The 55,763-nt window shown below is 72.4% G+C and carries 52 protein-coding genes and 1 pseudogene; 28 read left to right on the plus strand and 25 right to left on the minus strand.

Annotation, left to right across the window (positions count from 1 at the left end):
* Positions 1-14 precede the first annotated feature (14 nt).
* The 5 genes from IG64_RS07370 to IG64_RS40165 all read left to right on the plus strand — a co-directional run bounded on the left by IG64_RS07370 (position 15) and on the right by IG64_RS40165 (position 4,459).
* On the plus strand, positions 15-1,529 hold the full coding sequence (locus IG64_RS07370; protein WP_037853407.1) for a monooxygenase: 1,515 nt from the start codon (positions 15-17) through the stop codon (positions 1,527-1,529).
* Between the two features lie 25 nt (positions 1,530-1,554).
* Complete coding sequence (locus IG64_RS07375) at positions 1,555-1,887, plus strand: hypothetical protein (RefSeq protein ID WP_037853410.1); 333 nt, start codon at positions 1,555-1,557, stop codon at positions 1,885-1,887.
* Positions 1,888-2,248: 361 nt separating this feature from the next.
* The gene (locus IG64_RS07380; protein ID WP_420709890.1) at positions 2,249-3,817 is read left to right on the plus strand and encodes an alpha-L-arabinofuranosidase B; all 1,569 of its coding nucleotides are present in this window, start codon (positions 2,249-2,251) and stop codon (positions 3,815-3,817) included.
* Between the two features lie 190 nt (positions 3,818-4,007).
* Positions 4,008-4,337 (plus strand): hypothetical protein, encoded by a 330-nt coding sequence (locus IG64_RS38435; RefSeq protein ID WP_199811547.1) that lies wholly within the window; start codon positions 4,008-4,010, stop codon positions 4,335-4,337.
* A complete protein-coding gene (locus IG64_RS40165) occupies positions 4,334-4,459 on the plus strand; it encodes a hypothetical protein (RefSeq protein ID WP_324609561.1) in 126 nt (41 codons plus the stop codon). The genes IG64_RS38435 and IG64_RS40165 overlap by 4 nt, the downstream gene beginning before the upstream one ends.
* A 47-nt stretch (positions 4,460-4,506) precedes the next feature.
* Here IG64_RS40165 and IG64_RS07390 read toward each other — a convergent pair whose 3' ends face one another.
* Positions 4,507-4,893 (minus strand): nuclear transport factor 2 family protein, encoded by a 387-nt coding sequence (locus tag IG64_RS07390; RefSeq protein WP_037853417.1) that lies wholly within the window; start codon positions 4,891-4,893, stop codon positions 4,507-4,509.
* Between the two features lie 100 nt (positions 4,894-4,993).
* On the opposite strand from IG64_RS07390, the gene IG64_RS07395 reads away from it, so the two are divergent.
* Positions 4,994-5,674: a TetR/AcrR family transcriptional regulator gene (locus IG64_RS07395; protein WP_078883841.1), complete on the plus strand. Its 681-nt coding sequence runs from the start codon at positions 4,994-4,996 to the stop codon at positions 5,672-5,674.
* Here IG64_RS07395 and IG64_RS07400 read toward each other — a convergent pair.
* The gene (locus tag IG64_RS07400; protein ID WP_051812459.1) at positions 5,652-6,035 is read right to left on the minus strand and encodes a hypothetical protein; all 384 of its coding nucleotides are present in this window, start codon (positions 6,033-6,035) and stop codon (positions 5,652-5,654) included. The two genes, IG64_RS07395 and IG64_RS07400, sit on opposite strands and share 23 nt — an antisense overlap.
* 473 nt (positions 6,036-6,508) lie before the next feature.
* On the opposite strand from IG64_RS07400, the gene IG64_RS07405 reads away from it, so the two are divergent.
* Entirely contained in the window at positions 6,509-6,796 is a 288-nt protein-coding gene (locus IG64_RS07405; protein ID WP_037853419.1) for a hypothetical protein, read from the plus strand.
* Between the two features lie 118 nt (positions 6,797-6,914).
* Here IG64_RS07405 and IG64_RS07410 read toward each other — a convergent pair whose 3' ends face one another.
* The 3 genes from IG64_RS07410 to IG64_RS07420 form a co-directional block, all read right to left on the minus strand.
* The gene (locus IG64_RS07410) at positions 6,915-7,478 is read right to left on the minus strand and encodes a TetR/AcrR family transcriptional regulator (RefSeq protein WP_051812539.1); all 564 of its coding nucleotides are present in this window, start codon (positions 7,476-7,478) and stop codon (positions 6,915-6,917) included.
* A 220-nt stretch (positions 7,479-7,698) separates the two neighbouring features.
* Positions 7,699-9,090: an amidase gene (locus IG64_RS07415; RefSeq protein ID WP_037853424.1), complete on the minus strand. Its 1,392-nt coding sequence runs from the start codon at positions 9,088-9,090 to the stop codon at positions 7,699-7,701.
* Positions 9,077-9,286 carry a hypothetical protein gene (locus IG64_RS07420; protein ID WP_037853426.1) on the minus strand — a complete coding sequence of 70 codons (210 nt, stop codon included), beginning with the start codon at positions 9,284-9,286 and terminating at the stop codon, positions 9,077-9,079. Before IG64_RS07420 ends, IG64_RS07415 begins: the two co-directional genes overlap by 14 nt.
* A gap of 257 nt (positions 9,287-9,543) precedes the next feature.
* Here IG64_RS07420 and IG64_RS42800 point away from each other — a divergent pair, with 257 nt between their 5' ends.
* The 4 genes and pseudogenes from IG64_RS42800 to IG64_RS38440 all read left to right on the plus strand — a co-directional run.
* Entirely contained in the window at positions 9,544-10,947 is a 1,404-nt protein-coding gene (locus IG64_RS42800) for an MFS transporter (RefSeq protein WP_078883842.1), read from the plus strand.
* A 112-nt stretch (positions 10,948-11,059) separates the two neighbouring features.
* Positions 11,060-11,974 (plus strand): MBL fold metallo-hydrolase, encoded by a 915-nt coding sequence (locus IG64_RS07430; protein ID WP_037853432.1) that lies wholly within the window; start codon positions 11,060-11,062, stop codon positions 11,972-11,974.
* A gap of 138 nt (positions 11,975-12,112) precedes the next feature.
* Complete coding sequence (locus tag IG64_RS07435; RefSeq protein WP_051812460.1) at positions 12,113-12,742, plus strand: DUF4291 domain-containing protein; 630 nt, start codon at positions 12,113-12,115, stop codon at positions 12,740-12,742.
* A gap of 75 nt (positions 12,743-12,817) precedes the next feature.
* Positions 12,818-13,806, plus strand: a pseudogene (locus tag IG64_RS38440) (IS5 family transposase); the annotation flags it as partial.
* A gap of 44 nt (positions 13,807-13,850) precedes the next feature.
* Here IG64_RS38440 and IG64_RS07450 read toward each other — a convergent pair.
* Positions 13,851-14,306: a hypothetical protein gene (locus IG64_RS07450; RefSeq protein ID WP_037853436.1), complete on the minus strand. Its 456-nt coding sequence runs from the start codon at positions 14,304-14,306 to the stop codon at positions 13,851-13,853.
* Positions 14,303-14,797, minus strand: a complete 495-nt coding sequence (locus tag IG64_RS07455; RefSeq protein ID WP_037853438.1) for a MarR family winged helix-turn-helix transcriptional regulator — start codon at positions 14,795-14,797, stop codon at positions 14,303-14,305. Before IG64_RS07455 ends, IG64_RS07450 begins: the two co-directional genes overlap by 4 nt.
* Before the next feature lie 504 nt (positions 14,798-15,301).
* Between IG64_RS07455 and IG64_RS37455 the strand changes: the two genes are divergently transcribed.
* The 3 genes from IG64_RS37455 to IG64_RS07470 all read left to right on the plus strand — a co-directional run bounded on the left by IG64_RS37455 (position 15,302) and on the right by IG64_RS07470 (position 18,921).
* The gene (locus IG64_RS37455; RefSeq protein WP_051812462.1) at positions 15,302-15,997 is read left to right on the plus strand and encodes a rhodanese-like domain-containing protein; all 696 of its coding nucleotides are present in this window, start codon (positions 15,302-15,304) and stop codon (positions 15,995-15,997) included.
* Between the two features lie 268 nt (positions 15,998-16,265).
* A complete protein-coding gene (locus tag IG64_RS07465) occupies positions 16,266-17,630 on the plus strand; it encodes an MBL fold metallo-hydrolase (RefSeq protein WP_037853440.1) in 1,365 nt (454 codons plus the stop codon).
* Positions 17,631-18,171: 541 nt separating this feature from the next.
* Positions 18,172-18,921 carry a sulfite exporter TauE/SafE family protein gene (locus tag IG64_RS07470; protein WP_037853721.1) on the plus strand — a complete coding sequence of 250 codons (750 nt, stop codon included), beginning with the start codon at positions 18,172-18,174 and terminating at the stop codon, positions 18,919-18,921.
* Between the two features lie 200 nt (positions 18,922-19,121).
* On the opposite strand, the gene IG64_RS07475 is transcribed toward IG64_RS07470, so the two are convergent.
* Complete coding sequence (locus IG64_RS07475) at positions 19,122-20,114, minus strand: alpha/beta fold hydrolase (RefSeq protein ID WP_037853442.1); 993 nt, start codon at positions 20,112-20,114, stop codon at positions 19,122-19,124.
* 137 nt (positions 20,115-20,251) lie between these two features.
* Between IG64_RS07475 and IG64_RS07480 the strand changes: the two genes are divergently transcribed.
* The gene (locus IG64_RS07480; RefSeq protein ID WP_037853443.1) at positions 20,252-20,836 is read left to right on the plus strand and encodes a helix-turn-helix domain-containing protein; all 585 of its coding nucleotides are present in this window, start codon (positions 20,252-20,254) and stop codon (positions 20,834-20,836) included.
* A gap of 324 nt (positions 20,837-21,160) precedes the next feature.
* Here the strand turns inward: IG64_RS07480 and IG64_RS07485 are convergent, their stop codons facing one another.
* Positions 21,161-21,781, minus strand: coding sequence for a TetR/AcrR family transcriptional regulator (locus IG64_RS07485; protein ID WP_037853444.1), 621 nt, complete (start codon positions 21,779-21,781; stop codon positions 21,161-21,163).
* Between the two features lie 88 nt (positions 21,782-21,869).
* Here IG64_RS07485 and IG64_RS07490 point away from each other — a divergent pair, with 88 nt between their 5' ends.
* Positions 21,870-22,889 (plus strand): DMT family transporter, encoded by a 1,020-nt coding sequence (locus IG64_RS07490; RefSeq protein ID WP_078883843.1) that lies wholly within the window; start codon positions 21,870-21,872, stop codon positions 22,887-22,889.
* A gap of 123 nt (positions 22,890-23,012) precedes the next feature.
* On the opposite strand, the gene IG64_RS07495 is transcribed toward IG64_RS07490, so the two are convergent.
* Both IG64_RS07495 and IG64_RS07500 read right to left on the minus strand, forming a co-directional pair.
* Complete coding sequence (locus IG64_RS07495) at positions 23,013-24,215, minus strand: acyl-CoA dehydrogenase family protein (protein WP_037853446.1); 1,203 nt, start codon at positions 24,213-24,215, stop codon at positions 23,013-23,015.
* Between the two features lie 24 nt (positions 24,216-24,239).
* Entirely contained in the window at positions 24,240-25,796 is a 1,557-nt protein-coding gene (locus tag IG64_RS07500) for a class I adenylate-forming enzyme family protein (protein ID WP_037853448.1), read from the minus strand.
* 152 nt (positions 25,797-25,948) lie between these two features.
* Between IG64_RS07500 and IG64_RS07505 the strand changes: the two genes are divergently transcribed.
* Positions 25,949-26,545: a TetR/AcrR family transcriptional regulator gene (locus IG64_RS07505; protein WP_037853452.1), complete on the plus strand. Its 597-nt coding sequence runs from the start codon at positions 25,949-25,951 to the stop codon at positions 26,543-26,545.
* Positions 26,546-26,642: 97 nt separating this feature from the next.
* On the opposite strand, the gene IG64_RS07510 is transcribed toward IG64_RS07505, so the two are convergent.
* Positions 26,643-27,965 carry an MFS transporter gene (locus IG64_RS07510; protein WP_107474186.1) on the minus strand — a complete coding sequence of 441 codons (1,323 nt, stop codon included), beginning with the start codon at positions 27,963-27,965 and terminating at the stop codon, positions 26,643-26,645.
* A 184-nt stretch (positions 27,966-28,149) separates the two neighbouring features.
* On the opposite strand from IG64_RS07510, the gene IG64_RS07515 reads away from it, so the two are divergent.
* A complete protein-coding gene (locus tag IG64_RS07515; RefSeq protein WP_037853453.1) occupies positions 28,150-29,334 on the plus strand; it encodes a serine hydrolase domain-containing protein in 1,185 nt (394 codons plus the stop codon).
* Between the two features lie 119 nt (positions 29,335-29,453).
* On the opposite strand, the gene IG64_RS07520 is transcribed toward IG64_RS07515, so the two are convergent.
* Positions 29,454-29,654 (minus strand): hypothetical protein, encoded by a 201-nt coding sequence (locus IG64_RS07520; protein ID WP_037853455.1) that lies wholly within the window; start codon positions 29,652-29,654, stop codon positions 29,454-29,456.
* Positions 29,655-29,874: 220 nt separating this feature from the next.
* Here IG64_RS07520 and IG64_RS07525 point away from each other — a divergent pair, with 220 nt between their 5' ends.
* Both IG64_RS07525 and IG64_RS07530 read left to right on the plus strand, forming a co-directional pair.
* Entirely contained in the window at positions 29,875-30,600 is a 726-nt protein-coding gene (locus tag IG64_RS07525; RefSeq protein ID WP_051812464.1) for a pyridoxamine 5'-phosphate oxidase family protein, read from the plus strand.
* A 73-nt stretch (positions 30,601-30,673) separates the two neighbouring features.
* On the plus strand, positions 30,674-30,973 hold the full coding sequence (locus IG64_RS07530; RefSeq protein WP_037853456.1) for a hypothetical protein: 300 nt from the start codon (positions 30,674-30,676) through the stop codon (positions 30,971-30,973).
* A gap of 140 nt (positions 30,974-31,113) precedes the next feature.
* Here IG64_RS07530 and IG64_RS07535 read toward each other — a convergent pair whose 3' ends face one another.
* From IG64_RS07535 to IG64_RS07560, 6 genes are all read right to left on the minus strand, one after another.
* A complete protein-coding gene (locus tag IG64_RS07535; RefSeq protein ID WP_234438419.1) occupies positions 31,114-32,061 on the minus strand; it encodes a PfkB family carbohydrate kinase in 948 nt (315 codons plus the stop codon).
* 77 nt (positions 32,062-32,138) lie between these two features.
* Complete coding sequence (locus IG64_RS07540; protein ID WP_037853459.1) at positions 32,139-33,140, minus strand: SIS domain-containing protein; 1,002 nt, start codon at positions 33,138-33,140, stop codon at positions 32,139-32,141.
* Positions 33,141-33,227: 87 nt separating this feature from the next.
* On the minus strand, positions 33,228-34,073 hold the full coding sequence (locus IG64_RS07545; protein ID WP_037853460.1) for an ABC transporter permease: 846 nt from the start codon (positions 34,071-34,073) through the stop codon (positions 33,228-33,230).
* Positions 34,070-34,897 carry an ABC transporter permease gene (locus IG64_RS07550; RefSeq protein ID WP_037853462.1) on the minus strand — a complete coding sequence of 276 codons (828 nt, stop codon included), beginning with the start codon at positions 34,895-34,897 and terminating at the stop codon, positions 34,070-34,072. Before IG64_RS07550 ends, IG64_RS07545 begins: the two co-directional genes overlap by 4 nt.
* Positions 34,898-34,944: 47 nt before the next feature.
* The gene (locus IG64_RS07555) at positions 34,945-36,216 is read right to left on the minus strand and encodes a polyamine ABC transporter substrate-binding protein (RefSeq protein ID WP_037853463.1); all 1,272 of its coding nucleotides are present in this window, start codon (positions 36,214-36,216) and stop codon (positions 34,945-34,947) included.
* A gap of 16 nt (positions 36,217-36,232) precedes the next feature.
* Positions 36,233-37,411 carry an ABC transporter ATP-binding protein gene (locus IG64_RS07560; protein WP_199811529.1) on the minus strand — a complete coding sequence of 393 codons (1,179 nt, stop codon included), beginning with the start codon at positions 37,409-37,411 and terminating at the stop codon, positions 36,233-36,235.
* Positions 37,412-37,573: 162 nt separating this feature from the next.
* On the opposite strand from IG64_RS07560, the gene IG64_RS07565 reads away from it, so the two are divergent.
* Both IG64_RS07565 and IG64_RS07570 read left to right on the plus strand, forming a co-directional pair.
* Positions 37,574-38,737, plus strand: coding sequence for a LacI family DNA-binding transcriptional regulator (locus tag IG64_RS07565; protein WP_234438420.1), 1,164 nt, complete (start codon positions 37,574-37,576; stop codon positions 38,735-38,737).
* 1,253 nt (positions 38,738-39,990) lie between these two features.
* Positions 39,991-40,698: a CBM20 domain-containing protein gene (locus IG64_RS07570; protein ID WP_078883844.1), complete on the plus strand. Its 708-nt coding sequence runs from the start codon at positions 39,991-39,993 to the stop codon at positions 40,696-40,698.
* 295 nt (positions 40,699-40,993) lie between these two features.
* On the opposite strand, the gene IG64_RS07575 is transcribed toward IG64_RS07570, so the two are convergent.
* Positions 40,994-42,019: a LacI family DNA-binding transcriptional regulator gene (locus tag IG64_RS07575; RefSeq protein ID WP_037853469.1), complete on the minus strand. Its 1,026-nt coding sequence runs from the start codon at positions 42,017-42,019 to the stop codon at positions 40,994-40,996.
* A 278-nt stretch (positions 42,020-42,297) separates the two neighbouring features.
* Between IG64_RS07575 and IG64_RS07580 the strand changes: the two genes are divergently transcribed.
* Genes IG64_RS07580 through IG64_RS07600 form a run of 5 tightly spaced genes read left to right on the plus strand, consistent with a single transcriptional unit; the run spans position 42,298 to position 49,416 of the window.
* Complete coding sequence (locus IG64_RS07580) at positions 42,298-43,659, plus strand: ABC transporter substrate-binding protein (RefSeq protein WP_037853472.1); 1,362 nt, start codon at positions 42,298-42,300, stop codon at positions 43,657-43,659.
* Entirely contained in the window at positions 43,656-44,588 is a 933-nt protein-coding gene (locus IG64_RS07585) for a carbohydrate ABC transporter permease (protein WP_037853474.1), read from the plus strand. The genes IG64_RS07580 and IG64_RS07585 overlap by 4 nt, the downstream gene beginning before the upstream one ends.
* 2 nt (positions 44,589-44,590) lie before the next feature.
* Positions 44,591-45,550, plus strand: a complete 960-nt coding sequence (locus IG64_RS07590; RefSeq protein WP_078883845.1) for a carbohydrate ABC transporter permease — start codon at positions 44,591-44,593, stop codon at positions 45,548-45,550.
* Positions 45,551-45,605: 55 nt separating this feature from the next.
* Entirely contained in the window at positions 45,606-47,696 is a 2,091-nt protein-coding gene (locus IG64_RS07595; protein ID WP_037853476.1) for a glycoside hydrolase family 2 protein, read from the plus strand.
* A 55-nt stretch (positions 47,697-47,751) separates the two neighbouring features.
* A complete protein-coding gene (locus tag IG64_RS07600; protein WP_037853478.1) occupies positions 47,752-49,416 on the plus strand; it encodes a sialidase family protein in 1,665 nt (554 codons plus the stop codon).
* A 193-nt stretch (positions 49,417-49,609) separates the two neighbouring features.
* On the opposite strand, the gene IG64_RS07605 is transcribed toward IG64_RS07600, so the two are convergent.
* From IG64_RS07605 to IG64_RS07615, 3 genes are all read right to left on the minus strand, one after another.
* A complete protein-coding gene (locus tag IG64_RS07605) occupies positions 49,610-50,479 on the minus strand; it encodes a 3-hydroxyacyl-CoA dehydrogenase family protein (RefSeq protein ID WP_037853480.1) in 870 nt (289 codons plus the stop codon).
* Positions 50,480-50,585: 106 nt separating this feature from the next.
* A complete protein-coding gene (locus IG64_RS07610; RefSeq protein WP_037853483.1) occupies positions 50,586-51,497 on the minus strand; it encodes a hypothetical protein in 912 nt (303 codons plus the stop codon).
* Between the two features lie 131 nt (positions 51,498-51,628).
* Positions 51,629-52,522, minus strand: a complete 894-nt coding sequence (locus IG64_RS07615; protein WP_037853486.1) for a 3-hydroxyacyl-CoA dehydrogenase NAD-binding domain-containing protein — start codon at positions 52,520-52,522, stop codon at positions 51,629-51,631.
* 214 nt (positions 52,523-52,736) lie between these two features.
* Between IG64_RS07615 and IG64_RS07620 the strand changes: the two genes are divergently transcribed.
* Entirely contained in the window at positions 52,737-53,651 is a 915-nt protein-coding gene (locus IG64_RS07620; protein ID WP_037853488.1) for a LysR family transcriptional regulator, read from the plus strand.
* A 275-nt stretch (positions 53,652-53,926) separates the two neighbouring features.
* On the opposite strand, the gene IG64_RS07625 is transcribed toward IG64_RS07620, so the two are convergent.
* Together IG64_RS07625 and IG64_RS07630 are read right to left on the minus strand one after the other, a co-directional pair.
* Positions 53,927-54,859: an MBL fold metallo-hydrolase gene (locus tag IG64_RS07625; RefSeq protein ID WP_037853489.1), complete on the minus strand. Its 933-nt coding sequence runs from the start codon at positions 54,857-54,859 to the stop codon at positions 53,927-53,929.
* A 59-nt stretch (positions 54,860-54,918) separates the two neighbouring features.
* Positions 54,919-55,605 (minus strand): TetR/AcrR family transcriptional regulator, encoded by a 687-nt coding sequence (locus IG64_RS07630; protein WP_037853492.1) that lies wholly within the window; start codon positions 55,603-55,605, stop codon positions 54,919-54,921.
* Positions 55,606-55,763: the final 158 nt, after the last annotated feature.

The following is a 55,763-nucleotide window of genomic DNA, read 5'->3' on the forward strand; positions in this document are numbered from 1 at the left end:
GGAGGACATCACCGATGAACACCGACGTGATCGTCGTGGGTGCGGGGCCGACGGGGCTGATGCTCGCCTGCGAGCTGGCACTGGCGGGCGTACGGACCCGGATCCTGGAACGCTGCACCGAACCCCAGCGCGACTCGCGGGCACTGAGCCTGCACCCGCGCAGCGTGGAACTGATGGACCAGCGGGGGCTCCTCGACCGGTTCCTGCCCCTCGGCCGGACCGTGCCGGACTGGCACTTCGCAGGACTGCCCACCCGACTGGACTTCGGCACCCTCGACACCCGGCACGGTTACACCCTCTTCCTGGCCCAGGCGCGCACCGAGGCGATCCTCGAGGAGCGGGCGCACGAGCTGGGGGTGGAGATCAGCCGGGGATGCGAGACCCTCGGCGTGAGCCAGGACGGCGACGGGGTCGAGGTGGAGGCGCGCGTCCCCGGGGGCGGCACCGAGACCGTGCGTGGCCTCTACGCGGTCGGGTGTGACGGCGGGCGCAGCGTCGTGCGGCAGTCCGCGGGGATCGGCTTCCCCGGCACCGACGAGACCCTGACCGGGATGCTCGGGGACTTCGCGGTCGTCGACCCGCAGCCCGGCGCCCTCGACGCGGCACGGGCCCGTGGCGTGATCGTCGCGCCGCTGGAAGGAGGGCTCACCCGGTTCGTCTGCCTGGACCCGGAGCGGCTGCGGGTGCCGGCCCGGGAGCCCGTGACCCTGGAGGAGTTCCGTACGTCGCTCACCCGGATCGCCGGCTCCGACTGCGGGGTGGCCGAGCCCCGCTGGCTGTCGCGCTTCGGCAACGCCACCCGGCTCGCGGAGAGCTACCGTTCGGGACGCGTCCTGCTGGCGGGCGACGCCGCCCACATCCACTTCCCCGCGGCGGGCCAGGGGCTCAACACCGGGCTCCAGGACGCCATGAACCTGGGGTGGAAGCTGGCCGCCGTGGTCAACGGCTGGGCCCCGCCCGGGCTGCTGGACAGTTACGACGGGGAGCGCCGGCCGGTCGGCCGGTCGGTGACCGAGAACACCGAGGTCCAGACGCTGCTGGCGGAGCTGACGCTGATCACGCGGTACCAGCGCCCGGCCGCGGCCCTGCGCAAGCTCCTCGACCAGCTGCTGGGCATGGCGGAGGTCAACCGGTGGCTCGCCGATCAGGTCTCCGCGCTCGGCACCCGCTATCCGCCGGCGGCCTCGGGCGCCGATCCGCTGGTGGGCCGGCGCATGCCCGACGTCGGGCTGACCGCCGCCGGTTCCGAGGCGACGCGGGTGTACGAACTGCTCGCCCCGGGCCGCTTCGTCCTGCTCGCTCCGGCCGGGGACCCGGCCCTTCGGGAGGCCGTCGACGGAGGCTGGGGCTCGCGTGTGACGGCCGTCACCGTGGACAAGTACGACGAGCACGCGGACCTCGACGGGATCACCGAGATTCTCGTACGCCCCGACGGCCATGTCGCGTGGGCCACCCGTACCACCGACGGCGGCGCGCGCCGCGATCAGCGGATCCAGGCGCTGACCGCCTGGGCGGGTACGCCCTCGTGACTCCTGGAAGAAGCCGATCAGGCCTGTGAACCGCGCCGGGCCACCGTCCGTGCACGACCGGTCCGGCCGGACCAGCCAGGTCGTCACCGCCGACGGGACCCGGCCCGTGCGTCTCGCCGGGCAGGTCGTCGGCGTCCTGCTGCCGGCCGGTGCCGCGGACCACTACGTACCGCTGCACATGCTGGGCGACCAGATGCTGACACTGCCCACCGCGCGATCGGTCAGCGCCCGGGTCTTCACGGAGGCCGAGCACGCCCAGAACCACTGCCGGATCGGCAATCAGGGCCTGGCGCTCAAGGTCATCTTCGACTGGCTGGGCCAGGCCGGCGGCCGGACGGCGGATCCCGCCGCCCGGTAGTCTTCCGCCGCCGCACGCGGCCGCCGGCAACGCCTTCGCGGGCATCAACGCCGGCAGCCGCCGAGGCACGGATCACCCCCCCCAACGCCACCTCGAAACGGCCGAGTCGAGACGTTTGAAGCGGTCGGGCTCCGCGCGATGTCCGCTCACTCCATTGACGTGTACGCGACTGCGCCCTACCTTCTGACCGGTTAACCGAACTCCGTCCGGCATGTCGAACAATCGGTAGCGGTGATCCCGCTTCGCATTCCACCGTGCCCCTCGACGAGCCGGGGGCCGGACCGTCGGACGGAGGACCCACGGAGCTGTCCGGCCCCTGCCGGGGGAGACCCACCGTCGTCCCACTCCCAGGAGACCACTCATGTCCATGAGAACGTCCCGTGCATGGCGGGGCAGGCCGCTCGCCGTGCTGGCCCTGGTGCTGGCCATGGCCGGCGCGGTGCTCGGTGTGCAGACCTCGGCGGGCGGCACCGCCATGGCCGCCGGCTCACTGCCCTGTGACCTGTACGCCGCCGGCGGCACGCCCTGCGTCGCCGCGCACAGCACCACCCGTGCGCTGTACTCCGCCTACAGCGGCCGCCTCTACCAGGTCAAACGCGCCTCGGACGGAGCCACCCGCGACATCGGCGTGCTGAGCGCGGGCGGTTACGCCGACGCCGCCGCGCAGGACTCCTTCTGCGCGCGCACGAGCTGCCTCATCACTGTGCTCTACGACCAGTCGGGCCGCGGCAACCACCTCACCCAGGCACCGCCCGGAGGGTTCTCCGGCCCCGCCGCGGGCGGATACGACAACCTCGCCGAGGCGTCCGCCGCTCCGGTCACCGTGGGCGGACACAAGGCGTACGGCGTCTTCATCGCCCCCGGCACCGGATACCGCAACAACAACACCAACGGCATCGCGACCGGGGACCAGCCGGAAGGCATGTACGCGGTCCTCGACGGCACCCACTACAACGGCGGCTGCTGCTTCGACTACGGCAACGCCGAGACCAGCAGCCGGGACACCGGCAACGGTCACATGGAGACCGTCTACTTCGGCAACATCAAGGTCTGGGGCTACGGCACCGGCAACGGGCCCTGGGTCATGGCCGACCTGGAGAACGGCCTGTTCTCCGGCGCCGACCGCGGCTACAACGCCAACAACCCCAGCGTCAGCCACCGCTTCCTCACCGCGGTCGTCAAGGGCGGACCGAACCACTGGGCGATCCGGTCCGGCAACGCCCAGTCCGGCGGCCTCTCCACCTCCTACGACGGGCCGCGCCCCAACGCCACCGGCTACAACCCGATGAAGAAGGAAGGGGCCATCATCCTCGGCATCGGCGGCGACAACAGCAACAGCTCCGCCGGGACCTTCTACGAGGGCGTCATGACCTCCGGCTACCCCTCGGCCGCCACCGAGAACGCGGTGCAGGCCGGCATCAACGCGGTCGGCTACGCCACCTCCTCCGCGGCGAGCGCACTCACCGTGGGCTCCCGCGTCTCGCTGCGAGCCACCACCGCCTGCTGCACCAGCCAGTACCTGCGCCACGACAGCGCCGACACCAACGCCTCCATCGCCACGGTCTCCTCCGCCAGTGCCCCGGCCGACAGGGCCGCCGCCACCTGGATCGTGCGCGCGGGCCTGGGCGACGCCTCGTGCGTCTCCTTCGAGTCCGCCGACAAGCCGGGGCAGTACCTGCGCCACTACGACTTCCGCCTGCGCGTCGACACCATCGCCGGCGGGCTCGCCCAGCAGGACGCCACGTTCTGTCCGCAGGCCGGTCACAACGGCCAGGGCGTCTCGCTGCGGTCCGCCAACTATCCGAGCGACTTCGTCCGCCACTACGACTACGCCGCCTACATCGCGGGCCAGGGCGGATCCCACGACTGGGACAGCGCCACCGCCTGGCCCGACGACACGAGCTGGGTCGTGACGTCCCCCTGGGCCTGACGCCGGGCCCGCACCGCACACGCCGCGCCACCCGGTCCGGGTGGCGCGGCCGGCCGGACGGCCGGTGCGCCGGGGACGGGACGAAGACCGTGCGGATCGACGACGACCGGGTGCTGTCCTACGACACGCTGGTGTACGGGCCGGGCGGGATCGCCGACACCTCGGCCGTGCCGGGAGCGGAGGACCACGCGTGCATCCTGAGCAGTGCGCAGGACGCCGAGTTGCCGGCCGGCCGGCGCGGCTCGGCAGCGGCACGGTGGTGGTCGCCGGCAGCGGGCCGGCCGGCAGCGGGCCGGCCGCGGGGATCGCCGAACGGCACCCGCGGCTGAACGTCGTGCCGCTGTGCGGACCGGCGCCCGGCGCGGCCATGGACCCCAGGGCCACGGCGTACCTGCGCACCGCGCCGGACCGGCTGGGCGCCCATGTGCGGGCCGGCGTGGAGGTGGCCGAGGCGCTGCCCGACGCGGTGGGACTGGTGGGCGGGGAGAGCGTCCCCGCCGACGCGGGCCGGGACGGGTGATCACCGGCCTCACCTTCGACTTCGACGCCGAGGGCCGCATCACCGCCCGCCACGACGTGGCGGGCCCGGACAAACTCCGGGCCGTCACCGACGGCACCCCGTACGACGACGGGACGCGGTGAGCGCGGTCACGCCGCCCCGGCCGGCCCCCGCGGTGGGCGTTCCCCGTTCAGACGAAGAACGCGTTCATGCCCGCGACGTCGGACAGGTACGTCTCGATGCTCGCGATCCTGCCGTCGCGCAGGCGGCAGACGGTGGAGAGGTGCTCGTCCAGGCGGAGTTCGCCGCGACGGGCGGTGTTGTGCAGGGACAGGGCCATGTTCTCGCGGCTGACCAGGATGTGCAGCAGTTCGAAGTCGAGCCCGTAGGAGGCGATCTTCTTCGCCCGCTCCACGACCTCCTCGGCGCCCTCGGCCGTACCGGAGACGGTGTTGTCGCCGGGAAGCGTCCAGGTGGCGTCGTCGGTGAGCAGGGCGCGGATGCCGTCCCAGTCGCCGGCGGCGAGGCAGGAGTGGAACGTCCTGCCGAGCTGGTACTGGGCCTCGTAGTGGGACATGGGTCTCCTCGGGAAGTCTGCTTAAAGCGGCGATCACCGCTTTAAGCAACTCTAGGAGAGCGGTGTACTAAAGCGCAACTCATTGCTTTAAGCTGAGGGGGTGACCGCCAAAAGCAAAGAAAGCCGCCCCGGAGGCCGCAGTGCCCGGGTGCGCGCCGCCGTGCACCGGGCGACCGTGGAACTGGTGCAGGAAGTCGGCACCGACAAGGTGACCATCCCCGCGGTGGCGCGCCGCGCCGGCGTCAACCCGAGCTCCGTGTACCGCCGTTGGGGGACGACCTCCGCCCTCCTGGCGGACGTGGCCGCCCGGCGGCAGGACGAGGGGACACCCGAGCTGCTCGGTGATCTGCGCAAGGACCTCGAACGGGCCGCCGTGTGGACGCTGACCGACCTGTCCCGGCCGGGAGGCGTGGCGTTCTTCCGCGCGGAAGTCGCGCCGGACGTCGACGAGCGCCGCGCCGGGCTGCGCGAGTGCCTGGAGCGGGTCAGCACCCGGTTCCACGCGGCTCTGGAGGCCGCGGCCCGGCGGGGGGAGACGACCCCCGCGCTGGAGCAGGTGCTGGACCGCGTGGTCGCGCCCCTCTACTTCAGGGTGGTGTTCTCCATCCCGGAAACGGACGAGGACTACGCGCGAGCCCTGGTCGCCGAGTTGTACGACCGGCACGCCGCGGCGGTGAATCCCGCACCGGCGCACACCACGGGTGTGGGCACGGGGCGGTCCGCGCACGAGACACCCGCCCGGTCCCGCGGCACCCGCGTCAGCGGCCCCGGTCCACGGTGAAACCCGCCTGGAACGCGCCGCCGTCGGGGCAGGTGCCGTCGACACCCCACTGCGACAGGCGCCCGACGGGGTCGGGACCGCCGGAGGAGAAGTTCCCGGCCGGGGCGATCGTGGCCCGCCCGGTGTACACGGTGCCCCGGGTGCGGCGCAGCGTCACCGTCCCGTCCCGGAAGGCCTGGGACGTGGCGTCGACGGTCTGCGACGTGCCGGTGTCGCAGGTGACACGGACCGTGACCGTGCCACCGGCCTCGACCGTCGCGGGTGACACCTGCACCGCCGGGTGCGCCTCCGCCCCGGAGGCGAACAGGCCCACGCTCAGGACCGCTGTGACGAGGGCGAGGGGAGCCTTTGTACCGCGCATGAGTCCTCCTCACTGCCGGACGACGCTCTCGTCCCAGTGCAGGGCCTCGCCCTCGGCGCGGCATCTCCGTTAGGCCGAACGGGTGACGTGAGCGCTCCGCTCGAAAGGCTCCACGACGGCGTGCGGCACCCGCGCCGGCCTGACGGCGGACCCCCGCCGGTGGCGGTGCCCGTCTCCCGGAGGGAGGGTGGTGTGCGGACACCGGGGTGTGTGCGGACACCGGCGTCCACGTGCAGGCATCCGGTGGCAGGAGAGACCGGCGCCGCGCCGGACCGCGGGGCGGCGCGCCACGGGCAGGGTGTGCCCTGGCAGGCGGCACGGTGCGTCACGCACGAGGTGCGCCACAGGCAGGGTGCGCATCACCCAACGTGCGTGTGCGGCACCAACAACGTGCGTGTGCGTCACCAGCAACGTGCGTCACCAGCAAGTCGCGTCACCAGCAACGTGCGCCACGGGGAAGGGAGTTCCAGGACATGGAATCGATCCGCTCGCTCGCCGGAGCGGCCGCTGCGGCCGTGCTTCTGGCGCTTCCCCTCACCACGCTCCCGGCGGCTGCCGCCACGCCCGACGACTGCACGAGCGCCCAGGCGGCCGCGGACCGGGCCCGGAAGGATTTCGACGAGACGAAGAAGGCCTACGAGGCCCAGATCGCCGCGGGCGGGCATCCGGGCGCCGCCGGGCGCCAGGAACTGGCGGACGCCGATGTCCGGCGCAGCGTGACCGCCGCCGAGGCCGAACGGGTCTGTGACAGCTCCGCCTGACGGCGCGTCCCGCCGGGGGCTCCCGGCCCCCGGAGTGGCCCCTGAGCGGGACGGGCTCGGTGAGGTCGTGGAGCGGCTGAGGTCAGGGGGGGCGGCTGAGGTGACGGATCGGCCGAGGTCAGGGGGCGGTGGGGGCGAGGAGTGTGCTGACGAGGTGGTGTGCGTAGGGGGTGCTGAGTTCCTGCGGGCGGAAGAGGATGCGGTACATGAGGGGGGCGACGACGCGGTCGATGACGGTCTCGGTGCCGGGCGTCTCCTCTCCGCGTTCTCGGGCGCGGGTGAGGATGAGGTCGATCTGCTCGGCCGCGTAGGCGGAGCACTGGCCGGCGTTGCCGCCGTCGGGGTCGCCGAGCAGGGCGTCGCGGATGTAGGCGCGGCCGGCGGGGGAGGACATCTCGTCGAGGAACTGTTCGGCCCAAGCCGTCAGATCGGCCGCCAGGGTGCCGTGGTCCGCGGGCGCGGTCTCGGGACGCAGGTGCTCGACCGCCACGTCCGAGAGCAGCTCCTGCAGGTCCCCCCAGCGGCGGTAGACGGTCGACGGCGTGACGCCGGCGCGCTGGGCGATCATCGGTACGGTCAGGGCGTCGCGGCCCACTTCCGAGGCGAGTTCGCGTACGGCGGTGTGTACCGACGCCTGGACGCGGGCGCTGCGTCCGCCGGGGCGTACCATCTGCCTGCTCATGGCGACCATCTTAAAGCGAATTCGTTGCGTCTGGCGGGTGCGTCTGGCGGGTGCGGGGACGGGGGTGTGGGGCCGGCTCCGCCCCGCCCGGCCGGCAGGTCGGCGGGCGGGACACCCACGCTGCTGCCCCTCCCCGCGGGCACTGGGCACCCCACCCCGCACCCCGCACTCGTACCCCGCGACCGCGACCGGGCCGCTGCCGCGGGGTCCCGCCGTTCGTTCACGCGGCGTGCGCGAGGGCGGAGGCGGGCCGGGTCTGTTCGTAGGCGTGGCCGGCCCGCAGGAGCACCTCCTCTCCGAGTGGCCGTCCGAGCAGCTGCATGCCGATCGGCAGTCCTGCGCTGTCGTGGCCCACGGGCACGGACAGGGACGGTGTTCCGGTGATGTTGGCGGGGGACGAGAGGCGTACGTAGGCGTCGGAGACACCTTCGACGGTGCCGTCGGCCCAGGTGATGGTCTCCTGGCCGGCTCTGACGGCGGTGGTCGGGACGGTGGGGGCGGCGATGAGGTCCACCTCCTTGAACATGCGGGCCCACTCCTGCCGCATGAGGGTGCGGGCGCGCTGGGCGCGCAGGTAGTCCCCGGCGGTCATCAGTTCGCCGGCTTCGAGGAGGATGCGGACGTCGGCCTGGTACAGGTCGGGGACCGTGCGCAGGGTGTTCTCGTGGTAGGCGGTGGCCTCGGGCACCATCAGCCCCCACTGAACGGCCTGGATGTAGCGCGTCATGGGGATCTCCACCTCGACGAGGCGGGCGCCGAGGTCCCGGAGCTGGTCGATGGCGCGGCGGACGGCGTCTTCGGTCTCGGGGTCGACGTGGTCGAAGTAGTAGGTGCGCGGCACGCCGACCCGCAGCCCTGTCAGGTCCGTGCCCGCCCGGGGCCGGTAGTTCGCGGCGGGTGCGGACAGGGAGGCGGGGTCGCGGGGGTCGTGCCCGGCCAGGGCGGTCAGGACCAGGGCCGCGTCCTCGGTGGTGCGGGTGATCGGGCCGACGTGGTCCAGTGACCAGGACAGCGACGTGACGCCGTGGCGGGGGAGGAGGCCGTAGGTCGGCTTGAGGCCGACCACGCCGTTGAGCGCGGAGGGCACCCTGATGGATCCGCCGGTGTCGGTGCCCAGGGCGAAGGTGGCCATGCCGGCGGCGACGGCGACGGCGGATCCGCCGCTGGAGCCGCCGGCGACCCGGTCCGTGTCCCAGGCGTTGTGGGTCTGCGGGGTGGTCAGGCCGTAGGCGAACTCGTGCGTGTGGGTCTTGCCCAGCAGGACCGCGCCGGCCCGGGCCAGGCGGGCGGCGACCGTGCTGTCGGTGTGCGCGCGGTGGCCGGCGCGGACACGGGAGCTGGCCGTCGTCGCCGAACCCGCCACGTCGATGAGGTCTTTGAGGCCCATGGGGATGCCGTGCAGCGGACCGCGCCGGCGGCCGGCCGCGATGTCGTGTTCGGCGTCCCGCGCGGCGCTTCGGGCCCGGTCGGCGGCGACGTCGACGTAGGCCTGGAGGTGCGGCTCCCGCTGCGCGATGCGCTCCAGGACGGAGTCCGTCAGCTCGACGGGGGACAGCCGCCGGGTGCGGATCGCGTCGGCGGCTGCGGTCAGGGTGAGTTCATACGGCTGCATCGTGCGTCTCCTGTCCCGCTCGGTAGGCGGGGGCGGGTGGGGTGTCGCCGAAGTCCAGCTCGCGCAGGACGGCGACGACGGAGTGGATGTGGTCGGCGGTGGCTGCGACCGCGGCGTGGCGGTCGGCCGGCAACGGGAGCCCGCCACGGGCGGCCCAGCGGGCCGCTTCGGGCGGGGTGAGTTCTGCGGCGGACATGTACTTCCTTCTTCGCGGGAGACGCGGACCTCGCGGGATATGCGGGTTTCGTGCGGATGCCGGGCGTCGCTGGATACGCGTAATCCGCCCTGTTTGATCGTGAAGTCCTGACGTGCTGACGTGCTGACGTTTGCCGGAGGGGCGGAGCGCTCCACCGGCAGCTACAAAAGCTAAGCGTTTGCGTTAGCCCACTGTAGGGTCTACGGTGAATTAACGCAAACCAATAGCTTTTAGCGGTGAGGAGCAGATGGAGCCCCATGCCCACCGTCACACCACGACCACCCGCGCCCGGCCCCTCCCCGGCCGTCCGCACCCGCACCGCCCGCCCCGCGGCGCCCTTCGCCCTGAACGCCTCGGTCCTGGCCACGTTCCTCGCGGCATCGAGCGCGCCCACACCGCTCTATCCGCACTACCAGGACGCCTGGCACCTGTCCGCGCTCACCGTCACGGTGGTCTTCAGCGCCTACTCCCTGACCCTGCTGCTGGCCCTGCTCACCACCGGAGCGCTCTCCGACCACCTGGGACGGCGCCCCGTCCTGGTCGGCGCCCTGGCGTTGGAGGCCGTCTCCATGCTGCTGCTGGCCTCGGCGGACGGCGCCGGCGCGCTGATCGCCGCCCGTGTCGTGCAGGGCGCGGCCACCGGCGCGGCCACCGGCGCCGCGGGCGCGGCCCTCCTCGACCTGGCCGACCCCCGGCGTCCCGGCCGGTCCGCCCTGACCAACAGCATCGCCCCGGTGGCGGGCATGGCCGCCGGTGTCCTGGCCTCCACCTTCCTCATCCGTCTCGCCCCCGCCCCGGCCGTCACCGTCTACGCCGTGCTGGCAGTGCTCTTCGCAGCCCAGGCGGTCGCGGTCACGTTCACCCCGGAGACGGCCCGCTCGCGCCCCGGCGCCCTGCGTTCCCTGCACCCGCACCTCGCCGTGCCGGCGCCGGCCCGGCGCGCCCTGCTCGTGGCCGGCACCGGCGTCGTCGCCGTCTGGGCCCTGGGCGGCTTCTACTCCTCCCTCGGACCGGCGCTCGTGCGCCTGGTGGCCCCCGGCGCTCCGCAGGAGGCCGGCGGCATGGTCTTCTTCACGCTCACCGCAGCGGCCACCGTCACCGTGTGGGCGCTGCGCCGGGCGGCGCCGCGCGCCGTCGCCGCGGGCGGCAGCCTGGCTGTCCTGCCCGCCGGCGCTCTGACGCTGAGCGCTCTGCACGGCGCCGGCCTGCCCGCCCTCTACGGCGGAGCGGCCCTGGCCGGGACCGCCTTCGGCGCCGTCTCCCAGGGCGCCCTGCGCATGACACTCGCCTCACTCGACGAGCAGGACCGTGCCGCGACCCTGGCCGCCTACTACGTCCTCAGCTATCTCTCCATGAGCCTGCCCGCCATCGCCGCGGGCGCCGCCACCGGGCACTACGGGCTGCGCACCACCGCCCATGCCTACGCCCTCACCGCCGCCCTGCTCGCCGTCGCGGCCCTGGCCGCACTCGGGGTGTCAAGGAGCGGCCCGGCCCCCCGCCCACCCGAAGGCACCGCACGCACCGGCACCCCACGCCTCGCCCCCGCCCACCCGACGGCCCCCCGCACACCGGAGCCGCGCACCGCGGCAGCACCCGCTCCGGCGGCGCACGCACCAGCACCCCCGCACACCGACACCGCACGTACCTGCGCCCACACCTGACGGCGCCCCGCACCCCGGCACCACGCGCAGCGACATCGCCCGCACCGGCACCACACGCCTCGACACCCCCCGCAACGACCTCCCGTAACGACACCCGAAGGACAGCCCGCTCATGAGCACCGCACCCACCCCCCACCCGACCGCCGCGCCCTCCTGGACCGTGGGTGACGTCACCGTCCACCGCATCGACGAGACCCCCCTGCCGCCCGCCACCGGCCCCTGGCTGCTGCCCGACGCCACCGCGGACCTCGTCGCCGCGCAGCACTGGCTCCACCCCCACTTCGCCGACGCCGAGGGCACCCTCCGCATCGACAGCCACAGCTTCGCCTTCACCCTCGGCGGCCTGCGGATCCTGGTCGACACCGGCATCGGCAACGGCAAGCAGCGGGCCAACCCCGCCTGGCACGACCTGGACACCGACTACCTCCGCAACCTCACGACCGCCGGGTTCCCCCCGGACTCCGTCGACCTGGTGATCCTCACCCACCTGCACGCCGACCACGTCGGCTGGAACACGCGGAAGGCGGACGGCGACTGGGTTCCGACCTTCCCCCGCGCCCGCTACCTGACCGCCCGCACCGAGCGGGAGTTCTGGGCCGGGTACGACATGGACGAGGCACGCGCGCAGATGTTCCGGGACTCCGTGATCCCGGTGGAGGAGGCGGGGCTCCTCGACCTCGTCGACGTCCCCGCCCACGGTGCCGGCATCGTCCCCGGGCTGCGCCTGCTCCCCACCCCCGGCCACACCCCCGGGCACGTCGCCGTCCAACTGACCAGCCACGGCCGGACGGCTGTGATCACCGGCGACTGCATCCACCACCCCGTCCAGTTCGCCCACCCCGCCATCGGCGCGTGCGTCGACATCGACCCCCAGCAGTCCGAGACCTCGCGCCGCACCCTGCTCGCCTCCCTCGCCGACACGGACACCCTCGTCCTGGGCACCCATTTCGCCCCGCCCACAGCCGGTCATGTCGCCCGCCACGAGGGCGGATACCGCCTCTCGCCCGTCCACCCCGACACCCACTGACGAACGGCTGCCGCCCGGCGGTCACCCGGCCGCCACGGCAGACGTCCGCCGGCCGCAGCCGGAGACATCCCGGCAAGCTCCACGCAGACGAGGGCCACGCCGGCACCGCCCCTGTGCACGCAAGGCCGCGGTAATTCGATGGCGCGCACGCGGCGGTGTGATCACCCTGGTCCGGTGACAGAACCCAAGTACCGGATCCGAGCCCTGCACACGGACTCCACGATCACTGTCTACCAGGCGTACAGCCCCGAGATCGGTCGGGCAGCAGCCCGGGACGGCCGTTTCCCGGCGGAGTGGCGGCGGGACCGGATGACGTGGATCAAGCCGTCATTCCTGTGGATGATGTACCGCTGCGGATGGGGTACCAAGGAAGGCCAGGAGAACGTCCTCGGTGTCGAGATCACCCGGGACGGCTTCGAGTGGGCCCTGCGGCACGCCTGCCTGTCCCACTACGAGCCGGGGCTCCATGCTGAACAGGCCGCCTGGAAGAGCCGGTTGAAGCGGTCTCCTGCCCGGGTGCAGTGGGACCCCGAGCGCGACCTGCGCCTTCGGCCGCTTCCCTGCCGATCGCTCCAGCTCGGTCTCGCGGGCGAAGCCGCCCGTCTCTACGCCGACGAGTGGATCGTCTCCATCACCGATGTCACACCGCTGGCCCGGATGATCCACGCTCATGTACAGGACGGAGAACTGGACGTCGCCCGGAAACTCCTGCCGCACGAAGGCCCCTACCCGGTGAGCGATGACGTGCTGACCCACCTGCGCCCCTAGGGCGGGTATCGAGTCGTGATCAATCTGACGGATTCGCCCTGTGTCATGGGGCAAATCCGGTGATGCGCGTCTCGCATGACGCGGGTTCAACTGGCGGATGCGAGGTGGGAGTTCATCGGGCCGTACCTGCCAGATCGGCAGGTACGGCCCGTATCCCGAGCGGCTCCGGCAGCAGTTCGAGGGCGTGATCTGGTGGTTCAGGACGGGCGGGCAGTGGCGGGAGATGCCGGCGGAGTTCGGGGCCTGGTCGACCGTCCACAACCGATTCCGACAATGGCGGGACGCCGGTGTCTTCGAGGCTCTGCTGGAGGGTCTGATCGCTGAGGCAGCGGAGCGGGGCGAGGTGGACTTGTCCCTGTTCAGCGTGGATTCCACCACGGCCCGCGCCCACCACGCCGCCGCCGGGATGCACCTGGCACCCGAGGTTCTCGCCGCCCTGGAGACGACTGCCGCCGAGGAAGAAAAGGCCCGGTCAAAAGGGGCGGCCCGGAGGGACAAGACGGGCACAACGGCGACAGCGACCCCGCCTGGGAAGAGCGACGCCGTCTCCGGCGCCGGCACAGAATCCGGCTGAAGGCCGCCCTGCTTGGGCGATCGCGCGGCGGGCAGGCCAGCAAGGTCCACCTCGCCGCTGACCGCAAGTGCCGCCCGCTCGCGCTCATCCTGACCGCGGGACAGGCCGCCGACAGCCCGCAGTTCATCCCAGTGCTCCAGATAGTCCGGGTCCGTGGGCCTGTCGGGCGTCCTCGCACCCGGCCGGACGCGGTCGCCGGGGACAAGGCGTACTCGTTCCGCGCCAACCGCGCCCACCTGCGCAAGCGCCAGATCAAGGCGGTCATCCCGGAGAAGAAGGACCAGGCCGTCAACCGGAAGAAGAAGGGCAGCAGGGGCGGTCGGCTCATCAGCCACGACTCCGCCCTCCATAAGGAGAGGACCACCGTCGAGCGCCTGATCAGCTGAAAGCCTGGCGGGGCATCGCGACCCGATACGACAAGACCCCCGCCGGCTGCCTCGGCGGCCTGCATCTCCGCGCCTCCATGATCTGGATCACGGACCTGACTCGAGCCCCCCTCTGGTCACCACCAGATGCAGACCCTGACCCGCTCGGTCAGGCGGTCAGCGCCGCTAGCTCCGCGTTGGCGCGCTCGGCGACCAGGTTGAGGACGCGGCCGGCGGCGGTCAGGTCCTCGGTGGGTATCCCGCCCCAGATCCGGGCGGTGATGGGGGCGGTCTCCGCGCCGGCGGCGGCGATCAGCCCGCGCCCTGCGTCCGTGGGGCGGAGGTACGCGCCGTCCGCAGTGAGCAGCTGCTTGGCGAGCAGTTCGTCGAGGGTGGCGCGGACGTCGGCCGGATCGGCCTTGAGGGAGCCCTGGACCTGGGTGACGATATCGTCCGGCGTCTGCGGGGTGCCGGTGGTGAGGGCGGCGCGCAGGGCGACCTGTTGCTGGAATGTGATGCCGTGCCGGGCCAGGACGTGCTCCAGGACGCCCCGGGCGGCGTAGTGGGCCAGGCCGAGGGCGCGGGCGTCGGCGACGGGTGCGGCGGTGGATGCAGTGGTGGTCATGGTGTTGTCCCCTGAGTGCTCTCGTTGTTCGGTACGGGTGGAGCGAGAGGTGCGCCGAGCAGGGTCGTCAACTCGTCGGTGAACGCGTGTGTGCGCGGGGCGCCGAGGCCGCCGAGCGGCTCCAGCAACTGCTGATGCAGGTCCTGGACCACCGCGATGGCCTGCCGCGTGACAGCCTGGCCCTCCTCGGTGAGGGCGAGCTGCACGGCGCGCGGGTCGCGGGGGTCGCGGGTCCGCTCGATCAGACCGGCCGACTCCAGGGCGCGTGCCAGCTTCGAGACGTACAGCGCCTCCAGGCCGGTGTGGTCGGCGAGCCGACGCTGACTGGGCCGCTCGCCGCCGCGCTGCATGCCGTGCAGCGACGCGACCAGCGAGTACTGCGCGTGCGTGAGCCCCAGCGGAGCCACCGCGCGGTCGACCGCGACGCGCCATTTGTTGGCGAGCCGCCATACCAGGAAGCCGGGCGTGGGGCCCGGTGAGCCCTTACTCATGGCCAATAGATTACATGGCTACTATGTCCATGGCTACTATTTATGGCGGACGTGAGGGCGCACCCCGACCTGGCACCGCAGCGGGCTGACGGAACGCCACCGGCGGGACTGCCTGCGCCCCGTCACGTGATCAGAACCGGATACAGGGCCTAGGCGGCCCTCGCCGCGTTCCTCGCCGGTCGGCGCCGTGACGCAGGCTGGGGCCGGTCCGGACGCCGGAGGCATCGGCGACGGCTGCGCCAACCACACACGGCGTGTGTGCGTGCGGCACCTCCTCGACGACGTCGTCTCGCACCAGGGCCTGTCCGCTTGCCAGTTCAGCAAGGTTGATTGCTGCTCGCGGACGGCTGGGCGCAGGCTGCGTTCGGGAAACACCGGCTCACACCGCGGAGCCGGTGCCCCGTGGACTGCAGACCCGGTCGTTCTCCCTTGTTGGCTGCGTAACCCCCGGCCGGAGCGCTGCACCAGCAGTCACCAGTTCCCCGTGCGCAGAGGAGTCGGCGGATGGAAAATCGCCATGTCGTGATCATTCCGATCGAGATCGACGAAGAGAAGGAAAGCTCCTACCTGGACGCCTGGCAGGAGGCCGCGAACGTGATGGCGGCTCAACCCGGGTTCGTCCGGACGCACATGTTCCGCACGATCGTTCCCGGGAGCAAGTTCCATCTCGTCAACGTGGCGGAATGGGAGTCCACCGCTCACTGGGAAGAGGCGATGAACGTCTGCCCGATGCTGGGGCAGCAGATAGCCGTCGCCCATGCCTCGAACTACGAGGCGATCCGGACGGTCCTGCCCGCCCCGCGGCAGGACCTGGAACCCGCTGACGGACACGCGCCCGCCTCCCTGTCGCCTGCCGAGGCACGCCGCCGCGTCCTGGACGGTGACCTCACGCTGGTCGATGTCCGGGAAGACGATGAATGGGCCGCGCGTCACCCGGCCGGCGCCGTCCACGTCGCGCTCAGCACGTTCCCGGACTCCTTGCCGGGGCTGCCGGACGGTCCGCTGGCCTTCATGTGCCGCACGGGCGCACGCAGCGTGCGGGCCGGCGCGCAGGCGCTCCGCGCGGGCCGTTCCGCCGTCTACAGCGTGGCAGGCGGTCTCCGGGCATGGGAGGCGGCAGGGCTGCCGGTCGCCCTTCCCGAGCGGGTGGGCCCGCTGAGCGACGACGACCGTGCCGAAGCCGCGGCACGCGAGGACTGAAGGAAGCAGAACCGGCGGATGACCGTCGCATGCGTATGCCGGAACGTGTAAGAGCTGCGAACAAAAGTGGGCCCCGGCGGGCGGCGCCCGGCACGCGCCCTCGCCGCGTTGCCGGAAGGCCCTGGCAGCTCCGCTGCAAGGACCTTCCGGGTGGAGTCCTCGGACGTCACGAGCGTCTCGGCACGGTACGAGCGTTCCGGAGCCGCGGCGGCGACTCTCCGGTACGGAGATCCGCGGGGTGCACCCTCTGGAGAAAGGAGCCACACCCATGTTCTTTGTCGACACCCTGGAGTTCGAGGGGCTGGGCAACCGCAGTTACCTGGCCGGCGGCACGAGGTCGGCGGTCGTGGTCGATCCGCCGCGCGACGTCGACCAGGTGATCGCCACCGCCGCCCGCCGAGGGGTGCGCATCGCCTACGTGGCGGAGACGCACCTGCACAACGACTACGTCAGCGGCGGGCTGCAACTGGCCCGTCTCACCGGAGCCCGCTACCTGGTCCCGGCCGGCGCTCATGTCTCCTTCCCCCGCACGTCCGTCTCGGACGGCGACACCTGCGAGGTGGACGAACACCTGGTGCTGCGTGCGATAGCCACCCCGGGTCACACCCCGCACCACACCTCCTACGTGCTGGAGGAGGAGGGACACGCGGTGGCGGTCTTCACCGGCGGCTCGCTGCTGATCGGCACCGTGGGGCGCCCGGACCTGGTGGACCCGCGGCTGACCGAGCACCTGGCCCGCGCGCAGCACGCCTCCGCCCACCGGCTGGCGGCAACGCTCGACGACGAGGTGCCCGTCCTGCCCACGCACGGCTTCGGCAGCTTCTGCTCCTCGGCGCAGGCCGAGGGCGATGCGACCACCATCGGCGCAGAACGTACCGGCAACGACGCTCTCACCCTGGACGTGGACACCTTCGTGCAGCGGATCCTGGCCGGACTGGAAGACGTGCCCGCCTACTACACGCACATGGGCCCGGCCAACGCCGCCGGCCCCGCGCCCGTCGACCTGACCCCGCCCGAGCCTGCCGACGCCGCACAGATCGCCGAACGGCTGGCAGCGGGTGAGTGGGTGGTGGACCTGCGCGGCCGGGTCGCCTTCGCCGACGGCCATGTGGCCGGATCGTTCAACTTCGAGGGCACCGGCAAGCCGGCCACCTATCTGGCCTGGCTGATCCCGTGGGGCAAGCCGGTCACCCTGCTCGCCGAAACACCGGCGCAGATCGCCGACGCGCAGCGGGAGCTGACCCGGGTCGGCATCGACCGCCCGGCCGCCGCAGCCACCGGAGATCCAGCCACCTGGGTCCGCGCGGGGGAACGACTCGCCTCCTTCCCCCGCGCCCGCTTCGCCGACCTCGCCGGTGCACGGGAGCGCGACGCGGACGTGGTGATCCTCGATGTGCGCCGGGATTCCGAACGCGCGAACGGCTTCATCAGCGGCTCCTTGCACATTCCGCTCCACGAACTGCACGGCCGGGTCGGTGAGGTGCCGGCCGGCACGGTGTGGGTGCACTGCGCGGGAGGGATGCGGGCGGCGATCGCCGCATCCCTGCTGGACGCCACCGGACGGAAGGTCGTCGCCGTCGATGACAGCTTCGAGGCCGCCGCCGACGCGGGCCTGAGCGTCACCCGGCTCTGAAACCACCGGCCCTGAACCCACCGGCCCTGAACCGCCGGCCTGGGCCCGGCGCCGGACCTCCGCTCTGAACTGCCGGTCTGGACCCCGGCCCGGAACCCCAGCTCTGGACTTCCGTCCGGACCGCGTTCCTGTATCCCCCTCCGAACCCCGGCCTCCGAACCCCGGCCTCCGAACCCCGGCCTCCGAACCCCGGCCTCCGGACCCCGTCCCCTGGACCCCGACTCTGAAATCCCTTGCTCCGCCTGGAAAGAAAGCACGCGATGTTCCTCTCCCGTCACGGCCCCGGCCGCTCCGGTCCGGAACGGGCCCACCCCCACGTCGTCCCTGACGGCGCTGCCGTGCTGCCGCACGTGCGCCGAGTCCCCGAGCGCCTGGCCGGGCACGTGCCCGCTGCCGTCCGCCTGCCGCTGTCCCGTCCGCTGACCCAGCTGATTTCCAGCGGCGCCGACGCGCCAGGTAGCCCCGGCGGCACGAGCACCTGCACCGGTGCAGGTGCCGGGCCGGCGGTGACCGACGGCGGCGGGCACAGTGGGTGCACAGCGTGACCGCCCTGATCCTGGCCCTGGTCGCGGGAGCCGTCGTCGGCCTGACGCTCGGCGCCCTCGGTGGCGGCGGCAGCGTTCTGGCGGTGCCCGCGCTGGTCTACCTGCTCGGCTTCACCCCCGCCGCGGCCACCACCGCCAGCCTGGTCATCGTCACCGCCACGTCCCTGACCGCCCTGTACACGCACGCCCGGGCCGGACAGGTGCGGTGGAAGGCCGGGGCGGCGTTCGCGGCCGCCGGGATGCTCCCCGCCGCTGCCGCCGGAGCCGCCGCCGTCCACGTCCCCCAGGCCCTCCTCACCGTCGCCTTCGCCGCGACGGCCGCCCTGTCCGCCCTTGCGATGCTGCGGCCCGCCGCCACCGCCCGCCGCGCGAGCGGCGACGTACCGCCGGGCAGGGCAGCCGCGGCCGGTGCCGGTCTGGGCACGCTGACCGGCCTGCTCGGTGTGGGCGGCGGCTTTCTCGCCGTCCCCGCCCTGGTCACCGTCCTGGCCTTCGAGATGGAGGCCGCGGTCGGCACCAGCCTGCTGGTCATCACGGTCAACTCGGTGGCTTCCCTGGCCACTCGCTCCGGCGCCGCCGCCTCGCTCGACTGGACGGTGATCGGCCCGTTCGCCGGAACCGCGGTCCTGGGGGCCTGGGACGGCAAGCGCATGGCCGCGAAGGTCACCGGTCCCCGCATGCAGCGCATCTTCGCAGGGGTCCTGCTGGTCGTGGCCGCCTTCATGCTCGCCGACGCCCTGACGTGAGAGCGCCGGCCCGGGACGGCGACGCCTGGCCGTACATGCCCGCCCGTGACGGCGAAGGTGACGGTGACGGGCGCCGGCACGGACTGCTGCCCGCACAGGCGCAACTCGCTGGCAGGAAGCCCCTCTTGGACCCGCCCGCCACGCGCGGTCGGCCCGCCGCCGGTGCCTTCCTGCGGCGGCGGGCCGGTCCGTGTTCCGCTTCAGTCGCCGAGGGAGGCGAGCCAGCCGGTCAGGAGACGGTTGACCTCCTCCGGGCGTTCCTGCTGGATCCAGTGGCCGCAGTCGTCCAGGATGTGCGACGAGACCAGACCCGGGAGTGTGGCGGGGTAGGCGTCGATCGCGTCGGCCATCCAGGTGGTGGAGGCGTCCAGGCCGCCGCCGATGAACAGGGACGGCTGCTTGAGCGGTGCGCCGCTGTGCGGGGCGAGGTCCTCCCAGTCGCGGTCCATGGCGCGGTAGCGGTTCAGCGCGCCGGTCATGCCGGTGCGCTCGAACTCCCCGGCGTAGACGTCGAGGTCGTCCTCGGACAGCCAGGCGGGGAGCGCGCCGCTCGGGAAGCGGTCGCGCAGCCGTCCTGTGCCACGGCTCACGAAGTGCGGGTCGGGCTGAGCCGGGGACGGCATGGTGTCGCCGGACAGCGCGGCGAAGAAGCCCGCGAGCCAGCCCCGGACGTCGGGCTCCATCTCCGCCTCGGCGCGGCCCGGCTCCTGGAAGTAGGAGACGTAGAACTCCTGCTCCGGGCCGCCGATGCCGGAGAAGACGTCGGTGGGGCGGGGGCCGCCGGGCGGGGCGTAGGGGACGCTCAGCAGTCCGACCGCGCGGAAGACCTCGGGGTGGAGCAGGGCCGAGGTGGCTGCGATGTTGGATCCCCAGTCGTGCCCGACGATCACGGCCCGCTCCTCGCCGAGGGCGCGCACCAGGGCGACGTTGTCCGCCACCAGGTCGAGCATGCGGTACGCGTGCGTCGCGGCGGGCTTGGAGGAGCGGCCGTAGCCGCGCACGTCGAGTGCGACCGCCCGGTACCCGGCCGCCGCGAGGGCCGGGAGCTGGTGGCGCCAGGAGTACCAGGACTCGGGGAAGCCGTGCACGAGCAGGACCAGCGGCCCGGTGCCCTGCTCGACCAGGTGCAGCCGTCCGGCGGGTGCCTCGACGGTGCGGTGGCGCCGGCGGGCGGGGGGCGTGGGCTGGTACATGGCTGTTCTCCTCGGTTGCCGGGGGGCGCGGGTGCCCACCGATCATGCGCTGTGGCGGCCGGCCGATGCGACAAGCGTTGCCGTGGTGGCAAAGTGGCAGGACAGGGCCGTGGACGCGGCCCGTGGGGAGGCGGAGCATGACGGACGACGGTGTGGCCCGGACGCTGGCCGCGATGGCGTCGCGGCTGAGGGCCGCGCGCGAGCACCGCGGTGACACGCTTTCCGACGTGAGCCGCGCGACCGGCATCTCCCTGAGCACGTTGTCGCGGATGGAGACCGGCCGGCGCAGGCCGACCCTGGAGGTGCTGCTGCGGCTGGCGAACGCGTACGGCCTCTCCCTCGACGAACTGGCGGGCACCGCGCCCGCTCCTGGGGCCGGAGCGCGTGTGCGCACGTCGCGCGGCCGCGGTGACGACAAGGCGGTCCTGCCCCTGACCCGGTACGTGGGGGGCCTGCACGTCCACAAGCACGTGCTGCCGCCCGTGGACGGGCCACCACCGCGGCCGCGGCAGACCGTCCACGACGGCCACGAATGGCTGTGCGTGCTGTACGGGCGGCTGTGGCTGGCGCTGGGTGAGCAGGACCTCGTCCTCTCGGCGGGCGAGGTGGCCGAGTTCGACACCCGTACCGCCCACGGCATGGCGAACGCGGGTTCCGGTGGACCGGTCGAATACCTGATCGTGTTCGGGCCGCAGGGCGAACGCCTGCGACCACGCACTTGAGGCCGGGCTCCGGGGTCTGGCACGGCCGGGACCGGTCCGGTCCGGCCCGGCTTCCGGGGCCGGGTCAGATGCCGGGCCGGATGCCGTCGAGCGGTCGAAGGGCGCCCGGTGACAGGACCGGCTGGGGCGTCCGGCACGTCTCGTGCGGCCGCGGCGGGACCTCGGCGCCCCTCGGCCCGGTGACGGACGCCTCGGCGCCTCTCGGCCCGGCGACGGACGGGCGACCGCCGGGACGTGTGACCGCCGGTCGTGCGGCCCCCGGGTCGTGACGGCCACCGGGGCGTGCCGCCGCCGGGCGAGAACGTCGTCCGCGGGCCGCCCGCTTCACCGGGGCGGCGCGCCCGGCCCGGCCGCGGCCCGGTGTTCCAGCAGCTCGCGGGCCCGGTCGAGGGCCTGGCCGAACGGGTCGGGGAAGACACCGAGCCCGTGCGCGACGACCGCCCCCTCGTGCAGCAGCATCAGTCCTTGAGCCAGCCGGTCCGCGTCCGCCTCGTCGATCTCCCGGGCGAGGCGGGTGAACAGGGCGAGCATCCACTGCTTCTGTCCCGTGATGACCGGGTAGGCCGGGTGCGCCGGGTCCCCGATCTCCGCATGAGCGTTGATCATGCTGCACCCTCTGGACCCGTGTTCCGCAGCCCAGGCGCGCGCGGCCCCGAAGACGGCCAGGATCCGGGCCGCCGGCGCCTGTCCCGAGGCCGCGTCCAGGTGACTGCCGAGCAGTTCCCGCCAGCGCTCGTCGCGATGGGCGAGGTACTCCACGACGAGCTGCTCCTTCGAGCCGAACCGGTCGTAGAGCGTCTTCTTGGTCACCCCCGCCTCGGCGGCGATGAGGTCCACGCCCACGGGGTGGATGCCGCGCTCGTAGAACAGCCGCTCGGCGGCTTCCAGCACCCGGCGCGCGCCTGGCGTCATGCGGATGCGGTGCGGGACCGTCTCGGACTCCATGACCCACGAGTATACCGGTCTGTATAGTGGGCACCCGTGGCAGGTATACCGTTCTGTATAACTCCGAGTGTCCACGGGATGTGGTCAAGTGAACGCCCTGCTGTCCGTCGCCTTCGTCCTGTGCTGGAGCTCCGGCTTCATCGGAGCCAAGCTCGGCGCCGGAACGTCGACCGTCACCACCCTCCTGATGTGGCGTTTCCTGCCGCTCGCGCTGGTCCTCCTCGCCGTCGCGCCCCTCTCCCGGGCGGCGTGGCGGGGCCTGGGGCCGCGGGATCTCGGCCGGCAGATCCTCATCGGCGCGCTGTCGCAGAGCGGGTACCTGCTCAGCGTCTACCACGCCATCCAGCTCGGCGTCTCCACCGGAACCACCGCCCTGATCGACGGAGTCCAGCCGCTGGTCGCCGGCGCGCTGGCCGGACCGCTGCTGCGTCAGCACGTCTCACGCCGGCAGTGGGCCGGGCTGTGGCTGGGGCTGGCCGGGGTCGCCACCGTCACCTCCGCCGACGCGGCGGCTTCGGGCTCCGGCGTCGCCTGGTGGGTGTACCTCGTGCCCTTCCTCGGCATGCTGTCCTTGGTGGCGGCCACCCTCCTGGAAGGCCGCTCACGCGAACCCGTCGCGCCCCGGGCGGCGCTGACCATCCATTGCGTGACCAGCGCCGTCCTCTTCTCCGGGCTGGCGCTCGGCAGCGGGGCGGCGGCCCCGCCCGCCTCCGTCTCGTTCTGGGCGGCGACCGCCTGGCTCGTCGTACTGCCCACCTTCGGCGGGTACGGACTGTACTGGCTGATCCTGCGCCGCAGGGGCGTCACCGAGGTCAACACCCTCATGTTCCTCATGGCCCCGGTCACCGCCCTGTGGGGCGCGCTGATGTTCGGCGAGCCCTTCGGCGTGCGGACCGCCCTCGGACTGGCCGCCGGTCTCGCAGCCGTGGCCGTCGTCCGCAGCGGGACGGGCGCCTCCCGCTCGGCCCGCCCGATCCGGCGCCGGCCCGGGCGACCGGCCGGTCGGGCCGCGGCCGGGGCCGGCGATGCGGACGCGGCCGGGACCGGCAGGAGCACGCCGGCCGGTATGCCGGGGACTTCCTCCGCCAGGTCGATGCGGCACCGGTGAAGCGGTGACCGGACTCGGGTACGCCGTGCGGCACCACCGGTGCAGGGGCCGCCCCGGCCGTCCGGTGGCCCCGGGTACGCCGTGCGGCACCACCGGCGCACGGCGTACCCGGACATCGCCGGGTCAGTGGTCGAAGGCCAGGATCCTGGCGATGCCGTTGCGCTGGATCTCGGACGTGCCGGTGAGGACGCGGAACATGCGGATCTTGCGGAAGAGGTACTCGATCTCGTTGCCCTGGGTGAGCCCTTCCTTGCCGTGGATCTGCACGGCCTCGTCGAGGATGCGGAAGGCGGACTCGGCGACGAACAGCTTGCACATGAAGGCTTCCGCGGGCACCTCGCGGCCCGCGTCCAGGGCCGCCAGCGCGGCATACGTCATGGAGCGGGCGGCGTAGAACTCCGTGGCCATGTCGGCGACCTTGTGCTGGATGGCCTGGAGCATGAGGAGGGGCTGACCGCTGGCCACCTTGCGGGTCCGGGTGCGTTCGAGGGTCAGGGTGAGAGCGCGGCGGGTGGCGCCGAGGACGGTGGGGCAGTGCAGGAGCCGGTTGGTGGTGACCCGGCCGAGCGCGATGCGCATGCCCTCGCCCTCCTCGCCGAGGAGGTTGGCCGCCGGGACGTGGCAGTCGTCCAGGACGATGTCGCTCTCGATGTGTTCGCCCGACATGGGGGTCGCCCCGTCCTCGACGCGGCACCCCGGGCTGTCCAGGTCCACGAGGAACGCGGAGAACCGCGGTTTCTCGCCCTCCCGCTCTCCGGTGCCCGCCATGCGGGCGACGACGATCGCGAAGTCGGCGAAGGGACCGGCCGAGGAGAAGACCTTGTGCCCGGTCAGCCGGTAGCCGTCGCCGTCGGCGTCGCGTACGGCGACCGTGCGCATGGAGCGGACGTCGGAGCCGGCGTCGGTCTCGGTGAGGGAGAAGCAGCACGCCCGCTCGCCGCGGATCAGCGGCAGCAGGTACTTGTCCAACTGGTGCTCGGTGGCGTGCCGGAGGATGTCACCCGCGCGCAGCGGGCCGCCCATGTCACCGAGCACGCTGTGGCCGAGGACGCGTGAGCTGGCGCCGATCTCCTCCTTGAGGGCGGCGAGCTGGGTGTAGGTGAGGTTCCGGCCGCCGTACTCCTCGGGCAGGTGGATGCCGTAGAAACCCAGTTCGCGGCTGCGGCGCCAGACCGGTTCGAGGTCGGCGCGGGTGAGGCGGCTGCCGGGGGTGAGGCCGCGCTCGCGTTCGTAGTCGGCGAGTTCACCGCCGAGGTAGTCGCGCAGGCGGCCGACGAGTTCGGCGGTGCGCGGGTCGTCGTGGGCGGGGCGGAGGGAGAAGGTCACGGCGGGACTCCGAGCAGGGTGGGGTCAGTTGACGCGGCGGGCGGCATGCGCCCAGAAGGGTTCGCGTACGGTCTTGCGGTCGAGCTTGCCGTTGCGGTTGTGGGGCAGTTCGGGCACGAAGTCGACCGAGCGAGGCTTCTTGAAGCGGTCCAGCCGGTCGGCGCAGAAGGCGATCAGTTCCTCGGCCGTGACGGCCGTACCGGCATGGGTGACGACGACGGCCTTGACGGCCTCGCCCCACTGCTCGTCGGGCACGCCGACGACACATGCCTCCTGGACGGCGGGGTGTTCGTACAGGGCGGCCTCCACCTCGGTGCAGTAGATGTTGAAACCACCCGAGATGATCATGTCCTTCTTGCGGTCGACCAGGAAGAGGTAGCCGTCCTCCCGCATCCACGCCAGGTCGCCGGTGTGCACCCAGCCGTCGCGGAAGGTCTGCGCCGACAGCTCCGGCTCCCGCCAGTACTCCCTCACGCAGTCCGGCCCGCGCACGATCACCTCACCGACCTCGCGCGGGCCAAGCTCCCGGCCCGTCTCGTCGACGACACGTATCTCGGTGTCGTAGGACGCACGGCCGCACGACTGGAGCAGCTCCGGGTCCTCCCGCACGGCGCGCGCGATCTCCTCGCTGGTCAGGCCCGCGACCACGCTGGTGGTCTCGCCCAGCCCGTAGCCCTGGGCGACGACCGGGCCGAAGAACTCCACGGCGTCCCGCAGCCGCTGCGGTGAGACGGGCGCGCCGCCGATGCGCACGCTCGTCAGCGAGCGCAGGTCGTGGCCGGCGGCGCCGGGGTGGGCGAGCACCATGTTCAGCATGGCCGGCACCAGGAAGGTCGCGGTGATGCGTTCCTTCTCGACCGTCTCCAGGAAGCCGGCCGGGCTCCAGTCCGGCAGCACGTAGGTGGTCGAGCCGCCGAACACCCCGGCGAGCAGGCCCATGCCGGTGGCGTGGGTGATGGGGCCGCAGGCGAGGTAGCGGGTGCCGGGGCGGGGGCGGGACTCGTCGGCCATCAGCTGCTTGCGCATGTTGGCGAGGCGGTTGCCGACCGTCTGCACCGCGGCCTTGAGCGCGCCGGTGGATCCGGAGGTGAAGTTCAGGACGCAGGGGTCGTCGAGGCCGACCTCGACGCGGACCGGTGTGCCGTCGCCCTCGGCCAGCAGGGCGCCGTAGGAGACCTCGCCGGGCTGTGCGCCGTCGAGGGGGACGGGCAGGCATCCGGTACCCGCCGCGGCGATGGCCGCGAGGGCGTCCTCGCGGTGGGCGGCGTCGTAGACGAGGGCGCGTACGGGGGCGTAGCGCAGGATGTGCTCGATCTCGCCGGTGCCGAGCCGGGCGTTGATCGGTGCGCGCGTCAACCCGGCCTTGTACAGGGCGAATTCGACCTCCACCAGCTCTCCGCGGTTCCAGGCGAGGGAGGCCACCGCGTCGCCGGGGCGCAGGCCCCGGCCGGACAGGGCGGCGGCCAGGCGGTCGGCCGCCCGGTCCAGGTCGGTGAAGGTCCAGACGCGGTCCCCGCAGACGAGGGCGGGGGCCTGGGGCCAGTAGCGAGCGCTGCGCGAGAGGTAGTTGCCGAGGTTCATGAGGGCCTACTCGGTAGAGGGCGTCCATAGGAAATTTACATACCGCTCAGTTTCAGACAGCTTGTTCAGTAACGTCTCTCCTGTCAAGGGTCTTCTAGACTGGCCCCCGCATGCGTCAGCGGCCGTGCGCGACGATCGAGGAGGAGGGGTGCATGGCGGAGGACAGGCGGACCAGACGTTCACGCCGGGCTCTGGGGGACGCCCTGGTGGAACTGGTGCTCGAACGGGGCTTCACGGCGCTGACCGTGGAGGACGTCACCGAGCGCGCGGATGTGGCCCGCGCGACCTTCTACGCGCACTTCCGGGACAAGGAGGACCTGTTCGCGCGCGTGACCGCGGACCTGCTCGCCGAACTGTCCGAGCGTCTGGCCCCGGCGGTCGCCGACAGCGCGGTCGGGTTCACCGGCAAGCCGGTCCTCGAGATGCTGCGGCACGCGCGTGAGCGGCGCGATCTGTACCGGATCGTGCTGCGCGGCGAAGGGGACGGCAGGCCCTTGCAGATGTTCGTCGACGCCTGCGCGCGGGCCACGGCCGAGGAGTTCCGCGCCCGCGCGGAACGCAACGCCGTCCAGCCGCGCATCGATCCCGAGCTGCTGGCCCGGGTGTGGGTCGGGGAGCAGATCGCGGTACTGCGCTGGTGGGTGGAGCAGGACACCCCGTCACTGCCGGCCGAGGAGGTCGTCCGCATGCTCCTCGACCTGGCCCTGCACGGGCGCTACTGGGCCAGCGGCTTCGAGTCGCCGGCCTGAGCCCCGCTCCCCTCCCCGCCGCCCGGCCCGGCCGGCCCGCCGCAGCCCCCGTACGTCCCGCTCACTCGGCCCCTTCCCAGTCGCCGCACGTCCCCGCTCAGCCGGCCCGCCGCAGCCGCCGTACGTCCCGCTCGGGACGGATCGCGGTCACGGCGGTCAGCCCGCAGACCAGCATCACCGCGGCCGACAGCAGGAACGCGTGGGTGTAGCCGGTGCTCCGGGAGGAAGCGGAGTCCAGCAGGCGCCCGGTCAGGTACGGGGCCACCAGGCCGGGCAGGGTGCCGGTCGCGGCGACGACGCCGAAGACCGCTCCGCGCCGTGCGGACGGCACGACCGCGGCCGTCGTCATGTAGTGCAGCGGGAACGCGATGGCGTGCGCGCCGAAGGCCACCGCCAGCAGGGCCAGGAGCAGCGCCCGGGCGCCGGCGAAGGGGAGCGCCGCCATGGCCGCCGCGGCGACGGCGACGGCGATTCCCTGCGGCGCGCCGGTCGACCAGCGGATCGGCACGCCCCGCCGGTTGAGCGCGTCGACCAGCGGGGACACCGCCAGCAGCAGCACGAAACTGAACGCCGAGACAGCGCTGATGAGCGTCGCCGCCCCGCCCGGTGACATGCCCAGCTCGGTGCGCAGGTAGGCGGGCAGCCACGCCTGGCTCAGCGACAGGGCCCAGGAGGCGCCGAAGGCTCCCGCGATGCTGCCCAGCACGGTGCCGTTCAGCAGCAGCCGGCGCAACGGCAGCCGGTCCGCCGCTCCGGAGCCGGCCGCGGCGCCGTGCACGGGCTCGTGGCCGTACGGTCCGTCGCGCCCCGTCCGCCACCACAGCAGACCCCACACCACGCTGACCGCCGCGAGCGCGGCGAAGGCGGAACGCCAGCCGAACGCGGTGATCAGCCAGGTCACGACCGGCGCGGCGATCAGCGTGCCGAGCGCGGCGCCGCTGATCTGCAACGCCGACGGCAGACCCCGCCGGTCCTCGGGGAACCACGTGTAGAGCGCGTGCATGGACATGGGCGCGGCCGGACCCTCGGCGAAGCCCAGCAGCACCCTTCCCGCCACCAGGGCGGGCACGGACGCCACGACGAGCACGGGCAGCTGGGCCACCGCCCACAGAGCGGCCAGCACGGTCAGGAGCACGCGGCTCGGAACCCGCGCGGAGACGATTCCGCCCAGCAGTCCGGAGAGGCTGAACAGCAGGGCGAAGGAGCTGGAGATCAGGCCGTAGGTGCTGTTGCTGATGTGCAGTTCGTCCATGATCGGTACGGCCGCGAGGCCCAGGACGGACTTGTCCGCGTAGTTGACCAGCATGAACGCCACGATCAGTGCGGTGATCAGCCAGGCGCGGCGACGGCCGGGCGGCGAGCCGGGCGGCGGCCCGGTGGCCTCCGGGCGGGAGGCGGGGCGGGACTGCGGCTGGACCATCGGGCACTCCTGGGGCTCGGGATATTGAAAACGGAGTATGTTCCCGTACAAGCTGTCTGGTACTGATCGCTTGACTCGGCAACCTAAGTGGCCGGACGTCGCCAGGTCAACGCCTCGAACGACAGCGCTCTCGCGAAACCCGAAGAGCAGCACTTCCCGATTCCTGAACCGACAGGAGCGACCCATGACCGAGACAGCCCCGTCGAGTCATCTGATGTGGAGCCGCGGCTACACGGACCCGGCCTGGATCCGCCACTTCACCGCACAGGGCCGTGAACTCTCACCCAGCCGACGCGTCTGGCGGGGCCGGGCTCCCGCCCGCCACCTGCCGCACCGTGAGACCGATGTGGACGCCCTCGACGTCGTCACCACCGACGCCGGCGCACTCGAACTCGCCGACCTGTTCGCCGCGGCCCAGACGGACGCGTTCCTGGTGCTGCACCGCGGCGAGGTCGTCTACGAGCGCTACCTGCACGGCACCGACCCCCACACCCCCCACTTCAACGCCTCGGCGGCCAAGTCCTACCTCGGGCTCGTCGCGGCGACGCTCGCTCACCAGGGCCTCCTGGACCGCACGGCCCCGGCCTCCGCCTATGTCCCGGAACTGGCGGGGACCGCCTTCGGCGACGCCCGGGTCCAGGACCTGCTGCACATGGGCACCCGGGTCAGCTACGCGGGACGGCCCTTCGACAAGGCACTGGAGGCCCAGCGGTACCAAGCGGTGATCGCCCCGCGACTGCGGCCGTTCGGTTACAGCGGTCCGACCAGTATCCGCGAGCACCTGCTGACCGCCCGCGCCACCGGGGCCCCGGGAGAGGAGTTCCGCTACGAGAACGGCAACGTGGAGACGCTGGCCGAAGTCCTCCGCCGGGTCACGGGCCTCACCACGTCCGCCCTGCTCAGCGACGTCCTGTGGGCCAGGATCGGCGCGGAGGAGGACGCGTACTACATCCTGGACGAAGACGGTGCCGAAGCCGCCTGCGGAGGCTTCAGCGCGACCGCACGCGATGTGGCCCGGCTCGGTGAGATGCTGCGCTGCGGCGGGGCGGTGGAGGGCCGGCAGGTGGTCCCGGCGGAAGTGGCCGGCACCATCGCCAGCGGTGTGCCCGACGGCTGCTCCCGCCGCGTCCGCTTCCCGGCCGCGCCCCCCGACTCGCCCGCCACGCTCTCCTATCACGACCTGTGGTGGGTCCTGAACGACCCCTACGGTTCCTACATGGCCAGTGGCATCCACGGCCAGCGGCTCTTCGTGTCGCCGGGCCTGGATCTCGTGGTCGTCCACTTCGGCTCGCAGGTCATGTCGCCCGCGGTGCCGCCGGTCCCGCTGGTGCAGGCGTTCGTGCGGATCGGTGTCCGTCTCAACTCGTGAAAGCGGGTGCCGGGAACGGCGGAGTCCGGTCCGTGACCGGGTGGCGGCCGCGGACTCCGGCCGGCCCGCTGCCGGCCGCTCCGTCGGTGCCGGTCGCCCCGTGACGCCCGGCCGTTCGGTCAGCGCGGGTCCTGCTCCAGGGCCCCGCCGGCCGCGGCGGCCGGACCGGGAGCGTGCCCGTTCGCACGGTCCGTGCGCCGGTCCGCCGCCGGCCGTCCGCCCTCGGTGCCGGGGCCGGGCACCACAGGCGGTGCGGTCTGCGCCTTCGCCGCGTCCCACGAAGCCGCGGCCGGTCCGCCTCCCTCGCTCGACGACTTCATCCGGCTCCTGCGCGAGGCGTTCCCCGTGCTGGGAAGCGGCGGGGCGTGACGGCCCCCCGCTCTGCTGCGATCCTGTCGGGCAATGGATTTCGTTGCCTCGCTTTTTCCAAACAACGAAATGCGGAGATCCATGGCGGCCTGGGAATGGAATCAGTACCATCCCCCTCTGCCGGCCCGCCGCAGGACCAGCACCCGGCCCGCACTCAGGGAGAAGACAGCCATGGACTCCGACACCCCGGAACGCCAGTTGCCGGTCAGCGAGCGCACCCGTCACCGCCGCCTGCGGCAACAGGGCAGCCTGGACCGCGACCAGCTCGACGCGATCCTCGCCGCCGGTTTCGTCTGCCACCTCGGCGTCACCGTCGATGGGACGCCGATGGTCGTACCGACCGTCTACGGTTCCGACGGCAGCACCCTGTACTTCCACGGCTCGGTCGCCGGCCGCAGTCTGCTCGCGTCACCCGAAGCCGTGGTCTGCGTCACGGTCACCCATGTCGACGGACTCGTCCTCGCCCGCTCGGTGTTCGAGCACGGCGTCAACTACCGCAGCGCCATGGTCTACGGCATCCCCCGTCTGGTCACGGATCCGGAGGAGAAGCTGGCCGGCCTGCGCCGTCTGACCGAGCAGGCCGCGCCCGGGCAGTGGGACTACGCCCGCCGCCCGAACCGCAAGGAACTCGCAGCGACCGCTCTGCTCGCCCTCTCCCTGGACGAGGCGTCCGTCAAGATCCGCACCGGAGCCCCGGACGACGGCGACAGCGAGGACGCCCGGCTCGGCCTGTGGGCGGGCGTGCTGCCGCTGCGCGCCACCTGGGGCGCCCTGGAGCCGGACCCGGCGCTGCCCGAGGGCGTCGGGGCCCCGGCCCACCTGGCGCAGCGCGTCGGGCCCCCGGCGAACCGGACCGGGGGGACCCCGGTCTCCGGCAGCCGGGTGCCTCCTGTGTGAACCGCCCGCCCCGGACCTGCGTCTTCCTGCACGACCGTCACCACACGAACGCACATGAACAGGAAGACGTACTGTGACAGACAAGGGCGTCGAGCGGAGCGACGAGCGGCACGAGGCGGAGCCATGGTGGGCGGGCCTCGGGACCTGGGGGGCCGTCGCACTGATCGCCTTCGGCGGCCTCGCGATCATCTGGGTCTCGTTGCGACTGCCCGGCACGCCCGAGGAGTTGGCGACCGGTTACTACGGGGCCGCCAAGGTCGTCGCGGTCGGGCTGGTGGTCGCGGGAGGCGCCTTGCTGGGGCACCTTCGTACCCGCGCCGCGGCCACCGAGGAGACGACCGAGGGGGCGGGCCGGGTGAAGACCTCGGAGTAGCGGACCCCGGAGGAGAACCCGCGCGGGGAAAGGGGATCCGCGAGCCCCGGCGCGGTCCGCGGTCCGGGCTCGGCCGGGCCGGGCGGACGAGGACGTGCGGGCGCCGGCCGGGCCGGCGGTGCGTACGGGCGCGCGGCCGGTCAGCGGGGTGCGGGCTCGCTGGGGCCCGGGCCGCCGGCCCGTGCCGCCGGTGTCGGCCAGCCGAAACCGAAGGCGGCCTCCACGAAGCACTGGCGGTAGGCCGCCTGCGCACCCTCGTGCAGGGCGCGTTCGAGGGCTTCGGGTGCCGGGGAAGCGCGCCGGGACCATCCCCCGCGCAGCAGGGAGACGGCGAACCCGGCGAGGAAGGCGTCTCCGCAGCCCATCGTGTCGGACATGGCGGCGGGGTCGGCGACCCGGGCCGGCGCGGCGGCCGTGGTCCGGCCGTCGTACGCGATCGCCCCGTCCAGGCCCCGGGTGGCCAGTGCCATCCCGGCCCCCCGTCGCACCGCCTCGGTGAGCAGCGCGCGCGTGGCGGCCTCGTCCAGGTGCGAGCACGAGAGCAGGGCCAGGTCGACATGGGGGCAGACCCGGTCGAGGTAGGCGGGCGTGCGGTACTCGTCCTCGTCGGAGAAGTCGAAGCTGATCAGCGGGCCGGCCGTGGCGAGGCGGGGGAGCACGGCCTCGGTACCGGAGTAGACACTGGAGTGCACGAGGGTGAAGGACGCGGCGTAGGAGAGCAGGGCGGGGGTGAGGGGGAGGGCCCGGCGGACCTCGGGGCCGCCGGGGTCGTAGCCGAGGAAGACCCGGTCGCCGTCCCGCACGTGCAGGGTCGACACCGAGGTCGCGCCCGGGCGGACGACGCTGTGGTCCACGGTGACGCCCTGCGCCGCGACGGCCGCGCGCAGGGCGGTGCCGAGGCCGTCGTCACCGAACACCCCCAGATAGGCGGCGTCCAGACCGAGCCGGCGGGTGTAGACGGCGACGTTGACGCAGTTGCCGCCGGGGTAGTCGGTGCCGCGGTCCACGAAGCGGTCGACGGTGTTGTCGCCGAAGCCGAGGACGTTCATGAGCAACTCCCGGGGTGCGGGCACGGTGTGCGCAGGCACGGCGCCCGGCGTGGGCGCGCCGGTGCCGGGGCACCGGCGCGCGGGACGTGAGGGACGGGGCTGACCGGTCGGAGGGCTCAGTAGTCCATGACGCGGTAGTAGCGGCGCAGGTCGAGCGAGTGGTCGCGCACCCGCTCCAGGTGCTTGCTGACCCGGTCCATCACGGTGTCCAGCACCAGCGGCGCGAGCAGTCCCCGGAACTGCGGGCTGATGCCTTCCAGGGGGTAGTCACGGGTGTCGAAGACGGTGACGTCCTTGGAGACGCGCTTGGCGAAGGCCTCGGCCCGGTCGGTCAGGGCCCGGGTCTCGTCCTCGCCCTGGAAGACGATGACGCTCGTGTTCTCCTCCAGGAGTTCCAGCGAGCCGTGGAAGAACTCGGCGCTGTGCACCCGGGTGGTGCGCAGCCACTGCATCTCCTCGAGGATGCACATGGAGTACAGGTAGGTGAATCCCCACAGGTTTCCGCCGCCGATGAGGAAGTGGTAGTCGGTGTCCTTGTGGGCCTCGGCGAAGGCCGCGGCCACCGGCTCGGCCTGCCGGGCGACGTCCACCAGGATGCGGGGCAGGCCCGCGAGTTCGCCGGCGAGGCGTTCGTAGCCCTCGAACTCGCCCCGCCGCGACAGCAGCCGGCCCATGAACAGCAGCAACTGGACGTCGAACGGCCAGGCCTTGGGCTCGGAGACCAGCGCCGTGTCGACGTTCCGGGCGACGGGGGAGTCGGGGTAGCCGGTGAAACCGATCGTGTGGGCCCCCTTGGACTTGCAGTGGGCGATGGCGCGCAGGCTGTCGTCGGTGGTGCCGGAGACGGACGTGAAGACGGCGATGGTGCGGTCACCGAGCCGGGCGTCGCCGGAGGCGACGAGTTCGGCGGCGACGGCGGCCCGCACCGGCAGCAGCGAGGAACGCCGGGCGAGGTGCTCGTAGGGCCACATCTGCGCGTACGTGCCGCCCGCGCCCACGAGGAGGACGTTGTCGTAGCCGTCGTCGGCCAGCCGGTCGACGGTCTTCTCGATCTGGGGACGCAGCGCCAGGAGGCTCTCCGTCTGGGAGACGAACTCGGCTTCGTTGAACTTGAGCACGATGGTGACTTCCTCGAAGGTTGTTCCGTACCGGCCGGCGTGGGCCGCCGGACCGGTGTTCCGAAAGAGCGCGCGGACCGGGTCGGGTCAGCTCGCGCGACGCCGGGAGAACAGCACGTTCGCCCCGGCGATGATCAGGCCGCCGACGAAGATCAGCGTCCCCATGACGTTGACCTGCGGGGGCACGCCGGTGCGGCTGGCGCTGTACACCCACAGCGGGAAGGTGACCGTACGGCCGGCGTTGAAGCTGGTGATGACGTAGTCGTCGACGGACAGGGCGAAGCACAGCAGGGCGCCGGAGGCCACGCCGGGCAGCAGCATCGGCAGGGTGACCAGCCGGAACGCCGTCCACGGTCCTGCCCCCAGGTCGCGGGCGGCCTCCTCCAGCGTCGGGTCGTGGCCGGCCATGCGCGCCCGTACGGTGATGGCGACGTAGGGGATGCAGAAGGCCACGTGGGCGATGACGACCGTCCAGTAGCCGCGGGGCACGCCCATCACGATGAACAGCGACAGCAGCGCGGCGCCGAGGGCGATCTCGGGGGCCGCGATGGCGGCGAACATCAGCAGGTCCACGGAGCCGCGGCCGCGGAAGCGGTGGCGCCCGAGCGCCAGCCCGATGGGGGTGCCCAGGAGGGTGGCGACCACGGCGACGACCACGGCGATGGTGAGGCTGTTGACCAGCGCGGACGTCAGGTTGGGGATGGCGAACAGGTGCCGGTACCAGTGCAGGGTGAAACCCTGCCAGGTGAAGTTCACCTTGCTGCCGGTGTCGTTGAAGCCGAAGAGGATCATCACGGCGATCGGCAGCAGCAGCCAGGCCAGCACCAGCGCGGTGTACAGGGTCAGGGCGGGGCGGCGGCGCCGGCGCCCGGCGCGGGGCGGGCGCGGCGTGGCGGCTGCCCCGGCCGCGGGGGCGACGGTGGTGGTGGTCATCGCGCGGCCGCCTCCAGGACCTCTTCGGTGCCCAGCGTCCGGGCGTAGGTGAACACGGCCAGCAGCAGCGCGCCCATGAGCACGAAGGACAGGGCCGCGGCGGCCGGGTAGTCGAGATTGGTGAAGTACTCGGTCTGGATGATGTTGCCGATCATCGTCGTGGAGGGGCCGCCGAGGATGCCGGCGTTGACGTAGTCGGCACAGGCGGGCACGAACGTCAGCAGGACGCCGGCGAAGACGCCGGGCAGCGACAGCGGCAGCACGACGCGCAGGAAGGTCTGCGTCCGGGAGGCGTAGAGGTCGGTGGAGGCCTCGATCACCTTGGGGTCCACCCGTTCCAGGGCGACGTACACGGGCAGCACCATGAACGGCAGGAAGTTGTAGGTCAGGCCGCCGACCACCGCGTAGGGCGTGGCCAGCAGGTGGAAACCGGAGGGAAGCAGACCGATGTCCTTCAGCGGTCCCAGCAGGACGCCGTGGTCGGCGAGCACGACGTTCCAGGACTGGGTGCGGATGACGAAGGAGACGAAGAAGGGCAGCAGGAGCAGGAAGAGGAACACCGACTTGTGCCGGCCGGCCCGGAAGGCGATCCAATAGGCCACCGGGTAGCCGACGGTGGCGCAGGCGACGGTGGCGACGGCGCCGTAGAGCAGGGACCGGACCAGTTGCACGTGGTAGGCCCGGACCACGTCGGCGTAGGTGCCGAAGTGGAACGTCTGGCGGAAGCCGTCGATGAAGTCGCCGGTCTGCAGCGACAGCGACACCATCACGATCACCGGGGTGACGAAGAACGCGGCCAGCCACAGCCAGCCCGGCAGGATCATCAGATACGGGGCCAGGGCGCCCCCTGGGCGCGGGCGCCGCCGCCGGGTCAGGCCTGGTAGATCGGCTCGAACAGTGCGTTCCACTGCTTCTCCTCCTCTTCGTCGAGCACTCGCAGACGGCGCAGCTTGGACTGGTCGGCCTCGGTCGGGAAGACCAGCGGACTGGTGCTCAGGGCTTCGAGCACGGAGCGCCGCTTGCCGGTGGCGGCGGCCGCGTCGCGGGCGACGACCTGCCGTGCGGCGGGAACGGGACAGACGAACTGGACGGTCTCGCTGATCCTCGCGGCGACCTCGGGCCGGTAGGCGTAGTCCATGTAGGCCAGCGCGTCGACGGGATGGGCGGCTGTGGAGGGGATGCAGAGGTTGTCGGTCCACAGCAGACCGCCCTCGTCGGGGATGACGAACTCCAGACGTGAGCCGCTCTGGTTGGCCTGGAAGACGTCGCCCGAGTACACCAGTGAGGCCGCCAGGTCGCCGCGCTGGAGGGAGGACTGGTAGGTCGAGGTGGAGTAGGAGCGGACCATGCCGGCGTCGCGCTGCCGGCGCAGCCAGGCGGCCGCCTTGCGCCAGTCGGCGGGGGTGGAGGTCTCTGGGTTCACCCCGACGGCCAGCAGTGCGACGTTGCCCATCTGCACCGCGTCGTTCCACATGCCGACCCTGCCGTGCAGCTTCGGGTCGAGCAGGTCCTGCCAGCTGGTGATCCTCCGGCCGACCTGGGCCGGGTCGTAGCCGATGCCGGTCATGCCGGACTGCCAGGGCACGGTGTAGACGTTGCCGTGGTCGAAGGGGGAGTTCTTGAACGCGGCGCCGCCGTGGCGGGCGAAGTTCGGCAGGCGGGTGTGGTCGAGCGGGGCGAGGTAGCCGAGTTCGATGTACTTGGTGAGGTAGCTGTCGCCGCCGACGACCATCAGGTCGTAGCCGATGCCCTGGCCGGAGGCGAACTCGGGCTGGATCTTGCCGAACCAGGAGGCGCTGTCGTCGATCAGCTCGTTGTAGGTGACCTTGATGCCGCTCTCGCGGGTGAAGGCGTCGAGGGTGGGGTGCCTGCTCTGGTCGGCCGGGTCGACGTCGATGTACTGCGTGTAGTTGACGAAGTCCAGCCTCCCGGACCGCTTCTTCCCGTTCCAGAAGCCGGTGACGGCGGCGGCGATCTCCGCCTCGCCGGTGGGGACGTGCACGCGGGCGCCGGGGACGCTGCACGCGGCGAGCGGGGCCAGCGCGGCAGCGCTGAGCGCGGCACGCAGCAGGCCGCGCCGGCTCCAGCCGCGGGGCGCCGGGGCGCGCGGCGGGGGCGCGAGGGGCAGGGGTTGCTCGGGCATGGGGGTCCGCCTGTCGTCAGCGCGAGGTGAGGGAAGCCGGGGCCGCGGCCGTCGCCGCGGGCGCCGGGGCGGTGGTGAGCAGGTAGGAGTGGCCGGTGGCCCAGGAGAGCCAGACGGTGTCGCCACGGGCCGGGGACACGCAGGCGGTGCCGTCGTTGGGCTGGAAGACCGTCATCTCGGCACCCGTGGCGGTGTCCACGGTGTAACTGGTGGAGGTACCGAGGTAGACCACCTCCCGGACGGTGCCGCGCAGGCGGCTGGCGGTGTCGGCGGGCTCCGCGGTCAGCGTGATCTTCTCCGGCCGCACCGTGAGTTCGACGGTGTCCCCGGCCGCGTGGGAGCCGCGCAGCGGGACCGTGACGCGCTGGCCGTCGCCGAGGTCGAGCACCCCGGTCGCCGTTCCCACGGAGGCCAGGCGTCCGCCGATCAGGTTGGAGGTGCCGATGAAGCCGGCGACGAACGCGGTGGCCGGCCGCTCGTAGACCTCCTGCGGCGGGCCGACCTGTTCGACCAGGCCGCGGTTCATCACCGCGATCCGGTCGGACATGGTCAGTGCCTCGGCCTGGTCGTGCGTGACGTAGATGAAGGTGATGCCGACCTCGCGCTGGATGCGCTTGAGTTCCAGCTGCATGCTCTGCCTCAGCTTGAGGTCGAGGGCGCCGAGGGGTTCGTCCAGGAGCAGCGCGCGGGGGCGGTTGACCAGGGCACGGGCGAGGGCGACACGTTGCTGCTGGCCGCCGGAGAGCCGGCGGGGACGCCGGTCGGCCTTGTCGGCGAGTTCGACGGTGTGCAGGATCTTCTCGACCCGGTCGCGGATCTCGTCCTTGGGCACCCGCTTGCGGCGCAGGCCGAACGCCACGTTGTCGGCGACGCTCAGGTGCGGGAAGAGGGCGTAGGACTGGAACACCATGTTGATGTCGCGCTTGTCGGGGGGCACGCCGACCATGTCGCGGCCGTGGAGGAGGATCTGACCGGAGGTGGGTTCCTCGAAGCCGGCGATCATCCGCAAGGTGGTGGTCTTGCCGCAGCCCGAGGGCCCGAGCAGCGAGAAGAACTCACCCTCACCGATGACCAGGTCGACGCCGCGGACGACCGCCGCGTCCCGGGCGCCCGCGCCGCCGAAGTCCTTGACCACGTCGACGAGCGTGATGGCGGGGCCAGCGGCCGGTGGCGGCGAGAGGGTGTCGGTTGCCATCCGTGATACCTCCGGTGTTCGGGGCGCGGGCTAGGGACGGACACGGGCAGCCGTGCCGGGCCCGGCCTGAAAAGGCAGGCGGTGTCGGTACCGGTGAGGATTGATAACGTTACCAACGGGCCAGACCTTACACAGGGACAGCCGCAGCCCGTCAATGGTTGAATGGCAGCGAATTTCACCGGCCGGTTCCTCGGCGTCCGCCGACCCGTCACCTACGAAAGATCGCCCATGCCGCAGCCCCCACCACCGCCGCGCCGCGTCACCATCCCCGACGTCGCCCGGCACGCCGGCGTCGGACAGGCCACCGCCGCCCGAGTCCTGGGCGGGTACGGCTCGTCCAGCGCGGCCACCAGGGAACGGGTCCTGGCCGCTGCCGCGGAACTGGGCTACAGCACCAACGCGGTGGCCCGGAGCATGATCAGCGGACGCACCCACACGCTGGGTGTGGTCGTCGCCGACGTGGAGAACGCCTACTTCGCCCGCGCCGTGCGCGGGGTCACCGACGTCGCGGCCAAGGCCGGCCTGCAGGTCGTCCTCGCCAACAGCGACGAGAAGGGCGACACGGAGCGGGCCGCGGTGCAGATGTTCATCGAGCGGCGCGTGGACGGCCTGGTCGTGGCGCCTGCCGCGACCGATCACGGGCACCTCGACAAGGCTGTCGCCGCGGGCATCCCCGTGGTCCTCCTGGACCGTGCGCTGAGCGGCGCCACCCTGGACACGGTCGTCGTCGACAACCGCGGTGCCGCCAAGGCCGCGGTGTCCAGGTTCACCGGCGCGGGACACACCCGCATCGCGGTGGTCACTTCGGCGTCCCCCGATCAGAACGCCAGCCGGCTGGCACCCGGCGCGGACATCTGGACCACGACCGAGCGGCTCACCGGCTACCGGCAGGCCCTGCGGGCCGCCGGCATCCCCCGCGGGGCGGAACTGATCCGCCACACCGGGTACGACCGGTCCTGGGCGCGCTCGGCCGTGATGGAGCTGATGAGCGCGCACGACCGGCCCACCGCGCTGTTCACCACCGACAACGTGGCCACGCTCGGGACCCTCGACGCCCTGCTCGACCTCGACGCCCGTATCCCCGGCGACGTCTCCGTCATCGGCTTCGACGACGCCGACTGGGCCACGCTCGTCCGGCCGAGGCTGAGCGTGGTCAGCCAGCCGGTGCAGGAACTGGGCGGTCTGGCGGCCGACATCCTGGTACGCCGCATCAACGGCTCCACGGCCCGCCCCCGCAGACACACCCTGCGCGCCGCCTACGTCCCCCGCGAGTCCACGGGCCCCGCGCCCGCCCGGGTACGGCGGCTGCGGGCGCCCGGCGGGTGACACGCCGACGGGCCCGGTCCGCCGCGCCGCTGTGACGCCGAACTGCTGCGGGGCGGGCGTACGGGGCCGGCACCGGCCGCCCTGCCCCGCTGACCGTCGCCGCGGTGCCGCGATCGGCTCGGCCGGACTGGCGGCCGGACAGCGCATCGCGTCACTGGCGGCCTTCGCCGTGATCGCCACGCTCGGCCTGCTGATCCGCTCGGCGTCTTCCTCCTCGGGGGGGGGCGGGCCAGGACGACGTCCGGGAACTGGAAGGACTGGGCAGCTCGGCACCAAGTCGCCGTGATGGCCGTCCTCTTCTTCCTCTTCTTCGTCCGCGGACTGAAACTGCCCGGAGACGGCACCCGGGTCCTCACCTCCCGGCAGAGCCACCACGCGCCGCGGTGCGATCCGATGACAGACGTGAGCCGCTGCGGCATGTGCTCTCCAGGACCGGCGCGTGCGGGATCAGTCGTCACCGCCCGCCCACCTGCAACCAGAGACGACCAGGGCGTCCCCTGGACCTGCGGATTCAGGCGGGCAGGGGCTCAGCGCGCGGGGGCCGCCGCCGCGCTAGCCCGCCGCCTGCGCGTCCCCGGTCCTCCCGCGCTTCGCGAAGGAGGACCGGGACGGCGGCCGGCAGCCCCCTCTGGACCCGGCACCGAGCAGCCCCGGGTGAGAGCCGGGTCGGCCGCGGAAGGCAACGGCACACGACGGCGCCACCCCGCGAGCTGACCGGCGCCGCGGTGGGGCGGGCGAGGCCGAGGTGGGACATCCGGCGCGACGGGATCCGATCGTATGCAAGGGTTTTCGGAAATTTGCGACTGGGCTCTCCCGCACTTCGGCATGAGATGTCACCGGTTTCTGACGGACGTGCTCCGGAAAACCGGCGGTAGGCAGGGCCGCCTGCCGCCCTTTCGTGAAAAGTTTTGCGTCATCTTGCGCAATGGCTGAACGACGCCCGCGGAGGCCCGGGCGCGGCCTGGAGGTGACCGGGGGATGGCGCCGGAGAGGCCTTGCCGCGAGCCTGCGGACCCGGGCCGGCCGGTTGGCGAGGTGCTCCGCCCCCGACGCCCGCTCGCGTTCAGGTCTTTGACGAAGTGTTCGGTGCAATGGGTGGTGTGCGGCTGAATCGCATCGCTTGTCGAACGCACGCGGCACTTTCCGTCACCGCCTGACTCCAACTTGTGTTGGGATGTGCGCGGACGGCGGGCAGCGACCCGTCTCCGCCCGCGGCGGCGTCCGCCGCTTCCTCCTTTGTCGGAAGGGATGTCATGCTCTCGATACGTACTCGGGTTCCGGCCGCCTGGCGGTCGGTGCTCATGCTCGGCGTGCTCCTCGCCGGACTTCTCGCCGGCACGGCCCCCCACGCCCTGGCAGCCGAGACGGGGAACGTCTCCGTCACCTTCGGCGTGCAGGCCACCCTGGAGGGCGAGACCCTCCTGCTCTCCGGCAGCGCTCCTGAGCTGGGTGCCTGGGACCCCGTCAAGGCCGTCCCCCTCGGCACCACCCCCAGTGCCTACCCGCACTGGTCGACCAGCGTCCAGCTGCCCGCCGGCGTCACGGTGCAGTACAAGTACCTCAAACGCACCCCTGCCGGCACCGTGACCTGGGAAAGCATCCCCAACCGCACCCTGACCGTCGCCCCTGACGTACCGGGCAACGACGACCGCTGGAACGTCAGCCCGGTGGCCACCGCCTTCCACGCCACCGCCACCACCACCTGGGGCCAGGGCCTCTACGTCTGCGGCAACGTGCCCGACCTCGGCGCCTGGGACCCGGCCCGGGCCCTGCCCCTGGCCACCGACTCCGCCGCCTACCCGCTGTGGTCCGGCACCCACCAGCTGCCGCCCGGCACCGCCGTGCAGTACAAGTACCTGAAGAAGAACCCCGACGGCTCCATCACCTGGGAGAACGGTGACAACCGCACCGTCGTCACCCCGTCCACCGGCACTCTGACGCTCGACGACACCTGGCGCTGACACGGCGGCACCCGGGCCGAGGGGTATGGGACAGATACCCCTCGGCCCGGCACGCCAGTATCCCTCCCGGCCACGCGCGCAGGTCCGGTCCGCCGGGCTGACGGGCTCTCAACCTAGTCTCGGCCGCGCGTACTTCACGAGGATGCTTCACGAAGGCGCCATGACGGAAGGCACTTCACGAGGGCGCCTGGCGAGGGAACGTCACACCCTTTCCCGGGTGCCGCGCCTTTCCCCGGTGCCGCGCCTTTCGCAGGACGGCCCCGGAGCGCTCACCGCCCCGCCCGGCTTCAGCGGCTCAACGCCGCCCGCCCGCCCCGACGGTGCTCTCCCGCACCAGCAGCCGGTGCGGCGCCCTGGTGTCGGCGGGCGGAGGGGCCGAGCCGTCGATGATGCCCAGCAGCGTGCCGACGGCGCTGCGGGCGATGTGCGTCTTGTCCGGGGCGACCGTGGTCAGGGAGGGCGAGCTGTACTGGCCCTCCTGGATGCCGTCGACCCCCACGACGGCGATGTCGTCGGGCACCCGCACGCCCGCGCGCGTCAGAGCGTTCATCGCCCCGATGGCCAGCAGGTCGTTGTAGCAGAACACGGCGTCGGGCGGCTCGGGCAGGGCGAGCAGGCGCTCCACGGCCTGCGCGCCGAGGCGGCGGTGGAAGCGCTGGGTGGGGACGATCAGCTCCTCGGCGGCCGTCAGCCCGGCCCGCTCCAGCGCCTGCCGGTACCCGATCGTACGCAACTGCGCCGTCTCGCCGGTGCTGTACGGCTGGTCGCCGATGGCCGCGACGCGCCGCCGGCCGAGGCCGAGCAGGTGCTCCGTCGCCTCCCGGGCCGCGGCGATGTTGTCGATCGCCACATGGTGGAAACTGCCGTTGAAGATGTGCTCGCCGAGCAGGACGAGCGGCACCCGGTTGGTGCGGCTGCGCAGCTCCTCCGCCGAGATGGTCAGCGGGCTCAGCAGCACACCGTCGAACATCGTGGCGCGTGACTCCCGGCCCAGCAGCTCCCGTTCGCGCTGTCCGTCGCCGTCGGTCTGGTCGAGCATGACCACGTACCCGTGGGCGCGGGCGGCGGTGATGACCTCCCGGGCCAGCTCGGCGAAGTACGGCACGTCGAGTTCCGGTACGACGAGGGCGATCATCCCGCTCCGGCCCCGGCGCAGGTTGCGGGCCACCAGGTTCGGCCGGTAGTCGAGTTCGTCCAGCGCCGCCTGCACCCGGGTGCGCAGTTCGTCGGAGACGGGCACCGAGCCGTTGACCACGTTGGACACGGTGCGGATCGAGACCCCGGCGCGTCGGGCGACGTCGCGGAGCGTGGAGCCGGCCATCCAGTTCCCCCTCACAGCCCTCACGGGCTCTTTCCCTCGGCAGTATCGCTGGTCGGCGCCGGTGCGGACCACCGCTGACGCAGGTTGATGTTACTCAGGTATTGCATCGTTGCAATAAGCGCAGCATCATCTCTGCATCGTTGCAGAGCAGTTGGCGGTGACCGCGGGCTGCCGTGCCGATGACGCCTGCGCGCCTTCCCCCCCGCCGCGCACGCGCCCCGGCCCGGCCGGCCCCCCGCGACCGCGTTCCCGCACTTCCGACACCAGGAGCCGACCTCATGTCCAGACCGTCCGTCCCGCGCCGCAGCGTCCTGCGCGGCGCCCTCGGCGCCGGCGCGCTCGCCGTCGCCGCAGGCCCCCTCGCGGCCTGCGCCCCCGGCTCCTCGGCGTCCGCACCGCGCAAACTCACCGGTACGCCCAGCGCCTCGGCCAAGGGCGAGATCACCATCTGGAACCGCTCGGGCGACCTCTTCAAGGTCTTCGAAGCGGCCATCGACGCCTTCCGCAAGGCGTACCCCGGCGTCAAGGTGAACCACCAGGCCGTCGACATCGACAACAAGCTGGCCAACACCCTGATCAGTGGCACCGACGTGCCGGACGGCAGCTTCTGGGACGACGCCAAGATCGGCAGCCAGGCGGAGCACCTGTACGACCTCACGGACCTGATCGCCCCCTACCGCGACAAGACCTCGGCGTACAAACTCTCCGTCAACACCGTCGACGGCCGCATCTACGGCGTGCCCTGGGACCTCGACCCCGGCCTGCTCTGGTACCGCGAGGACCTGCTGGAGGACGCGGGTGTCGACCCGGCGGGCCTGAAGACCTACGCCGACCTGCTGACCGCGGCCCGCTCGCTGAGGGAGAAGAACCCCGCCGCCCGTCCGCTGCACATGGAGAAGGACCCCTTCCTCGGCCAGTTGTGGCTGGAGATGCTCGCGGGCCAGCAGGGCACCAGCCTCGCGGACGCGCACGGCAAGGTGCGCCTGGACTCCAAGGAGTACCGCACCATCCTCAACTGGATCCGGGACGCCGTCGACGACGACCTGGTCACGCACGCCGAATACCTCAAGCAGGCCGACCTCGCCGCCCTGGAGAACGGACAGCAGGCCCTGGTCCCCTGGGCGGTGTGGTGGTCCTTCGCGCCGCAGCAGCTGCTGAAGAAGACCAAGGGCAAGTGGCGGGCCGCCCCCCTGCCGGCCTGGACACCGGGCGGGGCGCGCAGCGGCGCCATGGGCGGCAGCAGCTTCATCATCCCGGCCAAGGCCAAGAACCCCGAACTCGCCTGGCTGCTCTACGAGTTCCTGTGCTTCAAGGAGCCCGGCTACAGCGCGGTCTACGGCCCCAGCGACATCTACCCCGGCGGGCTGACCACCTCCGTGCCCAGCTACACACCCGCCCTGCGGCCCGACAAGCCGCTGATCAAGCCGGTGGCCGCGCTCGGCGGCCAGGACCTGTGGAAGGTCGCCGTGGACGCCGCCGCCACCATCCCGGCCGCCGCACCCATCCCGGCCTGGTGGAACAAGTCGGTCGACTACCTCGGCGACAACCTCCAGCGGCTGATGGAGGGCAAGATGACGCCCGACGACGTCATCGACGACTCCACGAAGAAGATCCAGCGCAACCTGGTGGACCGCGCATGACGCCCACGATCCTCACCCCGGCCCGCCGGGAGCGGCGGGCCACGGCACCGCCGCGCCCCGGACGCACCCGCCGCAGGCCCTTCCTGGCGCCCTACCTGTTCGTCGCGCCGTTCTACGTCGTCTTCGCCGCCTTCGGCCTCTACCCGCTCGTCTTCGCACTCCAGTTGAGCTTCACCGACTGGAAGGGCGCGGGCGCGGCGCGCTTCATCGGGCTGGAGAACTACACCTACCTGCTCACCAGCGAGGAGTTCTGGTCCTCACTGGGCAACAGCGCGGTGATGTGGCTGCTGATCGTGCCCGTGCAGATCGTCGGCGGTCTGGCCGCCGCGGTGCTCCTGGCCAACGCCAGGCTGCGGCTGCGCGGCATGTTCCGGGTCGCGTTCATCGCGCCGTTCGTCACCCCGCTGGTGGCGATGGCCCAGGTCTGGATCGTGGCCTTCGACAAGGACTACGGCCTGGTCAACCACCTGCTGGGCCTGGTGGGCCTGCCCGACGTCGACTGGCTCCAGTCCACCGCCTGGGCCAAACCGACACTCGCCCTGCTGTTCCTGTGGAAGACCACCGGCTTCGCGATCATCATCCTGCTCGCCGGGCTCCAGGCCGTGCCCTCCGACGTGTACGAGGCCGCCGCCCTCGACGGCGCCTCCCGCACCCGGCAGTTCTGGTCGCTGACCCTGCCCCTGGTGCGGCGCAGCATCGCCTTCCTCGTCGTGGTGCAGACCCTCGCCGTGTTCCAGATGTTCGCAGAGCCCCACGTGGTCACCCAGGGCGGCCCGTACGGCTCGACCACGACCGGCGGCCTGTACCTCTACAACCACATCACGACGTCCGACCTCGGGACCGGCGCCGCGAACTCCTTCCTGCTGGTGCTGCTGGTGTTCGCCCTGTCCCTGCTGTCCGTGCGTCTCCTGCGCTCCCGGGACGAGTGACCATGACCAGCCAGACAGTGACCGCGACCGGCCGGAGCGGGAAACCCGGGAACGACCGGAACACCAAGAACACCAAGAACGGCGCCGGCGCCGGGGGCGAGCCGCGCAAGAGCCTTTCCCGGCCACGGCCCAGCGTCTTCCAGTACGTCGTCCTCGGCGTCCTGGCCGTGGTGTTCGTCTACCCCATCTTCTGGGCCGTCAGCTCCTCGCTGAAGCCGCCGGCCGAGATCGTCAGTGACCCGCTGCACTTCTCCCTCGGCTCCCTGACCCTCGACAACTACCGGGCGATGTTCGCCGACGTGCCCATCGGCACCGGCTTCCTCAACACCGTGCTGGTGGTGGCCGTCAAGGGCGCCATGACGATGTTCTTCTGCCCGCTGGCCGGCTATGCCTTCGCCAAGTACCGCTTCCCCGGCAAGGACCTGCTCTTCGGCGTGCTGATGCTCACCCTGATGCTGCCGACGCTGGTGCTGATCATCCCGCTGCTGCTGGAGATGAGCCAGCTCGGCTGGGTCAACACCTACCAGGCGCTCATCCTGCCCGGCAGCATCGACGCCTTCAGCATCTTCTGGATGCGGCAGACCATCGCCGCCGTCCCCGACGAACTCCTGGACGCCGGACGCGTCGACGGCGCGAGCGAGTTCGGCGTCTTCGCCAGGATCGTGGTGCCCGTCATCCGGCCCGGCATCGCCGCCCTCGGCGTGCTCACCGCCATGAACATCTACAACGACTTCGTGTGGCCGGTCGTCGCCGTCAACGACGAGCGGCACCAGACGCTCCAGGTCGTCCTGTCGACCCTCGCGCAGAACGTCACCGGCAACCGCGTCGGCGCCGACTTCGCGAGCGTCTGGGGCGAACTCCTGGCCGCGGGCAGCATCGCGATGCTGCCCGTGCTCGTGGTCTTCGTCCTGCTGCAACGCCACTTCATCAACGGGATCCTCGCGGGCAGCGTCAAGGGCTGACCGCCTCACCGCCACCGCCCCCGAACCCGCGCACCGATCGGAGCACACCCACCCCATGCCCACCGCCGGCACCCCCCGTCCCGAGTACCCCCGCCCCCACTTCGACCGCTCCCACGCCTGGCTCGGCCTCAACGGCACCTGGGACTTCCGCGCCGATCCCGACGCACGGCACGGCGCCGACTCGGGCGACGGCTACGACCAGCGGATCACCGTGCCCTTCGCCTGGGAGACCCCCGCCTCGGGCATCGAGGCGCACTGGCTGCCCACCGCCTGGTACCGGCGCACGTTCACCGTGCCGGCCGACTGGGCCGGGCAGCGCGTCGTCCTGCACTTCGGGGCCGTCCACCACGAGGCCACGGTCTGGGTGAACGGCACCGAGATCGCCCGCCACGAGGGCGGCTACACTCCCTTCTCCGCCGACGTGAGCGACGCCCTCGTCGACGGCGAGCAACTGCTCACCGTGCGCGTCCACGCCCCCGCCGACAAGCGGGACATCGCCCACGGCAAGCAGCGCAGCATGCCCCGCACCGACTACGACGGCGTCTGCTTCACCCCCTCCTCCGGCATCTGGCAGAGCGTCTGGCTGGAGGCCCGCCCCGCCACCCACCTCGCCTCCCTGCGGCTGCGCCCGAACCACGGCCTGACCGGCATCAGCGTCGAGGCCGCCGTGCACGGCCCGGGCGCAGCCGGGGCGTCCCTGGAACTGCGCGTACGCGGCGAGGCCGCCGCCGTGACGGCGACCGCCGGCCCCGACGGAATGATCCGTACCGAACTCCCGCTCGCCGCCCCCCGCCTGTGGTCACCCGAGGACCCGCACCTCTACCACGTCGACGCCGAACTGACCTCCGCCGACGGCACCGACCGGGTCGCCTCCTACACCGGGCTGCGCACCATCGCCGTCGACGGCGAGAACCTGTACCTCAACGGGCGCAGACTCTTCCTGCGGGGCGTCCTCGACCAGGGCTACTGGCCGCGCACCGGCATCACCGCCCCCGACGACTCGGCACTGCGCGACGACCTCCGGCTCGCCGCCGAGGCCGGCTACAACCTCGTACGCAAGCACCTCAAGCTGGAGGATCCCCGCTTCGTCCACCACGCCGACACCCTCGGCATGCTCGTGTGGGCCGAACCCGCCTCCGCGGGACGCTTCTCACCGGCCTCCGTCACCGCGTTCGCCGAGCAGATCGAGCCGATGGTCGAACGCGACGGCAACAGCCCCGCCATCGTCATCTGGGGCCTGTACAACGAGGAATGGGGCCTGGACTGGGACATCCCCGGCGACCCGGCCAAGCAGCGCGCCGCCGCCGACGCCTACGACCGGCTCAAGGCCCTCGACCCCACCCGGCCGGTCGTCGACAACTCCGGCTGGACCCACGTCAGGACGGACCTGCTCGACTGGCACTACTACGACGAGAGCGCCGCCTCCTGGGCCACCACCGTCGCCGACCTCCTCTCCGGCGCGCGCGACGACTTCCCCGTCAAGCTCGGCCCCGACTACGTCGTCCGCAAGAAGCTCGCCGTCCCCACCCAGCCGCTGCGCGGCCTGCCCAACCTCAACAGCGAGTACGGCGGCGGCTTCACCGGCCTGGAGCGCGCCTGGCACCTGCGCTGGCAGACCCAGGAACTGCGCCGCCACGACCGGCTCGCGGGCTACGTCTACACGGAGCTGTACGACATCGAGCACGAGAGCGCGGGCCTGTGGGACTTCCAGCGCGCCGCCAAGGACCTGGCCGGCGTCGACCCGGCGCACGTCAACGCGCCGACCACGCTCGTCCTGGACGTCACCCCGGTCGCACCGGGCCGCGACCTGCTCACCGCCGTGCCCGACTTCACGGTGGACCTGCGCGTCTCCCACCACGGGAGCGACCCGGTCGAGGGCGCCGTGCACACCGCCTGGACGCCGGTGTACGGACCGGCCCCCCAGGAGCCGGGCGGCGCCGTGCCCGGCTGCCGCGCGGAGGCGAAACCGTACGTCCTCGGCGCACCCGTCACCGTGCCCGCGGCCCTGCCCGAGGGCTGGACCAGCGGCCGGCTGCACCTGGCGCTGGTCGTGGACGGCACCGTCGCCGCCCGCACCGCCGTCGACGTGGACACCCGCACCGAGCCGCACATCGGCGACGACCCGGCCGCCGCAGCACACCGCTGACCGGGACCGACCGGCACCACCCACACCACCCGGCACCACCGAAAGGAGTCGATCTGTGCGTACGCAGTCACCCGGACGCAGATCACCCGCCCTGCTCGGCGTCCTCGCCCTGCTCGGGGCGCTGCTGTCCCTGTGGGCGCAGCCCGCCTCGGCCGCCCCCGCCGGCCAGGTACTGGCCTCCCCCGACCTGGCGGCACACCCGCAGGGCGACGACAGCTACCCGCGCGCCGTCCGCCTCGACCACGACGGCTCGTCCGGCCGGACCATGCTGGCCACCTACGCCCAGCGCAACCAGGGCTCCGTCAACGTGCTGCCGATCCACCGCAGCACCGACGGCGGCCGCACCTGGAGCGCCGCGCCCATCTCGACGATCGCCTCGCACACCGCCGGATGGGACATCGAGGCACCCGTCCTCTACGAGGTACCGCGCACCGCGAACGGCCTGAACCAGGGCGACCTGCTCGCCGCCGGCACCGCCTGGAAGGCCGGCGACTACACCACGCAGAAGATCGAGGTCTTCAAGAGCACCGACCAGGGACAGAGCTGGCAGTACCTGTCCGACTGCACCCGCACCAGCGGCCTGCCGAACACCATCGGGCACGGGATCTGGGAGCCCTGGTTCCTGCTCGCCCCGAACAACACGCTGGCCTGCTTCATCTCCGACGAGCGACCCGCGAACAGCCCCACCAACAACCAGGTCATCGGGCACTACACGTCCACCGACGGCGGACACACCTGGAGCGGCGCCCTCACCCAGGACGTCGCCTTCCCCGCCGACAACCTCGCCCGCCCCGGCATGTCCGTGGTCGTCCCGCTGCCGAACGGGACGTTCATGATGGCGTACGAGATGTGCCGGGACGCCACCGACGCCGACCACGCCTGCGAGGTGTACACCAAGACCAGCCCCGACGGTCTGAACTGGGCACCCGCCGACAACCCGGGAACCCTGGTGCGGACCGCCGACGGGCGGCAACTGCTGCACACCCCCTACCTGGCCTGGACCCCGGGCGGCGGACCGCAGGGCACCCTCCTCCTGTCCGGGCAGCGCGTCGTCACCGGACCCACCGGGAACAAGGCCGTGATGGCCGAGTCGGGCACCGTGGTGTTCGCCAACACCCGCCTGGGCGCGGGGGAGTGGACCGAGGTGGAGGCCCCGGTGCTGACCGCGCCGACCGGCGGCTACAACAGCGGTGAACCGTCCTGCCCGGGCTACAGCTCACCGATCGTCCCGGGCGCCGACGGCACCTCCTTCCTCTACCTCAGCGCCACCTGGCTCGGCACCGGCAACCAGTGCCAGGTCCGCTTCGGCACCGGTGCGCTCGGCGGCCCGGTGGGGCAGGTCACGACGCCGTGGACGGCGGGCAAGTGTCTCGACGTCGACACCAACACCAACGGCAACGGCAAGGCCGCCCAGCTGTGGGACTGCAACACGGCCACCGGCCAGCGCTGGTCCGTCGCCCCTGACGGCACTCTGCGCGCGTTCGGCAAGTGCCTGGACATCGACGCCAACGCCACCGCCAACTTCAGCAAGGTGCAGCTGTGGGACTGCGCCGCGGGTGTCGGCGGCCAGCAGTGGCGCCACCAGCCCGACGGCTCTTTGCTGAACCCGCAGTCCGGCCGCTGCCTGGACATCCCGTCCGGCGGCACCGCCAACGGCACGAAGCTGCAGATCTACGACTGCAACGGCCTCGGCACCCAGAAGTGGAACCTGCCCGCGTAGCAGGTCATCCGGCGGCCGCGGCCAAGCCGTAGGCCGGCCGGTCCAGCACGTCCCGGGGAGAGCCGCACGGGATCCGGAGAGGGACAGGGATCCGTTGCGGGCGCCGCCATCCGGGGGTGCTGGACCGGCCACCGGGATGCGCTGGACCGGCGCCGGAGGTGGCGGCCCGTTGCGCGGCCGGGCGGCCGCGGCGTCACCGCGGGGTGTCGTAGGTGTAGAAGCCCTGGCCCGACTTGACGCCCAGGTGTCCCGCGTCGACGTACTTCCTCAGCAGTTCCCTGGGGCCCGAGGGCAGGTGGGGGCGTTCCTGCGCGTAGTGGTTCTCGATGTCCAGGACGACGTCGAGGCCGACCTGGTCCATCATCCTGAAGGGGCCGGCCCCGAGGCCCGTGTTGATCTTCCACATCTCGTCCACGTCCTGGGGGGTGGAGACCCCCTCGGCCACGACCGCGAGCGCCTCGCGCTTGATGGCGGCCCAGACGCGGTTGAAGATGAAGCCGGTGGACTCCTTGCGCGCCAGGAACGGGAAGATGCCGAAGCGCGGGAGTTCACGCCGGAGCAGGTCGACGATCCCCGGGTCGGTGTGTCCGTCGGACATGAGGTCCACCGCGTTCTGCTGCGGCGGCATGTAGAAATGCATGTTCAGCACCCGCTCGGGGTGTGCGACCCGGTCGATGAACTCACCGGTCGCGTACGACGAGGAGTTGCTGGCCAGGATGGTGTCGGGCCCGGCCGCCCGGTCCAGTTCCCCGAAGATCTCCTTCTTCAGGTCGAGGCGTTCCGGGACCGCCTCCACGACCAGCCAGGCGTCCAGCAGTGCTTCGGTCAGGTCGTCGGTGACCGCGACCCGGCCCGGTTCTCCGCCGTCGAGTCCGGCCGCGATCTCGCGCACGTGCTCCTCGACGTAGGCCCGCGCCGCCGCGCTCGGCTCCGGGGACCTGTCGTAGATCCGTACGAGACCGCCGCGAGTGGCGAACATGAGGGCGATCCGCCGGCCGAGCGTGCCGGCGCCGATGACGGCGACCGGCCGGTTCCGGATGTCCTGGGGGAGGGTGAATGCCATGTCTGTCTCCTGTGCTTCGTCGGGTGTCGCGGTGTGCGCAGAGCGCGGCGGCCACCGCGCTCTCCGCGCCGTCGCGGGGCGGCCGGTGCCGGTGCGAGAGCGCTGTCTAGCGCTCCACCAGGCACAGTCCGGTCAGGGGGTACGGGAGCCGGACGATGTCGCGCGGCTCCTGGCCGGCGGCAGGACCGTCCGGCAGCGGAACCGCGCGGATGTGGCCGTGGAGGTCGGAGACGTAGGCGATGCCGGCCTCGCCGTCGACGGCGAGGCCGATCGCCTCCTCGAACCCGTCGGCGAGGATCTCGGGGCGCTGTCCCGCGGCTCCGGCGGGCGGCAGGGGAGCACGGTTGAGCGTGTTCCCGGCGGGCGGGGCCCCGCGGTCGGTCCAGTACAGCCGGTCGCCGTGCAGGTGCAGGTCGATGGGCTCGGGCAGGTCGCTCCACAGCACTTCGATGTCCGTGCGGTCCGCGGCGGTCTGTCCGGCGGGGATGTCCAGCCCGGCGCGCAGGATCCGGCCCCTGCCGCCCTTGGCCGGCCCCTTCTGCGTCCAGTACAGGTGCCCTCGGGCGGGGTCGACCGCCACGCCGACACACTCGCCCGTGATCCCGTCCTCGGGAGGATTGACCACGAGGTCGGTCAGGCCGGTGCCGTCGGCCCGGACCCGGCTGACGCGGCGTCCCTCGCGGTCGCCCCAGTACAGGGTGCCGGCCCCGTCGGTGGTGAGCTGCTTGCCCGTGGTCATCGCCCCGGGCGGGACCAGGTCGCGCCGTTGTCCGCCGTCCGGGCCCAGGGCGTGCACGCCGCCGTCGGGGCGGGAGAAGTCCTGGCCCGCTTCGCCGGGCACGCGGGGATCGCTCACGGGAGTGCCCATCGTCGTCCAGTAGACGGCGGCGGAGTCCGCGGTGATGCCGTCCGGGGCGGGACCGGCGTCCTCCAGGAGGGTGTGCACCCGGCCGTCCGGAAGACTCACCCGCAGCACCTTCCCCGGCAGGATCTGCAGCGCGAGCAGTGTTTTCGGCATGATGGCTTTCCTTGCTCTGTTGCCTCGGTGGCGTGGCCCCGCCCCGGTGGGCGGAAGGGGCGTGGGCGCGGTCTTTCCGGCTCCGGCGCGGGCGTCTTCCGTCCGGGGCGGTCCTCTGCGCTCCGGCGCGGTCACCCTCGCGTCTTGCCGTCCCGGGGCGCGGGACCTTGCCAGCCGAGCGGCCCGAGGACGGAACGGGTGCGCTCGTCGCGCCGGTCCGCGAGGCGTTCGTAGGCTGCTTCCCCGGTGCCGTAGGCCTCTTCGACGGCGTCGAGGACCTCGCCCAGGCGGGCCGGGTCCGGGGTGCCGGTCTCGAAGGTCATCTGCGAGCCGACGTGCTCGACCAGATGGCGCATGCCGGCGGGACCGCCGCCCAGTGACCCGCTCTCGAACGGTCCCGTCACCGCCCAGCGCAGTCCCAGCGAGGCGCGGACGAGGTCGTCGAGTTCCCGGACGCCGATGACGCCCTGCTGCACGAGGTACACCGCCTGGTCGTTGAAGACCTTCTGCAGGCGGTTGCCGACGAAGCCGGGGATCTCCTTGTCCAGCCGGATCGGCAGCTTGCCGAGACCGCGGTACACCTCGAGTGCCCGCTCGACCGTTCCCGCGGCCGTCCGCGGCCCGGGCACCACCTCCACCAGCGGCATGAGTTCCGGCGGGTTGAACGGGTGCCCGATCACGATCCGGCCGGCCGCCGGGTTGCCCCGGGCGATGACCGAGGGCAGCAGGGACGAAGAGGAGGAGGCCAGCACCACGTCGTCCCGTGTGTGCGCGGCCAGGGCCGCGAACATCTCCTCCTTGACCTCGATCCGCTCCGGCCCGGCCTCCTGCACGAAGTCCGCCCCGCTCGCGGCGGCGGCCAGGTCGGCGGTCGCGGTCACCGGACGGCCCGGAAGCTCCCGCCGCACCAGTTCGCGCAGGTCGGGCCGCGGGTCGGTGACGCGTACCTCCCAGCCGGCCTCGTCGAACAGACGGGCCCAGGAGAGACCGATGACACCGGCGCCGACGATCGTCACGACCGCCATGTGAATCACCTCGGAAAAAGGGCGGAGAAGAACTGGCACGGGCCCGGCCCGGCGACCGTCGCCGTCTCGGACGAAGGGACGGGAGCGGTAAGAGGTGAGCGGGCTGGACTGAACGGGGGCGTTCAGTGCCGCGCACTCCGGCGGGCGGTTCCGGTGACCAAGTGGACACCCGATAGGTCGGGTCTGTCCAATATATGATTATCTAGTGAGTGATATGCCCAGTGATATCAGCCTGTCGCGCCGGCTCCTCGAACAGTTCCTCGTGGTCGCTCAGGAGAAACACTTCGGCAGGGCCGCCGAACGGCTCGGCATGAGCCAGCCGCCGCTCAGCCAGTCCATCCAGCGGCTGGAACGCACGGTCGGGGCGCGCCTTCTCGACCGGGGACCCGGCGGTGTCCGGCTGACCGCGGCCGGCGAGGGATTCGCCACCGACGCGCAGCGCCTGCTCGACCTGCAGACCGCGGCCGTGGCCCGGGCCCGCCGCGTGGCGTCGGGCATCAGGGGAGAGGTGCGGGTCGGATACGTGAGCCTGCTGAGCTACCTCTACCTCCCCGCCATGCTGCAGGCCGCGGCAGCCCACCTGCCCGAACTCCGTGTCCACCTGCAGCACGACTCCTCGGCCGGCGTGGTCGACCAGGTCCGCGGCGGGACCCTGGACCTCGGATTCGTCCGCGACCCGGCCCGGCTCACCGGCGACCTCGTCAGCACCGTCATCGCCACCGAGCGGATCGGCGCCGCCCTGCCTGACGGCCACCGGCTGGCCGAGGCGGACGGCATCGATCTCGCGCAGCTCGCCGACGAGGACTTCGTCCTGCCCGACCCGGTCGCACTCCCGGCGCTGGCCGAGCAGGTCCACGTCGCCTGCCGCGAAGCCGGATTCACCCCCCGGGCGGTGGCCGTGGCCGACGACCTCAGCGGCCTGTTCAGCTACGTCGGCGCGGGCCTCTGCGTCAGCCTCGCCCCCGAAGGCCTGCGTCACCTCGCCTTCGCCGGGGTACGACTGGTACCGCTCCGCGGGCGCTCCGGGCACCTCGACACGGCAGTGCACGCCCTCCACCGTCCCGACGCCGACCCCGCGGTGATCCGTCTCCTCGCGGTGGCCCGCAACGCACAGCTCCGGACCCGCTGACCCCGTCGGGGAGGTCGGGACGGTCGCTGACCGTCGTCGTGGAGGCGCTGCCACGAGCCCCCGCACACGCAAGGGCCGGACGGAGTGCGGGCCACGGGCCCGCGGAGCGGCCCCGCACCGCGGCCTGCTGCGCTCCTGGCTCAAGGACGTCCGGCTTGAGACCTTGATCCCGCTGAGCGGCAGCGGCAGCGGCGGCGGCGCCGGACGGCGCCCCTGCGTCCGGCCGTGACGACGTCAGCTGCCGCTCCCTGGAGGAGACGGCCGGCCCGCCGGGATCAGCCGCGCGGGAAGCCGGCCCATGCGGCGATGGCGAAGGTGTCACCGTCCTGTCTGATCTCGGCGGCTCCGTGTCCCGGCCAGTGGGCCGGAATGACGAGTTCGCGCAACTCGGCGGCGCGGGAGAGGTAGGAGGCGCGGGTCCGGGCCGCGAGGGTGAGGTCGTCGCAGAAGCAGCTGTTCCACGCGGGTTCGAGGACCTGGACGGGGCTGTGCAGCATGTCCCCGACGAAGACGGCGCGGTCGGTGCCCGAGCGCAGGGTGAGGACGGAGGAGCCGGGAGTGTGACCCGGCGCGGCCTCCAGCAGCAGGTTGCAGTCGATGCGGTGGGCGCCCTCCCACAGCACCGCCTGCCCGCTGCGGTGGACGGGGGCGATGCTGTCGTCGAAGACGAGCTTGCTGCCCTCCCAGCGGACGCGCTCGTGGTCGTCGCGCGGTGCCCTGCCGCGACCAGGGCCTTGCGGGTCGAAGTAGGCGTTGTCGGCGCGGGGGATCAGGTACGTGGCGTTGGGGAAGGCGGGGACCCATTCGCCGTCGCGCAGCTCGGTGTTCCAGCCGACGTGGTCGTAGTGGATGTGGGTGTTCACGACGACGTCGACGTCCTCGGGCGCGACGCCGGCCGCGCGCAGGCGGTCGGGGAAGTCGGTCTTCAGTCCGGCGAACTGCGGTACCTGCGGGCGCTCCCGGTCGTTGCCGACCCCGGTGTCCACCAGGATGGTCCTGCCCTCGCTGCGCAGGACCCAGGTCTGGATGCGGCAGTGGTAGGCGTCGTCGGCCGCCGTCCAGAAGTCGGGTTCCAGCCACTCCTGGTTGCGTCGCCAGGTGTGCTCGTCGCTCCCGGGGATGACGAAGCGGGCGGTACGGACGGGGCCGGACCATTCGACGACGCGGGTGATCTCCACGTTGCCGAGAGTGATGGTGTCTGCGGGCATACCAGGTCCTCGAGGACGGGTATGGGATGCGGCGGTCGGGGGACCGGGCGCCGGGCGGTTCAGGCGGTGTGCGCCGGTCCGTCCGGCGCGGGTGCGTAACGGGCCAGGAAGGTGCGTACGGCCTCCTCGATCACCACGTCCGCCGAGGGCTGGCCGGCCGTCTCCGTCTCGAAGGCCATCACCCTCGGCCAGACGAGGAACTCCTGGATCAGGCCCATGAACTGGCGGGCCGCCAGGCGGGTGTCCGGGCACCGCAGACGGCCGCCGAGGACCAGGTCGTCGAGGCAGTCCGTGAACGCGTCCGCGATGGGTCCCTTGCCCAGCCGGTAGAACTCCTCGGCGATCCACGGCAGACGCCCCGACTCGCTCACCACGAGCCGGGCGAAACGGATCTGGTCCGTCTCGGCGGCGAAGCGCTGGAGGGACCGGGCGAACCCGCGCAGAACGTCCGCGACGCTCGAACCGGGGGGACTTTCGACGAGCCGGCGGTCCGGGCCGGTGAACGTCGACCAGTGGCGGCGGATCATCTCCCGGAAGACCGTCTCCTTGGACCCGAAGCGGTTGTAGACGGTCTGCCGGGAGACTCCGGCGCGCTCGGCCATCCGCTCCAGGTTGACGCCGTCGTAGCCGTCGGCGAGGAAGAGTTCCTTCGCCGCCGCGAGGATCTTCTCCGCGGAGGCCGGCCCGCGGCCCCCGCGTTCTTCGCGCCGCGTCCCGGGCCGGTCCGCGCTCGGTCGTCCGCTCATGCCGTCCCGCTCCTCGCTCGCATGCCGGGTGAGCCTGCCCGGCCGGGGTGCCCGTGCGGTGGCCGCGCTCCGCACGGGAGCGGCGGGCCGGCCGGTGCCTCGGCGGCCGTGAAGCAGCCGGTCGCAGTGGCGCCCAAGGCGGATTCCCGGCGGCGGAC

Source organism: Streptomyces sp. NRRL S-340, assembly GCF_000720185.1.
In the GTDB taxonomy this organism is placed as follows: Bacteria; Actinomycetota; Actinomycetes; order Streptomycetales; family Streptomycetaceae; genus Streptomyces.

Excerpts from the sequence above, each read along its gene's own strand:
- IG64_RS07370 (WP_037853407.1), top strand. The coding sequence starts at position 15 with ATGAACACCGACGTGATCGTCGTGGGTGCGGGGCCGACGGGGCTGATG.
- IG64_RS07380 (WP_420709890.1), top strand. The coding sequence starts at position 2,249 with ATGTCCATGAGAACGTCCCGTGCATGGCGGGGCAGGCCGCTCGCCGTG.
- IG64_RS07390 (WP_037853417.1), bottom strand. The coding sequence starts at position 4,893 with ATGTCCCACTACGAGGCCCAGTACCAGCTCGGCAGGACGTTCCACTCC.
- IG64_RS07400 (WP_051812459.1), bottom strand. The coding sequence starts at position 6,035 with ATGCGCGGTACAAAGGCTCCCCTCGCCCTCGTCACAGCGGTCCTGAGC.
- IG64_RS07405 (WP_037853419.1), top strand. The coding sequence starts at position 6,509 with ATGGAATCGATCCGCTCGCTCGCCGGAGCGGCCGCTGCGGCCGTGCTT.
- IG64_RS07410 (WP_051812539.1), bottom strand. The coding sequence starts at position 7,478 with ATGAGCAGGCAGATGGTACGCCCCGGCGGACGCAGCGCCCGCGTCCAG.
- IG64_RS07415 (WP_037853424.1), bottom strand. The coding sequence starts at position 9,090 with ATGCAGCCGTATGAACTCACCCTGACCGCAGCCGCCGACGCGATCCGC.
- IG64_RS07420 (WP_037853426.1), bottom strand. The coding sequence starts at position 9,286 with ATGTCCGCCGCAGAACTCACCCCGCCCGAAGCGGCCCGCTGGGCCGCC.
- IG64_RS42800 (WP_078883842.1), top strand. The coding sequence starts at position 9,544 with ATGCCCACCGTCACACCACGACCACCCGCGCCCGGCCCCTCCCCGGCC.
- IG64_RS07430 (WP_037853432.1), top strand. The coding sequence starts at position 11,060 with ATGAGCACCGCACCCACCCCCCACCCGACCGCCGCGCCCTCCTGGACC.
- IG64_RS07435 (WP_051812460.1), top strand. The coding sequence starts at position 12,113 with ATGGCGCGCACGCGGCGGTGTGATCACCCTGGTCCGGTGACAGAACCC.
- IG64_RS07450 (WP_037853436.1), bottom strand. The coding sequence starts at position 14,306 with ATGACCACCACTGCATCCACCGCCGCACCCGTCGCCGACGCCCGCGCC.
- IG64_RS07455 (WP_037853438.1), bottom strand. The coding sequence starts at position 14,797 with ATGAGTAAGGGCTCACCGGGCCCCACGCCCGGCTTCCTGGTATGGCGG.
- IG64_RS37455 (WP_051812462.1), top strand. The coding sequence starts at position 15,302 with ATGGAAAATCGCCATGTCGTGATCATTCCGATCGAGATCGACGAAGAG.
- IG64_RS07465 (WP_037853440.1), top strand. The coding sequence starts at position 16,266 with ATGTTCTTTGTCGACACCCTGGAGTTCGAGGGGCTGGGCAACCGCAGT.
- IG64_RS07475 (WP_037853442.1), bottom strand. The coding sequence starts at position 20,114 with ATGTACCAGCCCACGCCCCCCGCCCGCCGGCGCCACCGCACCGTCGAG.
- IG64_RS07480 (WP_037853443.1), top strand. The coding sequence starts at position 20,252 with ATGACGGACGACGGTGTGGCCCGGACGCTGGCCGCGATGGCGTCGCGG.
- IG64_RS07485 (WP_037853444.1), bottom strand. The coding sequence starts at position 21,781 with ATGGAGTCCGAGACGGTCCCGCACCGCATCCGCATGACGCCAGGCGCG.
- IG64_RS07500 (WP_037853448.1), bottom strand. The coding sequence starts at position 25,796 with ATGAACCTCGGCAACTACCTCTCGCGCAGCGCTCGCTACTGGCCCCAG.
- IG64_RS07505 (WP_037853452.1), top strand. The coding sequence starts at position 25,949 with ATGGCGGAGGACAGGCGGACCAGACGTTCACGCCGGGCTCTGGGGGAC.
- IG64_RS07510 (WP_107474186.1), bottom strand. The coding sequence starts at position 27,965 with ATGGTCCAGCCGCAGTCCCGCCCCGCCTCCCGCCCGGAGGCCACCGGG.
- IG64_RS07515 (WP_037853453.1), top strand. The coding sequence starts at position 28,150 with ATGACCGAGACAGCCCCGTCGAGTCATCTGATGTGGAGCCGCGGCTAC.
- IG64_RS07520 (WP_037853455.1), bottom strand. The coding sequence starts at position 29,654 with ATGAAGTCGTCGAGCGAGGGAGGCGGACCGGCCGCGGCTTCGTGGGAC.
- IG64_RS07525 (WP_051812464.1), top strand. The coding sequence starts at position 29,875 with ATGGACTCCGACACCCCGGAACGCCAGTTGCCGGTCAGCGAGCGCACC.
- IG64_RS07545 (WP_037853460.1), bottom strand. The coding sequence starts at position 34,073 with ATGACCACCACCACCGTCGCCCCCGCGGCCGGGGCAGCCGCCACGCCG.
- IG64_RS07550 (WP_037853462.1), bottom strand. The coding sequence starts at position 34,897 with ATGATCCTGCCGGGCTGGCTGTGGCTGGCCGCGTTCTTCGTCACCCCG.
- IG64_RS07555 (WP_037853463.1), bottom strand. The coding sequence starts at position 36,216 with ATGCCCGAGCAACCCCTGCCCCTCGCGCCCCCGCCGCGCGCCCCGGCG.
- IG64_RS07560 (WP_199811529.1), bottom strand. The coding sequence starts at position 37,411 with ATGGCAACCGACACCCTCTCGCCGCCACCGGCCGCTGGCCCCGCCATC.
- IG64_RS07565 (WP_234438420.1), top strand. The coding sequence starts at position 37,574 with ATGGCAGCGAATTTCACCGGCCGGTTCCTCGGCGTCCGCCGACCCGTC.
- IG64_RS07570 (WP_078883844.1), top strand. The coding sequence starts at position 39,991 with ATGCTCTCGATACGTACTCGGGTTCCGGCCGCCTGGCGGTCGGTGCTC.
- IG64_RS07575 (WP_037853469.1), bottom strand. The coding sequence starts at position 42,019 with ATGGCCGGCTCCACGCTCCGCGACGTCGCCCGACGCGCCGGGGTCTCG.
- IG64_RS07580 (WP_037853472.1), top strand. The coding sequence starts at position 42,298 with ATGTCCAGACCGTCCGTCCCGCGCCGCAGCGTCCTGCGCGGCGCCCTC.
- IG64_RS07585 (WP_037853474.1), top strand. The coding sequence starts at position 43,656 with ATGACGCCCACGATCCTCACCCCGGCCCGCCGGGAGCGGCGGGCCACG.
- IG64_RS07590 (WP_078883845.1), top strand. The coding sequence starts at position 44,591 with ATGACCAGCCAGACAGTGACCGCGACCGGCCGGAGCGGGAAACCCGGG.
- IG64_RS07595 (WP_037853476.1), top strand. The coding sequence starts at position 45,606 with ATGCCCACCGCCGGCACCCCCCGTCCCGAGTACCCCCGCCCCCACTTC.
- IG64_RS07605 (WP_037853480.1), bottom strand. The coding sequence starts at position 50,479 with ATGGCATTCACCCTCCCCCAGGACATCCGGAACCGGCCGGTCGCCGTC.
- IG64_RS07610 (WP_037853483.1), bottom strand. The coding sequence starts at position 51,497 with ATGCCGAAAACACTGCTCGCGCTGCAGATCCTGCCGGGGAAGGTGCTG.
- IG64_RS07615 (WP_037853486.1), bottom strand. The coding sequence starts at position 52,522 with ATGGCGGTCGTGACGATCGTCGGCGCCGGTGTCATCGGTCTCTCCTGG.
- IG64_RS07620 (WP_037853488.1), top strand. The coding sequence starts at position 52,737 with ATGCCCAGTGATATCAGCCTGTCGCGCCGGCTCCTCGAACAGTTCCTC.
- IG64_RS07625 (WP_037853489.1), bottom strand. The coding sequence starts at position 54,859 with ATGCCCGCAGACACCATCACTCTCGGCAACGTGGAGATCACCCGCGTC.
- IG64_RS07630 (WP_037853492.1), bottom strand. The coding sequence starts at position 55,605 with ATGAGCGGACGACCGAGCGCGGACCGGCCCGGGACGCGGCGCGAAGAA.